49 protein-coding genes (1 of these 49 running past the window's edge) are annotated in these 57,671 nt (G+C 68.2%); 33 read left to right on the forward strand and 16 right to left on the reverse strand.

The annotated features are described in order from the left end of the window. Positions 1 to 139: 139 nt before the first annotated feature. The 27 genes from M2282_RS29195 (at position 140) to M2282_RS29325 (ending at position 35,858) form a co-directional block, all read left to right on the forward strand. Positions 140 to 2,056 carry a serine/threonine-protein kinase gene (locus tag M2282_RS29195; protein ID WP_280812270.1) on the forward strand — a complete coding sequence of 639 codons (1,917 nt, stop codon included), beginning with the start codon at positions 140 to 142 and terminating at the stop codon, positions 2,054 to 2,056. A 60-nt stretch (positions 2,057 to 2,116) separates the two neighbouring features. After that, positions 2,117 to 3,700: a murein transglycosylase A gene (gene mltA, locus M2282_RS29200; RefSeq protein ID WP_280812271.1), complete on the forward strand. Its 1,584-nt coding sequence runs from the start codon at positions 2,117 to 2,119 to the stop codon at positions 3,698 to 3,700. A 29-nt stretch (positions 3,701 to 3,729) separates the two neighbouring features. Continuing rightward, entirely contained in the window at positions 3,730 to 4,479 is a 750-nt protein-coding gene (locus M2282_RS29205; protein ID WP_280812272.1) for a hypothetical protein, read from the forward strand. Positions 4,480 to 4,507: 28 nt separating this feature from the next. Then, entirely contained in the window at positions 4,508 to 5,653 is a 1,146-nt protein-coding gene (locus M2282_RS29210) for a hypothetical protein (protein WP_280812273.1), read from the forward strand. 125 nt (positions 5,654 to 5,778) lie between these two features. Then, on the forward strand, positions 5,779 to 7,752 hold the full coding sequence (locus tag M2282_RS29215; protein ID WP_280812274.1) for a caspase family protein: 1,974 nt from the start codon (positions 5,779 to 5,781) through the stop codon (positions 7,750 to 7,752). A 47-nt stretch (positions 7,753 to 7,799) separates the two neighbouring features. Then, complete coding sequence (locus M2282_RS29220) at positions 7,800 to 8,357, forward strand: hypothetical protein (RefSeq protein WP_280812275.1); 558 nt, start codon at positions 7,800 to 7,802, stop codon at positions 8,355 to 8,357. Position 8,358: 1 nt separating this feature from the next. Continuing rightward, positions 8,359 to 9,204, forward strand: a complete 846-nt coding sequence (locus M2282_RS29225; protein ID WP_280812276.1) for a type VI secretion system accessory protein TagJ — start codon at positions 8,359 to 8,361, stop codon at positions 9,202 to 9,204. Position 9,205: 1 nt separating this feature from the next. Further along, complete coding sequence (gene tssE / locus M2282_RS29230) at positions 9,206 to 9,721, forward strand: type VI secretion system baseplate subunit TssE (protein ID WP_280812277.1); 516 nt, start codon at positions 9,206 to 9,208, stop codon at positions 9,719 to 9,721. Positions 9,722 to 9,729: 8 nt separating this feature from the next. Further along, on the forward strand, positions 9,730 to 11,622 hold the full coding sequence (gene tssF / locus M2282_RS29235) for a type VI secretion system baseplate subunit TssF (protein ID WP_280812278.1): 1,893 nt from the start codon (positions 9,730 to 9,732) through the stop codon (positions 11,620 to 11,622). 8 nt (positions 11,623 to 11,630) lie between these two features. Then, positions 11,631 to 12,677, forward strand: a complete 1,047-nt coding sequence (gene tssG / locus M2282_RS29240; protein WP_280812279.1) for a type VI secretion system baseplate subunit TssG — start codon at positions 11,631 to 11,633, stop codon at positions 12,675 to 12,677. Beyond that, the gene (locus M2282_RS29245) at positions 12,674 to 14,005 is read left to right on the forward strand and encodes a methyltransferase domain-containing protein (protein ID WP_280812280.1); all 1,332 of its coding nucleotides are present in this window, start codon (positions 12,674 to 12,676) and stop codon (positions 14,003 to 14,005) included. The genes tssG and M2282_RS29245 overlap by 4 nt, the downstream gene beginning before the upstream one ends. 69 nt (positions 14,006 to 14,074) lie before the next feature. After that, positions 14,075 to 16,804 (forward strand): type VI secretion system ATPase TssH, encoded by a 2,730-nt coding sequence (tssH, locus tag M2282_RS29250; RefSeq protein ID WP_280812281.1) that lies wholly within the window; start codon positions 14,075 to 14,077, stop codon positions 16,802 to 16,804. A gap of 24 nt (positions 16,805 to 16,828) precedes the next feature. After that, positions 16,829 to 19,717, forward strand: a complete 2,889-nt coding sequence (locus M2282_RS29255; protein WP_280812282.1) for a type VI secretion system Vgr family protein — start codon at positions 16,829 to 16,831, stop codon at positions 19,715 to 19,717. Positions 19,718 to 19,735: 18 nt separating this feature from the next. Beyond that, on the forward strand, positions 19,736 to 22,330 hold the full coding sequence (locus M2282_RS29260; protein ID WP_280812283.1) for a DUF2169 family type VI secretion system accessory protein: 2,595 nt from the start codon (positions 19,736 to 19,738) through the stop codon (positions 22,328 to 22,330). Between the two features lie 29 nt (positions 22,331 to 22,359). Beyond that, a complete protein-coding gene (locus M2282_RS29265) occupies positions 22,360 to 23,379 on the forward strand; it encodes a pentapeptide repeat-containing protein (protein ID WP_280812284.1) in 1,020 nt (339 codons plus the stop codon). A 53-nt stretch (positions 23,380 to 23,432) separates the two neighbouring features. Then, positions 23,433 to 24,095: a DUF3540 domain-containing protein gene (locus M2282_RS29270; protein WP_280812285.1), complete on the forward strand. Its 663-nt coding sequence runs from the start codon at positions 23,433 to 23,435 to the stop codon at positions 24,093 to 24,095. A 13-nt stretch (positions 24,096 to 24,108) separates the two neighbouring features. Then, entirely contained in the window at positions 24,109 to 24,504 is a 396-nt protein-coding gene (locus M2282_RS29275; RefSeq protein WP_280812286.1) for a DUF4150 domain-containing protein, read from the forward strand. Positions 24,505 to 24,560: 56 nt separating this feature from the next. Then, positions 24,561 to 26,939, forward strand: a complete 2,379-nt coding sequence (locus M2282_RS29280) for a type VI secretion system Vgr family protein (RefSeq protein WP_280812287.1) — start codon at positions 24,561 to 24,563, stop codon at positions 26,937 to 26,939. A gap of 24 nt (positions 26,940 to 26,963) precedes the next feature. After that, the gene (locus tag M2282_RS29285; protein ID WP_280812288.1) at positions 26,964 to 27,446 is read left to right on the forward strand and encodes a DUF6484 domain-containing protein; all 483 of its coding nucleotides are present in this window, start codon (positions 26,964 to 26,966) and stop codon (positions 27,444 to 27,446) included. Positions 27,447 to 27,471: 25 nt separating this feature from the next. Then, positions 27,472 to 28,584 (forward strand): DUF2169 family type VI secretion system accessory protein, encoded by a 1,113-nt coding sequence (locus M2282_RS29290; protein ID WP_280812289.1) that lies wholly within the window; start codon positions 27,472 to 27,474, stop codon positions 28,582 to 28,584. Then, positions 28,581 to 29,618: a hypothetical protein gene (locus tag M2282_RS29295; RefSeq protein WP_280812290.1), complete on the forward strand. Its 1,038-nt coding sequence runs from the start codon at positions 28,581 to 28,583 to the stop codon at positions 29,616 to 29,618. Before M2282_RS29290 ends, M2282_RS29295 begins: the two co-directional genes overlap by 4 nt. Positions 29,619 to 29,620: 2 nt before the next feature. Then, positions 29,621 to 30,754 (forward strand): PAAR-like domain-containing protein, encoded by a 1,134-nt coding sequence (locus M2282_RS29300; RefSeq protein ID WP_280812291.1) that lies wholly within the window; start codon positions 29,621 to 29,623, stop codon positions 30,752 to 30,754. 15 nt (positions 30,755 to 30,769) lie between these two features. Continuing rightward, complete coding sequence (locus tag M2282_RS29305; protein WP_280812292.1) at positions 30,770 to 31,654, forward strand: hypothetical protein; 885 nt, start codon at positions 30,770 to 30,772, stop codon at positions 31,652 to 31,654. Between the two features lie 13 nt (positions 31,655 to 31,667). After that, positions 31,668 to 32,957 (forward strand): TIGR02270 family protein, encoded by a 1,290-nt coding sequence (locus tag M2282_RS29310; protein ID WP_280812293.1) that lies wholly within the window; start codon positions 31,668 to 31,670, stop codon positions 32,955 to 32,957. A 9-nt stretch (positions 32,958 to 32,966) separates the two neighbouring features. Further along, positions 32,967 to 33,134 carry a hypothetical protein gene (locus M2282_RS29315; protein WP_280812294.1) on the forward strand — a complete coding sequence of 56 codons (168 nt, stop codon included), beginning with the start codon at positions 32,967 to 32,969 and terminating at the stop codon, positions 33,132 to 33,134. A gap of 122 nt (positions 33,135 to 33,256) precedes the next feature. Then, positions 33,257 to 34,972: a type VI secretion system-associated FHA domain protein TagH gene (gene tagH / locus M2282_RS29320; RefSeq protein ID WP_280812295.1), complete on the forward strand. Its 1,716-nt coding sequence runs from the start codon at positions 33,257 to 33,259 to the stop codon at positions 34,970 to 34,972. 49 nt (positions 34,973 to 35,021) lie between these two features. Further along, the gene (locus tag M2282_RS29325; RefSeq protein WP_280812296.1) at positions 35,022 to 35,858 is read left to right on the forward strand and encodes a PP2C family protein-serine/threonine phosphatase; all 837 of its coding nucleotides are present in this window, start codon (positions 35,022 to 35,024) and stop codon (positions 35,856 to 35,858) included. Between the two features lie 55 nt (positions 35,859 to 35,913). Here the strand turns inward: M2282_RS29325 and M2282_RS29330 are convergent, their stop codons facing one another. From M2282_RS29330 to tssA, 5 genes are all read right to left on the reverse strand, one after another. After that, positions 35,914 to 36,474, reverse strand: a complete 561-nt coding sequence (locus tag M2282_RS29330) for a hypothetical protein (RefSeq protein WP_280812297.1) — start codon at positions 36,472 to 36,474, stop codon at positions 35,914 to 35,916. A 65-nt stretch (positions 36,475 to 36,539) separates the two neighbouring features. Next, complete coding sequence (locus M2282_RS29335) at positions 36,540 to 37,022, reverse strand: Hcp family type VI secretion system effector (protein WP_280812298.1); 483 nt, start codon at positions 37,020 to 37,022, stop codon at positions 36,540 to 36,542. Between the two features lie 137 nt (positions 37,023 to 37,159). Continuing rightward, positions 37,160 to 38,653 (reverse strand): type VI secretion system contractile sheath large subunit, encoded by a 1,494-nt coding sequence (gene tssC / locus M2282_RS29340; RefSeq protein WP_280812299.1) that lies wholly within the window; start codon positions 38,651 to 38,653, stop codon positions 37,160 to 37,162. 53 nt (positions 38,654 to 38,706) lie between these two features. Continuing rightward, positions 38,707 to 39,222, reverse strand: a complete 516-nt coding sequence (gene tssB / locus M2282_RS29345) for a type VI secretion system contractile sheath small subunit (RefSeq protein WP_280812300.1) — start codon at positions 39,220 to 39,222, stop codon at positions 38,707 to 38,709. Between the two features lie 65 nt (positions 39,223 to 39,287). Beyond that, positions 39,288 to 40,319 carry a type VI secretion system protein TssA gene (gene tssA, locus M2282_RS29350; RefSeq protein WP_280812301.1) on the reverse strand — a complete coding sequence of 344 codons (1,032 nt, stop codon included), beginning with the start codon at positions 40,317 to 40,319 and terminating at the stop codon, positions 39,288 to 39,290. Between the two features lie 71 nt (positions 40,320 to 40,390). Here tssA and tssJ point away from each other — a divergent pair, with 71 nt between their 5' ends. Further along, positions 40,391 to 40,903 carry a type VI secretion system lipoprotein TssJ gene (tssJ, locus tag M2282_RS29355; RefSeq protein ID WP_280812302.1) on the forward strand — a complete coding sequence of 171 codons (513 nt, stop codon included), beginning with the start codon at positions 40,391 to 40,393 and terminating at the stop codon, positions 40,901 to 40,903. 20 nt (positions 40,904 to 40,923) lie between these two features. Here tssJ and M2282_RS29360 read toward each other — a convergent pair whose 3' ends face one another. Both M2282_RS29360 and M2282_RS29365 read right to left on the reverse strand, forming a co-directional pair. After that, the gene (locus M2282_RS29360) at positions 40,924 to 42,057 is read right to left on the reverse strand and encodes a type VI secretion system protein (RefSeq protein ID WP_280812303.1); all 1,134 of its coding nucleotides are present in this window, start codon (positions 42,055 to 42,057) and stop codon (positions 40,924 to 40,926) included. Beyond that, positions 42,054 to 43,379, reverse strand: coding sequence for a DotU family type IV/VI secretion system protein (locus M2282_RS29365; protein WP_280812304.1), 1,326 nt, complete (start codon positions 43,377 to 43,379; stop codon positions 42,054 to 42,056). Before M2282_RS29365 ends, M2282_RS29360 begins: the two co-directional genes overlap by 4 nt. A 243-nt stretch (positions 43,380 to 43,622) precedes the next feature. On the opposite strand from M2282_RS29365, the gene M2282_RS29370 reads away from it, so the two are divergent. After that, a complete protein-coding gene (locus tag M2282_RS29370) occupies positions 43,623 to 44,312 on the forward strand; it encodes a response regulator transcription factor (RefSeq protein WP_280812305.1) in 690 nt (229 codons plus the stop codon). Positions 44,313 to 44,480: 168 nt separating this feature from the next. On the opposite strand, the gene M2282_RS29375 is transcribed toward M2282_RS29370, so the two are convergent. Genes M2282_RS29375 through M2282_RS29405 form a run of 7 tightly spaced genes read right to left on the reverse strand, consistent with a single transcriptional unit; the run spans position 44,481 to position 50,260 of the window. Further along, the gene (locus tag M2282_RS29375) at positions 44,481 to 45,803 is read right to left on the reverse strand and encodes an MSMEG_0569 family flavin-dependent oxidoreductase (protein ID WP_280812306.1); all 1,323 of its coding nucleotides are present in this window, start codon (positions 45,801 to 45,803) and stop codon (positions 44,481 to 44,483) included. A gap of 16 nt (positions 45,804 to 45,819) precedes the next feature. After that, positions 45,820 to 46,104, reverse strand: coding sequence for an MSMEG_0570 family nitrogen starvation response protein (locus M2282_RS29380; protein WP_280812307.1), 285 nt, complete (start codon positions 46,102 to 46,104; stop codon positions 45,820 to 45,822). Further along, complete coding sequence (locus M2282_RS29385) at positions 46,095 to 47,105, reverse strand: sll0787 family AIR synthase-like protein (RefSeq protein WP_280812308.1); 1,011 nt, start codon at positions 47,103 to 47,105, stop codon at positions 46,095 to 46,097. The genes M2282_RS29380 and M2282_RS29385 overlap by 10 nt, the downstream gene beginning before the upstream one ends. After that, entirely contained in the window at positions 47,102 to 47,662 is a 561-nt protein-coding gene (locus M2282_RS29390) for an MSMEG_0567/Sll0786 family nitrogen starvation N-acetyltransferase (protein ID WP_280812309.1), read from the reverse strand. The genes M2282_RS29385 and M2282_RS29390 overlap by 4 nt, the downstream gene beginning before the upstream one ends. A gap of 2 nt (positions 47,663 to 47,664) precedes the next feature. Then, positions 47,665 to 48,747 carry an MSMEG_0568 family radical SAM protein gene (locus M2282_RS29395; RefSeq protein WP_280812328.1) on the reverse strand — a complete coding sequence of 361 codons (1,083 nt, stop codon included), beginning with the start codon at positions 48,745 to 48,747 and terminating at the stop codon, positions 47,665 to 47,667. Next, on the reverse strand, positions 48,710 to 49,762 hold the full coding sequence (locus tag M2282_RS29400; RefSeq protein WP_280812310.1) for a Nit6803 family nitrilase: 1,053 nt from the start codon (positions 49,760 to 49,762) through the stop codon (positions 48,710 to 48,712). Before M2282_RS29400 ends, M2282_RS29395 begins: the two co-directional genes overlap by 38 nt. Positions 49,763 to 49,777: 15 nt before the next feature. Beyond that, entirely contained in the window at positions 49,778 to 50,260 is a 483-nt protein-coding gene (locus tag M2282_RS29405) for an MSMEG_0572/Sll0783 family nitrogen starvation response protein (protein WP_280812311.1), read from the reverse strand. Between the two features lie 345 nt (positions 50,261 to 50,605). On the opposite strand from M2282_RS29405, the gene M2282_RS29410 reads away from it, so the two are divergent. Further along, the gene (locus M2282_RS29410; RefSeq protein WP_280812312.1) at positions 50,606 to 52,009 is read left to right on the forward strand and encodes a PLP-dependent aminotransferase family protein; all 1,404 of its coding nucleotides are present in this window, start codon (positions 50,606 to 50,608) and stop codon (positions 52,007 to 52,009) included. Here M2282_RS29410 and M2282_RS29415 read toward each other — a convergent pair. Both M2282_RS29415 and M2282_RS29420 read right to left on the reverse strand, forming a co-directional pair. Next, entirely contained in the window at positions 51,945 to 53,219 is a 1,275-nt protein-coding gene (locus tag M2282_RS29415; protein ID WP_280812313.1) for an NUDIX hydrolase, read from the reverse strand. The genes M2282_RS29410 and M2282_RS29415 overlap by 65 nt on opposite strands. 51 nt (positions 53,220 to 53,270) lie before the next feature. Beyond that, a complete protein-coding gene (locus M2282_RS29420) occupies positions 53,271 to 54,248 on the reverse strand; it encodes a Bug family tripartite tricarboxylate transporter substrate binding protein (RefSeq protein WP_280812314.1) in 978 nt (325 codons plus the stop codon). Between M2282_RS29420 and M2282_RS29425 the strand changes: the two genes are divergently transcribed. The 3 genes from M2282_RS29425 to M2282_RS29435 form a co-directional block, all read left to right on the forward strand. Further along, positions 54,247 to 55,461 (forward strand): AraC family transcriptional regulator, encoded by a 1,215-nt coding sequence (locus M2282_RS29425; protein WP_280812315.1) that lies wholly within the window; start codon positions 54,247 to 54,249, stop codon positions 55,459 to 55,461. The genes M2282_RS29420 and M2282_RS29425 overlap by 2 nt on opposite strands. 139 nt (positions 55,462 to 55,600) lie before the next feature. Beyond that, on the forward strand, positions 55,601 to 56,341 hold the full coding sequence (locus M2282_RS29430) for a nitroreductase (protein WP_280812316.1): 741 nt from the start codon (positions 55,601 to 55,603) through the stop codon (positions 56,339 to 56,341). Beyond that, on the forward strand, positions 56,338 to 57,671 hold the 5' portion of the coding sequence (locus M2282_RS29435; protein WP_280812317.1) for an AMP-binding protein. Its footprint extends 319 nt past the window's final position; the window shows 1,334 of its 1,653 coding nt (coding positions 1-1,334); it begins with the start codon at positions 56,338 to 56,340; its stop codon lies off the right edge, out of view. Before M2282_RS29430 ends, M2282_RS29435 begins: the two co-directional genes overlap by 4 nt.

Consider the following 57,671-nt stretch of genomic DNA (forward strand, 5'->3'; position numbering starts at 1 on the left):
TAGGGACGCAGACAGCAGGGTCGCCTTTTCTTTGCTTACGTTCTTTTGGCGAAGCAAAAGAAAGTAAGTCGCCCGCCGGGGCGAGACCCGGCCTCGGAAAGCAAACTCAAAAAGCCGCCCGCCCCGCAGGAGCAGGTCGATGACCGACAACGCCCCCCCACCGGAAGACGACCGCACCCGCGTCGTTTCCAGGCCCGCACCGCAGCCGACAACAAGCACCGGCGACACAGCCGCAACCGTCATCACCGCCGGCACTACAAGCCTGTCCAACGTCCCGGTCACAAGCCCGGCAGCAGGCACGCACGACGCCGGCCTCCTCCCCGTAGGCAGCCGCCTCGCGGAATTCGAGATCACCAGAGTCATCGGCCAGGGCGGCTTCGGCGTCGTCTACGAAGCCTGGGACCACGACCTCGAACGCGTGGTCGCCGTCAAGGAGTACCTGCCGACATCCCTGTCGACAAGGCAGCAGGACGGCACCGTCGTCCCCCTCTCGGAAAGACACCGCGAAACCTTCGACCTCGGCATGCGCAGCTTCATCAACGAAGCCCGCCTCCTCGCCCAGTTCGACCACCCCTCGCTCCTGAAGGTCTACAGGTTCTGGCAAGAGCGCGGCACCACCTACATGGTGATGCCCTTCTACCGCGGCGACACGCTCCGGGAAGCCTTGGTCGCGATTCCAGCAGGCGTCGACGAGGCCTGGCTCATCCGCATCATGGACGGCGTGACCCAGGCGCTCGGCGTGATGCACAACGCCAATTGCTACCACCGCGACATCGCGCCCGACAACATCATCCTGCTCGAAGGCTCAGGCCGCCCGGTGGTGCTCGACTTCGGCGCCGCGCGCCGCGTGATCACCGACAAGACGCAGGCGATCACCGTCATCCTCAAGCCCGGCTACGCGCCCATCGAGCAGTACGCCGAGATGCCCGACATGTCCCAAGGCGCGTGGACCGACGTCTATGCGCTCGCGGCCGTGATGCACGTGGCCGTGTGCGGCCGCGCACCGCCGCCGTCGGTCGCGCGGCTCCTGTCCGACAGCTACGTGCCGCTCGCGGGCAACGACATCCTGCGCCAGCGCTACAGCCTGCGCCTGCTGCAGGCCATCGATGCGGGCCTGGGCGTGCGGCCCGAGCAGCGGCCGCAGTCGATGGCCGAACTGCGCGCGGCGCTCGACCTGGAAGTCGGCCACAGCATCGCGCCGACGCCGCGCACGCAGCCGCCTTCGGGCGCGCGCACGGGCGGGAACAACACGGGCTCCAACGCGAATGCCGCCACGGTGATCGCCGGCAAGAAGGCGCCACCCCCCGCGCCCGCACCCGGCAGCGGCAACAGCAGCGGCGCGGGCAAGGGCAAGGCCGTTGCCGCCATCGCCTCGATCGCCGTCGTTGCCGCCGTCGCAGGCGGCGGCTGGTGGTGGTACCAGGGCCGCGCGGCCGGCGCCGACAAGCAGGACGTCGCCTCCACGCCGCCACCGCCGCTGGAGAACGTCACGAAGGTGGACCCTCCGCCACCGCCTCCGCCACCACCGCCCCCTCCGGCGGCGCCGCGCACGCCGCTCGAATCGCTGCAGTCGCTCACGGCCGGCGCCGCGCCGGGCTTCGAAGTCACGGCCACCGCGAAGAAGCCCGAGGTCAACATCGGCAAGGACAAGCTCGCCTTCGAGATCCGCAGCAAGCGCGACGGCTTCGTCTACGTGTTCCTGCTGTCCAGCGGCGGCGAGATGTTCCTGCTGTTCCCGAACCTGCTGGACAAGTACAACAAGATCAGCGCCAACAGCGCGTTGTCGCTGCCGCGCGCCTCATGGCCGATGGACGCGGGCGGACCCGCCGGCACCAACCAGTTCGCCGTGCTCGTCAGCGAACACGAGCGCGACTTCAGTGCTTCCGGCGTGCAGAACGACGGCGTGTTTCCGCAGTTCCCGCTGCCGGTGCTCTCGGCGCTCGAAGCCACGCGCGGCACCGGCCCGTCTCCGCTGCTGGGCAAGCCGACCTGCGCGCCCGGCGCACCGTGCAACGACGTCTATGGCGTCGCGAATTTCAAAATCGTCGAGAAGTAATCGTCTGTAGACGTTGGCCCATCGGCTCGATGGCCGCTTTTTCCGGACAAGGAGACTTTCATGCATACCTCACAGTCGCCACGCTTCACCACCACGCTGCTTCGCTGGGCCGCCTTCGCGGCCGTCGCGTCGCTGGCAGGCTGCGTCAACCCGCCGCCGGCCGCGACCGCCGACACGACGTCCGCCACCGACACGGCATCGACCGCCGGCTCGCGCCCGGCCTCCACCGGCGCGAGCGTGGCGGGCCAGGCGCGCACCTTCTCGACCCAGCTGGCCACCTACACCGCGGTGAGCTTCGATGCGATGCCGGGCTGGTCGCGCGACGATTTCTCCGAGACCTGGCCCGCGTTCCTGGGCAGCTGCAAGGTGCTCACCGGCCGCGGCGCCGAGTGGAAGGAGGTCTGCGACCGCGCGGCCAAGGTCGATGGCAAGAATCGCAACGGCATCCGCAGCTTCTTCGAGAGCGAGTTCTCGGCCTACCAGATCCGCGACGACGACCGCAAGCCCGACGGCGTGGTCACCGGCTACTTCGAGCCCGAGATCGCGGGCAGCCGCACCTACGGAGCGCCCTTCATCTACCCCGTGTACGGCCAGCCGGAAGACATGCTGTTCGCCGATGCGCGCAAGCTCCCGGCCGGCAGCGGCACGGTGGCCGCGAAGGTCGAAGGCCGCAACGTGGTGGTGCAGACGGGCCTGAGCACCCGCGACATGGGCGCCCCCGGCCTCTATGCGCTCGACCTCTCGGCCATCACCCGCGACACGCTGGACCGCAAGGTGCGCATGCGCATCGAGGGCAAGCAGCTGCTGCCGTACTACACCCGCGAAGAGATCGAGACCAAGGGCGCGCCCAACGCCAAGGTGCTGGCCTTCGTGAGCAGCGCCACCGCGCTCTACGAAATGCAGATCCAGGGCTCGGGCCGCATCAAGCTGGCCAATGGCGACACCATTCGCGTGGCCTATGCAGAGCAGAACGGCCAGCCTTTCCGTCCCACCATTGCGCAGGCCGCCAACGGCAAGCCGCGCAGCGCGGTGAAGGTGCGCGGCTCGTCCATCGAACTGCAACTCGATGACGGCGACGACGACGATGTCGGCAGCGTCGACAGCAGCGTCATCCGCACCCGCGGCTTCACGCTCGCACGGCCCACCGCCAGCGGCGCGGTCGTGGTGCCGGGGCGCCGCACCGCCGGCGAGGTGACGGGGTCGGGCATCAAGGACCCGAGCTACGTGTTCTTCAAGGAAGCGACCTCGCCCGTGGGCGGGCCGGTGGGCGCCTTCGGGGTGCCGCTGTCGGCGGGGCGCTCGATCGCGGTCGATCCGCGCAGCACGCCGCTGGGCTACCCGGTCTTCGTCTCGACCCGCACGCCCGGCAGCGGCGCACCGATGCAGCGCCTGACCATCGCGCAGGACACCGGCGGCGCGATCCGCGGCGCGGTGCGGGCCGACTATTTCTTCGGCAACGGCCAGGCGGCCGCGACCAACGCGCGCCGCATGAAGGAGCGCGGCCAGCTGTGGATTCTTCTGCCGCGCGGCCTGGCCGTGGCGCAGGCGGCGGTGTCGTCGGCGATCCGCACGCGCGGTGGCCCGGTGGGCGCCGGCTTGCCGCAGTGCCTGGTGCCAACCGAAGGTGTCTGTGTGGATGACTGATCCGGTCTCGGCCTAACGCTTGTCCCTTCATGCAGGAAACGCTGTCGTCCGCGGAAAGCACCGAACTCGTCCGCCTCTGGCGGCGGCGGCAGACGCTGTCCTCGAACGACATGGGTGCGATGTACCGCATCGTTGGCGATGCGCTCGTGGCCTGCAATCCGCCCGAACTCCAGGTGCTGGGCGAAGGACGGCAGGAACTGGTGGCGCAGTTCATCTACGTGAAGGTGCTGCGGCTCGATGCCGATCCGGACGAGGCCGACGAGCGCGCGAGCCACAGCGCGCCTTCGACCGCCTTCGCGCTGTGCGCGTACTTCCGGCGCTACCTGATCGACTGCACCCGCGCGAGCTCGTTCCGCCGCAAGATTTCCATCGGCGACCAGATCACCGAGGCGCAGCTCGAGGACGAGATCGGCGCCGGCGAAGACCTCGACGGCTGCCTCGCCGAACACGGCCTGAGCGCACAGGCGGTGCAGCTCGCGGCGCGTGCCTTCATCGCCGAACTGCCCGAGCCCGAACGCATCCTCCTGTGCGAGGGCTTCGGCAAGGAAGCCGAGGGCGGGCTCTCGGGCATCGCCTCGCGCCACGCCATCGCCTCGTACCACTACCGCGCGGGGCGGCTGGGCCTGGTGCACAAGCGCGAGGGCCTGACCGCCGACTACGCCAAGACCCGGCTGGGCGGCTGGATCCAGCAGACCCTGGGCATCGCCATCGAGGCGGAAAACATGGCGGCGATCCTGCAGGTTTTCAAAATCCTCGGTGCTGAAGCGTCTTATGCCTGAAGACATAGCCATTCAGGAACAGACCGCCATGAACACCGAACTCTGGCCCCCGCTCAGCGTGATCCGCAATGCGTTCGAAAACGGCCCCGCCGCCGTGCCGGACGCGGGCCCCGCCGTGGCCACGGTGGCCATGCCGGGTGCCGTGCCGGGCGCTGCTGCTGCGGCGGCCGCAACGCCCGCACTGCAGGATCTCCTGCTCCCCCTCACCGAATTGGCCCGGCGCCGCGAGGCTGTCGCCCAGCGCGCCTTTCCCGCACGCTGGGCGCCGGGCCGCCTCATCAGCGTGGTGCACGAGGGGCGACTGCTCGGCGTGCTGCTGGACCGCTGCATCCACGGCGATCTCTGGCAGGGCTGGATGGCCGCGGGCGAGGCCGACTGGGCCGGCGCCTTCGACGTGCTGCTCGAGCCCGACGACGAACCCTTCGAGCCGGCGTTCGGGCTCATCCAGGCGTGGAACGTATTGACGCTCGAACCCAGCCCGCAGCTGTGCGCGCGTGTGCTCGGCGAGGTTTCGGCCACGCGGCTCGCCGCGATCCGCGCGGTGCACGACGAGTGGGCCGCGCAGAAGGTGCTTCCCATCGCGCCGGAACCGGGCCGCGTAGCGCTGCGCACCGTGGGTGGCGTGTTCTCGGTGCTCTCCGGCACACCGCTCGGTGCGCAGGACCCGCGCGCCGACTACCAGGCGCTGTATCGCACCGTCGGCATGCAGCTGGGTGCAGCGCCGGTGCCGTCGTCCGCCGCATCGCCGGCCGACCCCGCGCCGCCGCGCGCCCGGCCGCAGGAGCGGCCCGAGGGCGGCTGGTGGGGCAGCATCCGGCGCTGGTTCGGTGCCGATGGATGGATGCGGCCCGCGTTCGCGGTGCTCGCGCTGTGCGTGGTGGTGCAGAACGTCGGACTGCTCGGCGGGCGTGCATCGGAAGAGGACGAGGTGCGCTTTCGCAACGTGCCGACCGCACCGGCTACAGCATCGGCCAACCTGGTCGTGCGGTGGAAAGACGGTGTGCGCGTGGACGAGGCCGACCGGCTGCTGCGCACGATCTCGGCCGAAGTGGTCGGCGGGCCGGGCACGAACGGCGTCTGGCGCTTGCGCGTGAACGATCCGGTCGGCGGACTGTCGTTGCTCGCGGCCTCGCCGCTGGTCGAATCGGCCGGGCCGGCTTCGGAGCGGCCATGACGTCGGCCGTGTCCCTGTCTTTCTCCCTCCCCTTCCGGGGGAGGGCAGGGGTGGGGGCAAGCGGCGTATCCATCGGGCGCTCTGCCTGGCCCCATCCCAGCCTTCCCCCGGGAGGGGAAGGAGCCATGCGGGCTCGGTGTTTGCGGGTGCTGCTGTCGTTGGTGTTTCTGCTGTTCGGCCACACCGCCTTCGCCACCCAGCGCGCCCTGCTCGTCGGCGTCTCCGAACTCGTCAACCAGCCGCAGGCCCTCTGGCTGCAGGCGCCGCGCAACGACGTGATGCTCATGCGCGACGCGCTGCAGAAGCAAGGCTTCGCGCCCGCCGACATCACCGTGCTCGCCGACGGCGTGAGCGGCTCCGTGCTGCCCGAATCGCAGGCCATCCACGAAGCGCTCGGCCGCCTGCTCGCGCAGTCGAAGAGCGGCGACTTCGTGCTGCTGTATTTCTCCGGCCACGGCACCCGCCTGCGCGACAGCAACAAGCGCTACCAGGAGCCCGACGGCCTCTCCGAGAACTTTCTCGCACGCGATGTGCGCGGCACGCTCGGCGCAGACAACGCATTGACTGGCGACCTGCGCGATGCCGACTTCGACGCCTGGATACAGGCCTTCCTCGCGCGCAACGTGTTCGTCGCCTCGGTCTTCGACACCTGCTCGGCGAACTCGATGACCCGCAGCACGACCGACGCACCGGCCACTGCCGAAGGCCCGCCCGACGACCCGGTGCGCTGGCGTGGCCTGCGCACCGCGCAACTGATCGGCGCGCCCGGCCCCGCGGCGCGTGTCGCCATGGCGCGCCCCACCGTTACCGACCCCGTGCCGCGCGCCCGCTACGTCGCGCTCTTCGCATCGGAAAGCCACCAGATCACCCCCGAACTGCGCCTGCCGCGCAAGAACCGCAACGCGCGTCCACAGGGCCTTTTGACCTGGGCCGTGGTGGAGGCGCTTTCGCGCAAGCCCGCCACCTGGCGCGACCTGTTCGATGGCGTGCTGGCCGTCTATCCGCCGGTGATCGACGAACTCGCACAGCGCTTTCCCACGCGCGAACTGCCCTCGCCGGTGGCCGAGGGCAACCTTGATGCACCGATCTTTGCCAACCGCGCGCAGGCCGCGTCCACGCGCCCGGTCTGGCGCGCGCAACGCTCCGGCGACACGCTCACGCTGCAGGCCGGCCAACTCGACGGCCTGGTGGCGCAGCAGCCGCTGCGCGTGCTGGCCACGATGGACGACGGCACGGTGCGCAGCGCCGAAGGCACGCTGGCGCAGGCCTTCACCGACAAGGCGCGCATGGCGGTGCCGACCGCGTTGCGCGAACTCTCCGGTGCCGCGCTCTGGAACATCACGCCGCTCGGCGAGCCGCCCTCTGTCGCACTGCGCGTGCGCGCAGAGGCCGGCCTTCCGCCCGGGCTGAGCCTCGAATACCCCGCCTCCGTGATCGCCGTGAACGAAGCCGACAGCGCCGACGTGCGCTGGACCGGTGGCCGGCTCGAAGTGCTCTCGCCCTTGCTCGGCGCAGGCGCGAAACCAGTGCCGGCCGACGGGGCAACGGCGCGCCGACGCCTGGAGATGCTGGCCCGCCTCAAGTGGCTCAACCAGCTCTACACCATTGCCAAGGATGCGCAGTTCGACGGCTTCGACGCGGTGTTCGAGGTGTGGAACGGCGACCGCCTGGTGCGCAGCGGCTCCGCACAGCAGGTCGACGCGAAGCTCCTGCCGCTGCGCAGCGGCGAGCGCGCCGTGCTCAACGTGCGCAACACCAGCGCGCGCTCGGTGGACCTGGTCATCGTCGGCATCGATCCGCAGGGCGGCGCGCGCCAGGTCTACCCCGAGGACCCGGGCGAGACCAACCGCTTCAAGCGCGGCACGCGCGAGGCCCCGGCCATCAAGCGCTTCGAGCTGCCGTGGTTCAACGCGGAAGGCGGCCGGCTGCTCGTGCTGGCCACGCCCGCGGCCCCCTATAGCGCGCCGCGCCTTTTCGGCACGGGCGCGGGCGATGCCGTGGCCGAAGTACGGGTGCGCGGCGCGCTGCAACCCGAGAGCGAGCGGCAGACCTTCGCCGCGATGGTTCATTGGGCGGGCGAAGTCCCGGCCGCCAAGTAACGACGACACACCACCACCCGTCACCGAATTTTTCTCAGGAGATCGACATGAGCTGGACCTACGATGGAAAACTGGACCCCGACGAGGCCCTGCGCCTGCTCGACTACCTGTCGGGCGAGTCGGGCAACGACTTCTCGATGATGATCGAGAGCAAGGGCACGCCGATCGAGGGCGAGTCGGTGCGCACCTACGAAGACGGCAAGCAGCGCATGGACATCGGCGGCTACTCGTACAAGTCCGACGTGGTCATTCCGCCCGGCTCCAGCAAGGGCAAGCTGCGCAACTACTCCTTCATCGTGATCCGCGACTGCGATGCGGCCACGGCCTCCATCGCGAGCCTGCTGAAAAGCCAGGACGCAGACCTCAAGGTGACGGTGTCGGTCTTCAAGGCCGGCGGCGACAGTTCGAAAGACCTGCAGTCGCACCTGGAGTTCGTGCTCGAGGGCGCGCGCGTGAACTGCCACGCCATCGTGACCGGCGGCACGCCCAAGCGGCCCTGCGACATCATCTTCTTCGACTACACGAAGCTGGAGATCCGCTCGGCGCCGCAGCAGAAGACCGGCGCGCGCGGGGCCGTGCGCACCTGCACCTTCACGGGCAACTGACATGACCACCTCCGCCGAACTCCTGAAGTCCGCCGACCCGGTGGCCGCGCTCAAGGCACTGAGCGACGAGGTGCGCGCCAAGCCTTCCGACAGCAAGCACCGCGTGTTCATGGCGCAGTTGCTCTGCGTGCTGGGCCAGTGGGAGCGCGCGCTCAACCAGCTCACCGTCGCGGCCGAGCTCGATGCGCTCGCCGTTCCGATGAAGCAGGTCTACGGCGAGGCCGTGCGCTGCGAGGGCCTGCGCGCCGAGGTGTTCGCCGGCACGCGCACGCCCATGATCTTCGGCCAGCCCGACGAATGGCTGGCGCTGCTCATCGAGTCGCTGCTGCGGCAGGGGCGCGGCGAGTCCGAGCTGGCCGAGGACCTTCGCCAACGCGCGTTCGATGGCGCACCCGCCATCGCCGGCACCATCGACGGCACGCCCTTCGAATGGCTCGCCGATGCCGACATGCGACTGGGCCCCGTGCTCGAAGCCTTTGTCAACGGCAAGTACTACTGGATTCCCTACGCCCGGCTCGCGCACATCAAGATCGAGCCGCCCGAGGACCTGCGCGACTGCGTCTGGATGCCCGCGCACCTGCAGTTCGAGAACGGCGGCGAAACCCTCGCGCTCATTCCCACGCGCTACGAAGGCACCGAGAAGAGCGAAGACGGCGAACTGCGGCTCGCGCGCAAGACCGAGTGGCGCGAGCTGCGACCCGAAGTCTGGGCGGGCTATGGCCAGCGCGTGCTCGGCAGCGATGCCGGTGAGTACGCATTGATGGACGTGCGCGAGATTCTCTTCAACCCGGTGGCCTCCGCCGAAGAAGCAACGCCAGAGGAAGGCACCGAGAGCGGAGGCGGCTGAGGTGGCCGAGCTCACCGCCCAGGAGCGCCTGCAGCCCTCGCTGCTCGACCGCCTGGTCGACAACGCGCCCACCGAAAAACGCGAGAGCGACGAGAAGCGCACGCTCACCAAGCAGGCGCTGCGCGCGGCCGTGCTGCGTGACCTGAGCTGGCTCTTCAACGCCACCGGCTTCGGGCTTGCGATGGACGACAAGCAGTACCCCAATGCAGCGCGCTCGGTCATCAACTACGGATTGCCTATGCTGTCTGGCCAGTTCACCTCGTCGGTGCAGCGTGTCAGCATGGAACAGGCTTTGAAGAACGCAATCCTGCAGTTCGAGCCGCGCATTTTGTCCCGCACCCTCGAAGTGGAACTCGTCATGGAAGGCTCGTCACTGGACTCGCACAACAGCATCGGGCTGCAGATCCGCGGCATGCTGTGGGCGCAACCCGTGCCGCTGGAGTTCCTGATGCGAAGCCGAGTTGATTTGGAAGAAGGCCGCATAGAGATCGTGGACATGGCGCAAAACCCAAGGTAAGTCCTGACATGGACCCTCGGCTGCTGAACCTGTATGAACAGGAACTGCGCTATTTCCGCGAGAGCTCTTCGGAGTTCGCGCGCGCCTTTCCGAAGATCGCGCACCGGCTGGGCATCGAGGGCCAGGAGGTCGCCGATCCTTATGTGGAGCGGCTGATCGAGGCCACGGCCTTTCTGTCGGCACGCGTCAACCTCAAGCTGGATGCCGAGTACCCGCGCTTCACGGGGCACCTGCTGGACATCGTCTATCCGAATTTCCTGGCACCCACGCCTGCGATGGCGGTCGTTTCGTTTGCGCCGGATCTTGACGATGCGAACCTGGCCACCGGCCCGAAGCTGCCGCGCGGCGCCGGGTTGCGCGCACGCCAGGCCGTGGGGCAGAACACGCACTGCGAGTTCCGCACATCGAGCGCACTGCGCATCTGGCCGATGGAGGTGCAGCGCGCGCAGTACTTCACCTACGCGCCCGACCTGCCGCTGACCACGCATCCGCAATCGCGCGCCATCCGCGGCGGCCTGCGCATCGCGCTGCGCGCAACAGCGGGGCTCAAGTTCAACCAGATCGCGCTCGACGACCTGGTGCTGCACCTGGGCGGCGCCGAAGACGTCGCTTGGCAGCTGCAGGAATGCGCATTGGGCCAGCCCATCGGCGTGATGGTGCGGCCGCTGTCGCCCACCGGCGCATTGCAGGGAGTGGCGCAAAGCCTGCCGCCCAGCGCGATCCAACCTGTCGGTTTTGAAGACGACGAGGCACTGCTGCCGGTCACGGCCACGGGCTTCTCGGGCTTTCGCCTGCTGCAGGAGTACTTCGCGTTTCCGCAGCGCTTCCAGTTCCTGCGCATCGCCGGGCTGCAGGCGCTGCTCGCGACGATGCCGGTCGCCGACATCGAGCTGGTGCTGCTGTTCTCCCGCGGCGATGCGGCGCTCGAAAAACTGGTGAGCGCCGAGAACGTGCAGTTGCACTGCGTGCCGGTGATCAATCTCTTCAACAAGCGGCTGGACCGCGTGCCGCTGAGCGAAGGCGTGAGCCAGTTCCACCTGGTGCCCGACCGCACGCGGCCGCAGGACTTCGAGGTGCACACCGTCACCGAGGTCGTCGGCCACGGCGCGCCCGGCGCCGATGCGTCGGCGGCGGAGCAGCCGTTCCGGCCTTTCTATTCCGCCTTCCACGGCACGCGGCACAGCCACCCCGCCTACTTCACGACCACGCGCGAGCCGCGCATGCTGTCGGTGAGGCAGCGCACCGAGGGGCATCGCAGCAGCCACATCGGCTCCGAGGTCTACATGCAGATCGTCGATCCGCAGCAGGCGCCGTATGCGGCCACGCTGCGGCAGCTGGCGGTGAGCGCGCTGTGCACGAACCGCGACCTGCCGCTCCTGATGCCGCTGGGCCGCGACAACGACTTCGATTGCGTCGACTCCTTCCCCGTGCAGCGCGTGCGCATGGTGCGCGGGCCGTCGCGGCCGGTGTCGCCGGTGGTGAGCCAGGGGCTGGGCTGGCGGGTGGTCGATCACCTCGCGCTCAACTACCTCTCGATTTCCGACAGCACGCCGGAGCAGGGCGCCGCTGCATTGCGCGAGACGCTGATGCTCTATGCCACGCATGCCGACGAGATGCGCCAGGGCCAGGTGCGCGGGCTCCTGTCGGTCAAGAGCAAGCCGGTGGCGCGCCGCCTGCCGCTCAAGGGGCCTATCGCCTTCGGGCGTGGGCTCGAGGTGACGCTGGAGGTCGACAAGGATGCGTTCCACGGCCACAGCGTGTTCCTGTTCGGCGCAGTGATGTCGCGCTTTCTCGCGCGCCATGTGGAGGTCAACCACTTCGTCGAGACCGTGCTGCGCGTGGCAGGCAAGGGCGAGACCATGCGATGGAGGCCGCTGTGCGGGACCCGGCAGATTCTGTAGCCACACGTGTGGACACGGCGCTGCGCGGGTGGTCGGCGCAGCCGTGGTCGTTCGATTACTTCGCGGTGATGCGCAGGCTGGAGTCCGTCGCCGCGACCACGCCGCGCTGGGGCCGCGCGCTGCTGCCGAGCGCCGAGCCGGTGCGCGTGGGACAGGAACCCTCGCTTTCGTTCGCACCTGCCAGCTTCAGCCGCTTCGAGCCCGCGACCGCGTACTCGCCGCCGCGCCTGCGCCAACATTTCTTCAGCTACGTCGGACCCAACGGCCCGCTGCCGGTTCACCTGAGCGACTTCATCCGCGAGCGCAGCCTGAATCACGGCGACCCGACCTGGCTGGCGTTTCTCGACAGCTTTCTCCATCGCTTCTCGCTGCACTTCTACCGCGCGTGGGCGCAGGCACGGCCCGCGGTGGCGCTCGACCGTCCGGGCGAAGACCGCTTCAGGCTGCAGATCGGCGCGCTCATCGGCACCGGCACGCCGGGCCGGATCGGGCGCGACGAGGTGCACGACGATGCGCGCCTTCATTTCTCGGGCTGGCTTGCGCGCCGCGTGCACAACGCCGAGAGCGTGGAGTCGGTGCTGTGCAGCTACTTCGGCGTGCCGGTGACGCTGGAGCGCTGGGTCGGCCACTGGATGCGCGTGCCCGCGGACGAGGTCACGCGCCTCGGGCGTGGCGAGAGCTCGCGCTCGATGGGCATGGGCGCGATGCTCGGCACCCGCGCGTGGGACCGGCAGCACCGCGTGCGCCTGCACATGGGGCCGCTCACGCTGGACCAGTACCGCATGTTCCTGCCCATCGGCACCGCGCGGCCGGTGCTGCAGCGCTGGATGCAGCAGCTGCTCGGCGACGAACTCGAATGGGATGCCGAGCTGGTGCTCGAGAAAACCGAGGTGCCCGTCACGCGGCTCGGGCAGAAGGCCGGCAATGCGCCGCGCCTGGGCTGGGCCTCGTGGCTTGGTCAAGACAAGCGTTCGAAAGACGCGGCGGACGTGCGCATCGGCAACAGCTCGATGACCGTCCGGACCGCCCAGACTGCTGTGGGAGCCGCCGCATGACGACGGCATCCGCCCGCGAAGACACGCTCGCGCTCGACGAGGCGCTGGCGCAAGCGGCGACCCTGATGAAGGCGAAGCAGCTGGATGCGGCCGACGAGTTGCTCGCCCGCATCCTGGGGGCCGCGCCCGCCGACCCCGACGCCTTGCACTACATGGGCTTGCTGCGCCATGCGCAGGGCCGTGCCGATGAAAGCATCGCGCTGATCGGGCGGTCGCTCACGTTGCAACCCGCACAGAGCGGCGCCTGGAACAACCTGGGCAACCTGCTGGTCGAGGCCGGGCGCGTCGACGATGCGATGCGTGCCTATGAAAACAGCGTCTCCTTCGCCAAGGGCGACGAAGGCGCCGACGCGCTGAGCAATATCGCCACGCTCGAACGCGGCAAAGGCCACTGGCAGGCCGCCGAGCGCGTCAGCCGCCGCGCGATCGAACTGCGGCCGGCGTTCAGCGAGGCCTGGTACAACCTGTCGATCGCGCTGATGGAGCAGGGGCGCATCCACGAGAGCGTCATCGCCAACAGCCGGGCGGTGGTGCTGCAGCCGCGCAACATGAGCGCGCGCTCGCGGGTGATTCGCGCGCTGGAGCTGCTCGGCGAGCGCGAGCAGGCCATCGGCATGTACCGCGAGTGGCTGGTCGAAGCGCCCGGCAACCCGGTGGTCTCGCATCTTCTTGCCGCCTGCGAGGGACATACGCCGGCACGCGCGAGCGACGGCTACGTCGAGACCGTGTTCGACAGCTACGCCGGAAGCTTCGATGCCAGCCTGGAGAAGCTTCACTACCGCGCCCCCGAACTGGTGGCGCGCGCGGTGCAGGACATGTTCGGCCCGCCCGCCGCGAATCTGGCCGTGGTCGATGCCGGCTGCGGCACCGGGCTCTGCGCTCCGCTGCTGCGGCCCTGGGCTTCGCACCTGGCCGGCTGTGACCTGTCGGTCGGCATGCTGCAGCGCGCGGAGCAACGCGGCGGCTACGACGTGCTGCACAAGGCCGAGCTCACCCACTACCTGCACACCCAGCCCGCCCGGTTCGACCTGGTGGCTTCGGCCGACACGCTGTGCTACTTCGGCGACCTGCACGAAGTGCTGGCGGCCGCCGCGCGCGCGCTGCGGCCCGAAGGCGGCGTGGCGTTCACGGTCGAGGCCATGGCCGGCGGCCGGGATGACTTCAGGCTCGAAGGCAACGGCCGCTACTGCCATGCGGCAGCGCATGTCGAGGCCTGTCTGGCGAGCGCCGGTTTCGGTGCCGTTCGCATCGAGCCGATCGTTCCTCGCCGCGAGGCGGGGCAGGACGTGCAGGGTTGGCTGGCCAGCGCAAGGCTTTCTGCGCAATGACACCGGGCATGGATCGCCGAACTTCAAATTGCCCGGGATGAATCGTCTTCAACAGATACGGAGTCTTCCATGAGTGAAATCAGTCGCACCGCCCTCTTCGGCAAGCTCAACTCGCTGGCCTACAAGGCCATCGAAGGCGCCACGGTGTTCTGCAAGATGCGGGGCAACCCCTATGTGGAGCTGGAGCACTGGTTCGCCCAGCTGCTGCAGGCGCAGGACTCCGACCTGCACCGCGTGATCCAGCACTACGGCCTCGATGTGTCGGTGATTGCCAAGGACATGACCGCGGCGCTCGACCGCCTGCCGCGCGGCGCCACCGCGATCAGCGATTTTTCTCCGCACATCGAGAACGCCATCGAACGCGCCTGGACCTACGCCACGCTGCAGTTCGGCGAGGCGCAGGTGCGCACGGGCTACATCCTGGTGGGCATGCTGAAGACGCAGAGCCTGCGCAATCCGCTCTTCAACCTCTCCAAGCAGTTCGAGAAGATCAAGGTCGAGGACCTGGCCGACAACTTCCCGAAGGTGTGCGACGCCTCGCCCGAATCTCAGATGCGCGCGCAGGACGGCACCGGCATGGGCAGCGGCGCCCCGGGCGAAGACTCGGGCGCGATGGCGCCCGCGGCCATGGGCAAGGGCGATGCGCTGAAGAAGTTTGCGGTCGACCTCACCGAGAAGGCCAAGAAGGGCGAGATGGACCCGGTGACCGGGCGCGACGAAGAGATCCGCCAGATCGTCGACATCCTCATGCGCCGCCGCCAGAACAATCCGCTCTTGACCGGCGAGGCCGGCGTCGGCAAGACCGCGGTGGTCGAAGGTTTCGCACAGCGCCTCGCGCGCGGTGACGTGCCGCCGCAACTCAAGGACGTGAAGCTGCTCACGCTGGACATCGGTTTGCTTCAGGCCGGTGCGAGCATGAAGGGCGAGTTCGAGCAGCGCCTGCGCCAGGTGATCGACGAGGTGCAGAGCTCGCCGACGCCGATCATTCTTTTCATCGACGAGATCCACACGCTCGTGGGCGCGGGCGGCGCGGCCGGCACCGGCGATGCGGCCAACCTGCTCAAGCCCGCGCTCGCGCGCGGCAACCTGCGCACCATCGGTGCCACCACCTGGGCCGAGTACAAGAAGTACATCGAGAAAGATCCGGCCCTCACACGCCGCTTCCAGGTCGTGCAGGTGCCCGAGCCCGACGAGGTGAAGGCGATATTGATGCTGCGCGGCGTGGCCAGCGTGCTGGAGAAGCACCACCGAGTTCAGCTGCTGGACGAGGCCATCGAGGCCGCGGTCAAGCTCTCGCACCGCTACATTCCCGCGCGCCAGTTGCCAGACAAGGCCGTGAGCCTGCTCGATACCGCATGCGCCCGCGTGGCCGTGTCGCAGCATGCGACACCACCCGAGGTTGAAGACTGCATGCGCCGCATCGAAGGGCTCACGGTCGAGCAGGAGATCATCGGCCGCGAGGCCACCATCGGCATCGACGTGACCAAGCGTTCGACGCAGGTCGAGGCGCTGCTGGTCGAATCGAAGCTGCAGCTCGAAGCGCTGAATGCGCGCTGGCAGGAAGAGAAGGGGCTGGTCGATCGGTTGCTGGAGTTGCGCAGCAAATTGCGTGCGGGCAATAAGCCGGTGGATGCAGCGCCTGCCGGCGGCGATGCGAACGCCGTCGTGCCCCCACCCCAACCCTCCCCCAGCGGGGGAGGGAGTGAAGACCGTGCGACGCTGTTGGCAGAACTGCACGAGCTGCAAGCCAAGATCCACGCGGTGCAGGGCGAATCGCCGCTCATCCTGCCTTCGGTCGACGAGCAGGCCGTGGCCTCCGTCGTCGCGGACTGGACCGGCATTCCCGTCGGCCGCATGGTCAAGAACGAAGTGGAGGCGGTGCTCAAGCTCGCCGACACGCTCAACCAGCGCGTCATTGGCCAGAAGCATGGACTGGAGATGATCGCGCGCCGCATCCAGACTTCGCGCGCACGTTTGGACAACCCGCAGAAGCCCATCGGCGTGTTCATGCTCTGCGGCACCTCGGGCGTCGGCAAGACCGAGACCGCGCTCGCACTTGCAGAAGCTTTGTATGGCGGCGAGCAGAACATCATCACCATCAACATGAGCGAATTCCAGGAGGCGCACACCGTCTCCACGCTCAAGGGCGCTCCGCCCGGCTACGTGGGCTACGGGGAGGGCGGCATCCTGACCGAAGCGGTGCGCCGCCGTCCGTACAGCGTGGTGCTGCTCGACGAAGTGGAAAAGGCCCACCCCGACGTGCACGAGATCTTCTTCCAGGTCTTCGACAAGGGCTGGATGGAAGACGGCGAGGGCCGCATGATTGATTTCAAGAACACGATCATCCTGCTGACCACCAACGCCGGCAGCGAGCTCGTGATGAGCATGTGCCGCGACCCCGAGCTGCTGCCCGATTCGAACGCGCTGGCCGATGCGCTGAAGGCACCGCTCATGAAGGTGTTCCCGCCCGCGCTGCTGGGCCGAATCGTCACGATTCCTTATTACCCGCTGTCGCCGGACATGATGAAGAAGATCGTGCGGCTGCAACTGGGCCGCATCAAGAAGCGCGTGGAGACCAACCACGGCGTGCCTTTCGAATACACCGAGGCGGTGATCGAGCAGGTGGTCGCGCGCTGCCAGGACCCGGAGTCGGGCGGCCGCGTGATCGACGCGATCCTGACCAACACGGTGCTGCCCACGATTTCCGTCGAGTACCTGCAACGCCTGGCTTCGGGTGGCGAGATCCGCCGCGTCGCGCTGGACGTGAAGGACGCCGACTTCACCTACGCCTTCGACTAAGAGTCCATCTTTCAAGAGCAAAAAATGGCCGACCACGAGTTCCGCATCGAGACCGATTCACCCGCCAAGGACGACCTGATGTTCTGGCGCATCGTGGGTCATGAGGCCCTTGCGCGCCCGTCGGCCTACGAGCTCACGGTGCTTTCGAAGAACAAGGCGCTCGATGCCAAGGACATCCTGGGCCGTGCCTTCGACGTGGTCATCGAGTTCCAGGACAAGGACGGCGGCAAGCACGAGCGGCACTGCCAGGGCCATGCGGTGCGCTTCGTGCGCGCGGGGCATGTGGGCCGGCATTTCGAATACCGCATCACGCTGCGCTCGTGGTTCTGGCTGCTCACCAAGCGCACCAACTCGCGCATCCTGCAGGACAAGAAGATCCTGGAGGTGCTCGACGCGGTGTTCGAGGACAGCCCGATCAAGCGCTTCAAGAAGACCAAGGCCGGCAACGTCATCGGCACCCACACGCCCCGGCGCTACTGCGTGCAGCACCAGGAGAACGACTACCAGTTCCTCTCGCGCCTGCTGGAGGACGAGGGCATCTACTACTGGTTCGATGCGCACGACGCGCCCGGCACCATGCACCTGTCGGACGCGAGCGATCTCGCGCACGAGAAGCTGCCGGTCGAAAGCACGCTGCGCTACATGCCCAGCGATGCGAGCGAGGCGCGGCACAACGAGATCTCGCGCTGGATCAGCTCGCGCCAGTTCGACACCGGCAAGCAGGCCTCGCGCGACAGCGACTTCAAGGCGATCAAGAAGAAGCTGGGCGCCACCATCGACGTGAAGGACGACCACGAGCTGGCCGACTTCGAGGAGTTCGAATTCCCGGGCGGCTATTTCACAAGCGACGACGGCGAGAACCGCACCAAGCTGCGCGGCGACGAGCTCAACGCGCGCCGCGACCGCCACTGGGCGCTGACCACCTGGCCCGACGTGACTGCCGGCCGCAGCTTCAAGTTCGAGGGCGATCCCGACGGCACGCGCAACGGCGAGTACGTGATCGCGGCCTGCACCTTCATGGCGAGCCATCCGGGTTATGAAAGCGTCGGCGCCGGCATGGCCGTGACACAGGACGTGCGCACCGCGCTGGCCGATGTGCTGCGCGACGATGCGGTGAACGCCGACACGCTGCAGGTGCTGGACGACCTGATCGCCAGCACGCCGATGCTCAACACCTCGCAGCCGGGCACCAGTGCATTTTTGATCACCGCAATTCCGCTGGAGCGCGCCTACCGCCCGCCGCGCCTCACACCGCGCGTGACCATGCCCGGCCCGCAGACCGCCATCGTGGTCGGCCCCGCCGGCGACGAACTGCACGTGGACGACCACGGCCGCGTGAAGGTGCACTTCCACTGGGACCGCTACGACGAGAGCAACGAGAAATCGACCTGCTGGGTGCGCGTATCGCAGCCCTGGGGCGGCAAGGGCTGGGGCGGGTACTTCATTCCGCGCATCGGGCAGGAGGTAATCGTCGATTTCCTCAACGGCGACCCGGACCGTCCGGTGATCGTCGGCCGCGTCTACAACGACGACCAGCCCATTCCGTACAAGTCGCCCACGCAGAGCGGCTTCAAGACCCGCTCCACGCCCGGCGGCGGTCCCGCGAACTACAACGAGATCATGTTCGAGGACAAGAAGGGCGAGGAGAACATCAACATCCACGCCGAGCTGGACATGAGCCGCAGCGTGGAGCGAGACGACTCGACGACGGTGGACCGCGACCAGTCGGTGACCGTCAAGCGCGACCAGACCCAGCACGTGGACCGCGACCGCAAGAGCACCGTGACGCGCAACGAGACCACCATGGTGGTGGTCGACCAGAAGAACACGGTGAAGGGCAACCAGAACAACCAGGTGGTGGGCAACCGCGACACCTTCATCGACAGCAACGACATGCTGAAGGTGACCGGAACCGGCACCCATGAGGTGGTCGGCGCACGCAGCGACATCTCGCGCGCCGGCGAGACCCGAACCGTGACCGGCAACCAGACCATCAACGTGAGCGGCAACCTGACCTACAAGGCCGCGAAGATGAGCTTCGAGGCCGGACACATCGACTGGATGGTTACCGGCTCCAGCTCCAAGTACATCACCGTGCCTACCGGTCCGCTGGCCCTGATGGCCAACAAGATCAAGCTGATGAGCAACACCGGCATCGAGTTGATGGCAGTGGGAAGCATCGACCAGACCTCGGTGGGTTCCAACACCACCGTTCTCGGGCCCAATACCAGCGGCTACATCGGCAACAACTCCGAGGCGAACCTGGGCATCACCAGCTCCACTTTCATGGGGCTGAGCATCGAGAACGCGGTGTCGCTGGCGATGAGCAACTTCATCGGCGTGTCGATCGAGAATGCGCTGGCCATCAAGCTCATCAACTGCGCGGCACCGGAGATCAAGGCCATCTCCACCGCCGACGTGAACCTGACGCCGCTGAAGGTCATCAGCCCGGGCGGCGCGGGCGGGCCCGCCTATGCCGCCGCTGTGGCCGGCGTCATTGGGCTGGTTGCCGGCGTGGGCACCGGGATCAAGGGCATCGGCGACACGCTGAAGCAGTACGACGAGGCGGCCGGCAAGCTGAAGGACGCTGCAAAAGAGGCGGAGGACGCAGGGCTGCCGGGGCTGGCGGGCCGGCTGTCCAAGCTGGCGCAGATCACGCGCGACCGGAGCTCGCAAGGCGCTGCGTCGGCGTACACCGGCGCGTTCGGGGTGTTCATGCCGATCACCTTGCCGTTGACGCTGGCCATGGGCGCGCTGGGGGCGGCCGCCACCGCCACCGACGACAAGGGTGCCGAAGCGCTGGGCGACGACAAGTCCACAAATGCCGACGGAACGAGCGCCAGCAGCTACCGCGAGAGGGGAACGTCCTGGACGCCACCCTCCGGTTCGGGCTCGGGCGGCAGTGGCTCGTAGGCAAGGCAGCACGCAGTCATGCACATCCTCAAACCCCAGGCGCTCGGCCTGTCGACGCGCCCCATCGAATTCCGCAAGCGCTTCGGCCTGAGCATCAGTGCCTGCCTGCACCTGCCGTTCGCACAGGCAGAGCGCGGAACGCTCTGGGCCGAGCAGTCGATGTGGTCCTTCCTCGCCAAGGAAATGGCCCAGCCGCTGATCGACGAAGGCGTGGCCAAGCTCACGCCGGAGTTCCTGGTGCACGGCAAAGCGTTTCCGCCCCCGGGCCAATCCACCGGCTGTGCCGTGCGGGCACGCTTCGGCACGCGGGAGAAAACACTCCTGGTGCTGGGAGACCGCTACTGGGATGGCGGCAATCCGAGCGAGGCCCGGCCTTTCGAGGAAATGCCAATCGACTGGTCCAGGGCCTATGGCGGACCGGATTTCCCCCTCAACCCCGGCGGACGTGGCCGGGCAAGGGTCGAAGGCGCGGCATGGCTGCCCAACATCGAACTGCCGAACGACCGCCTGCTGCGCCCCGACCAGGCCATCACGCCGGCCGGCATGGGCGCGCTGGACCTGATGCATCCGCAACGCGTGCAGTACCGCGGCACCTACGATGCCGACTACTTGAAGCAGCACGCGCCGGGGTTCGCGCCGGACGCCGACTGGCGCTACTTCAACCTCGCGCCGCCCGACCAGTGGATGGATGCGCCGCTTGCTGGTGACGAGCCGTTCTCGTTCGAGAACATGCACCCGCAGAAGCGGTCGATCGAGGGCCGCCTGCCGGGGCTGAAGGCGCGGGTCTTCGTCGGCTACGCGATGGCCGCCGGCGAGCCCAAGGTGCGCGAAGTGCCGCTGCGGCTGACGACGGTGTGGTTTTTCCCGCATGCGGAGCGCTGCGTCGCGATCTTCCAGGGCCTGGCAGAGGTCGGCACCGACGACGGCTCCGATGTAGTCAGCCTTCTGGGTGCGGTCGAGCGCGTGGGTGAGCCGCGATCCGACGCGCACTACCTGGAGGCCAAGGCCAAGCGCGCGGACCCGGAGATGGGCGCCATCTACTCGATCATCGACAGCGATCTGCTGCCCGAGGGCATCGACACTGCCGATCCCGACGTGGAGGCCGCGAAGGAGCCTTTCGCCATCGCTGGCCTGCAGGCCGAGACGCAGCGGTACCGGGCCGAGCTCGATGTGGAGATCGCGCGCGAGAAGGTCATTGCCATGGGCCAGGACCCCGACGCGCTGGGCATCCGCATGCCGCCGCGCGAAGCCGTGCCGACCGGCGATGCATTGCCGGCCTACCTGGCCAAACAGATGAAGGAAGCCAAGGCGCAGCAGTGGGCGGCGGTCGAGGTAGCGGTCACTGCGATCGAGAAGGCCCTGGTCATGGCCGACGAGAAGAAGGTGGACGTGGCCGCACTGCAGCACCGCGGGCCGCCCCTGTACAACGCCAAGCGCCAACTGGCCGAGATGCAGGCGCAGGCCAACGCAACGAGCAAGCCGATCGACCTCGGTGCCTTCTATCCAAAGCTGTGCCGCATCGAGGAGGCGCAACGCGTGGGCTATCTGCAGTCGGCGCACACGCAGCCGCCGGCCTTTGCGATGCCGCAGGAAGAGGCACTTCTCCTGCGCGCGGAGATCGGACGCGCGCGTTCTCTCGGCATCCTGTTCTTCGCGGAGATCGACCTCACGGGCGCCGATCTGTCGGGGCTCGATCTGCGCGACATGAATTTCGAAGGCGCATGGCTCGAGAGCGCGAACCTCGCGGGCTCCAATCTCTCGGGCGCCAACTTCTCGAGGGCGGTGCTGGCCCATGCCAATCTCGAGGGGGCGATTGCGATAGGCACGAAGTTCGTCAGGTCCAACCTGGGCAGAGCCCGGTTCGCAGGCGGCGTGTTCGATGAATCCGATTTTTCCGAGACGATGCTGATGCATTGCGCCTTCGCGGACACCCAGATGCGCCGGGCTAACTTCGCCAAGGCCAATCTGCTCGAGACGACCTGGGGAAACGCCGACTGGAGCGCGGCGAAGCTCCCGGGCCAGGTCTTCCACAAGCTCGATCTGAGCGGCATGCGCTGGCCGGATGCCGACCTGTCTGCATGCAGCTTCCTGGAGTCGGATCTCCCGGGCGTCGACATGCAGGGCGCGACGCTGGCGAGCGCGACCTTCGTGACCTGCAACCTGGAGGGCGCCAAGCTCATGGGCGCACACTGCGCCGGGGCTGTCGCCGTCAAGGGATCGAGCCTTGCGGCTGCCGACATGAGCCAGGCCGACCTGCGCAACTTCAATTTCGGGGGCGGCGACCTGCGCGGCGCAAGGATGGTGCGCGCGTTGCTGGATGGCGCCAATCTCTGCGAAGCCCGGCTCGACGAGGCCGATTTGCGGCTCGCGAGCGCGAAGGGCGCCCTGCTGCGCAAGGCCGTCTGCACCCGCGCCTTGCTGTCGGGCGTGAACTTCAGCGATGCCATCCTCCAGTCGGCCGACCTGCGCGGTGCCGATCTTCGCCGCAGCAATCTTTTCGGCGCCGATCTCAGCCGCGTGCGGCTGGACGGATCGACCAGCTTCGATGGCGCCCTGCTACAGCGTGCGCGCACCTGGCCGCGCCTGAGCCCCGAACAGCAGGCGGCCGCATGACGCCCCGACTGCTGGCATTGGCCGTGTGCATGGGCGAGGCGGTCGAAGGGCGCGATCTCGCCAAGGGCGGGTATGCCGGGCTCACGCTGGGCGGCGGCATCTTCTCGAACACGCGCCTGGCCGAAGCCGACCTTCGCGGTGCCGATCTGCGCGAGACCGTGTTCGAGCGGTGCGACCTGCGCGGTGCCATCGCTTCGGGTGCGAACCTGCGCAAGGCCGTCTTCAATCAGTGCCTGCTGGACCACGCGGACCTGCGCGGATGCAACCTGCATGGGGCGGTGTTCAGCGAATGCGACATGGCGCATGCCCAGCTCACCGATGCTTCGCTGTCGATGGCCACCGTGTCGCGCTGCAAGCTGGACCACGCGGGGCTGCGCGGGGCGCATCTCGGTTCTGCGGTGATCACCGGTTCGAGCCTGCTGGACGTGTGCGCGGACGACACCCACTGGCCCTACACCACCATGGAAGGCTGCGACCTGACGCACCTGACCTGGCATGGCGCCCGGATGCTGCGCAACGTGTTCTTCAAGACGTCGCTGAAGGGCAAGTCGTTCGCCGGGCTCGAACTGGAGGGCTGCCAGTTCACCGGCTCCGATCTTTCCGGGGCGGACTTCAGCGGCATCGTCTTGCGGCAGTGCAACTTTCAGGGCGGTAGCCTCGAGGGCGCAAAGTTCACCCAGGCGGTGGCACCGTCGACGATCTTCTGCGATGCCGTCGGAGGGGGCATCGACTTTTCCGGCGCACGTTTGCGGCAGGCGCTCTTTACCGGCGCCGCCTTGCCGGGCGCGCGTTTCGCCGACTGCGATCTGCATCAGACGCATTTCGCCGGCGCGAAGCTGCGTGGCGCCGACTTCACCGGCGCAGACCTGACCTATGCCGACTTCCGGCACGCCGACCTTGGCAACGCCGATCTGCGCCGCGCCCGGCTCATGCGCACTGTGCTGCACGGCGCCAATACCGAGAACGCGCAGATGACCGACCGCGCGAGTGCCATCGAGTCCGACCCGGAACTGGCCGCAGCCGAACGCTGGCAACCGGCGGTCGCCTAGCCGGCGCCTGGATAACTATCAGACACCAAAGGATTCCAGAGATGAACTCGACGATGCCTACCCCTCAGTCTTCGACCGCAACCGCGCCCGCCCGCTCGCGCAAGCGCCGTGCGGCCCAGCCCATCGGCGGCACCTGGTGCGTGGGCATCGTCGCCTTCGATGGCGAAGGCCGGCCGCAAGTGAACAGTGGCGACCAGCAACTGCGCGCCACGCGCGCGGCCAGCTGCCTGCTCGAGCCGGCCGCGGGCGACAGCGTCGCATGCCTGTGCATCGCGCCGGACGAGGTCTGGATCACTGCTGTGCTGCAGCGCGAGGAGGGCACGCCCAACGTGCTGCGCTGCCAAGACGGGCTGCGCATTGCCGTGGATGGCGGATCGCTCGAACTCGACGCGAAGCGCGTCGGTGTCAGCGCCGACGCGCTGGACGTGTTGACCCGCCAGGTCACCGTGTCCACCGAAACAGCGGAGGTCGTCGGCCGCGAGTTGAGCTTCATCGGCACCCGCATCCGGATCGTCGGCGCGATGCTGTCCTCGGTGATGGATCGGGTCCAGCACTTCAGCAAGAGCTACCTGCGCACCACCGAAGGCATCGACCGCGTATCGGCCACGCATGTCGAATGCGAGGCCGCACAGTTGATGCGCATCGAGGGCGAGCACACGCTGATCAACGGTCGCGAGCTGGTCAAGGCGCGGGGCGCGCAGATCCACTTCGGCTGAGGGAGCAACGGTCATGTTCGCCAACTGCCAGCTGATGGGCACCGACATGGGCTTCCCCGATGTCTGCGTCACGCCCGCCGCGCCGTCGCCGATTCCGGTGCCGTATCCGAACATCGCGATGGGACCGATGGCGATCCCGAACTGCCCCACGATCCTGATCATGGGCGGGCCGGCGCACAACCTGGGCACCACGATTCCCATGACCAACGGCGACAACGCAGGTGTGTTGCTGGGCGTGGCGTCGGGCACCGTCATGGGCCCGAGCCGCCATCTGACCGGCGCCTTCACCGTGCTGCTGATGGGCATGCCCGCCACGCGCCTGACCAGCGTCTCACTGCAGAACAGCACCAACTGCCCGGGCGTGCGAACGGTGCCGAGCCAGCCGCTCGTTCTGTTGCTGGCGCCATAGAGAAACATCGGTAAAGACCGGCGCTCCGGCGCCGCGGAAGGGGAGAAGGCCAACCCATGGCTGATCACGAATTCCGAATCGAAAGCGACTCGCCCGTCAACGGCGAGCTGATGTTCTGGCGCATCGTCGGCCACGAGGCGCTCGCGCGCGCGTCGACCTACGAGCTCACCGTGCTCTCGAAGAACCGCGCGCTCGACGCCAAGGACATCCTGGGCCGCGCGTTCGACGTGGTCATCGAATTCCAGGACAAGGACGGCGGCGTGCACGAGCGCCACTGCCAGGGGCACGCGGTGCGCCTGGAGCGCACCGGCCACGTGGGGCGCCACTTCGAATACCGCATCGGCCTGCGCTCGTGGTTCTGGCTGCTCACCAAACGTATCAACTCGCGCATCCTGCAGGACAAGAAGGTGCTCGACGTGCTCGACGCCGTGTTCGAGGACAGCCCCATCAAGCGCTTCAAGAAGACCAAGACCAGCAACGTCATCGGCACGCACAACCCGCGCCGCTACTGCGTGCAGCACCAGGAAAGCGACTACCAATTTCTATCGCGGCTTTTGGAAGACGAAGGTATCTATTACTGGTTCGACGCGCACGATGCGCCCGGCACCATGCACCTGTCGGACGCGAGCGACATGGCGCATGACAAGTTGCCGGTCGAGGGCACCCTGCGCCATGTGGCGACCGACACCACCGAGGCGCGCCACAACGAGATCTCGCGCTGGGTGAGCGCGCGGCAGTTCGACACCGGCACCTACGCATCGCAGGACAGCAACTTCAAGTCGATCAAGAAGAAGCTCGAAGCCGCGGGCGGTGCCCCCGACAAGCACGAGCTGGCCGAGTTCGAAGCCTTTGAATTCGCCGGCGGCTATTTCTCGGGCGGCGACGCGGACGACAAGGGCAAGCTGCGCGGCGAAGAGATCGTCGCGCGCCGCCAGCGCCATTGGGCGCTCACCACCTGGCCCGATGTGACGGCCGGGCGCAGCTTCACCTTCGAGGGCGACCCCGACGGCGTGCGCGATGGCGACTACATCATCGCGGCCTGCACCTTCGCGGCCAGCCATCCGGGCTACGAGAGCATTCCCCACAGCGCGCCGCGCATGCCCATCGAAGGGGCGCTGCGCGAAGCGCTCGCCGACGATGCGGTGAACGCCGAGGCGCGGCCCGCGCTCGAAGCGCTGATCGCCAGCGTGCCCGCACTGCGCACCGACCCGCAGGGCACAAGCGCCTTTCTGATCACCGCGCTGCCGGTCGACGTGCCGTTCCGCCCGCCGCGGCTCACGCCCCGCGTGGTGATGCCTGGCCCGCAGTCGGCCATCGTGGTGGGGCCGGCGGGCGAGGAGATCCATGCCGACGACTTCGGTCGCGTGAAGGTGCACTTTCACTGGGACCGCTACGACAAGAGCGACGAGAAGTCCACCTGCTGGGTGCGCGTGTCGCAGCCGTGGGCGGGCAAGGGCTGGGGCGGGTACTTCATTCCGCGCATCGGGCAGGAGGTGATCGTCGACTTTTTGAACGGCGACCCCGACCGGCCGATCATCGTGGGCCGCGTCTACAACGACGACCAGCCGATCCCGTTCGGCTCGCACACGCAGAGCGGCTTTCGCACGCGCTCCACGCCCAAGGGCAGTGCCTCGAACTGCAACGAGTTCCGCTTCGAGGACAAGAAGGGCGCCGAGCAGGTGTACCTGCACGCCGAGAAGAACCAGGACATCGAGGTCGAGAACGACGAGACCCATTGGGTCGGCCACGACCGCACCAAGACCATCGACCACGACGAGACCACGCACGTCAAGCACGACCGCACCGAGACGGTGGACAACAACGAGACGATCACCGTGCACGGCCAGCGCACCGAGACGGTGGACAAGAACGAGACCATCACGGTCCACATGAACCGCACGGAAACGGTGGACCTGAACGAGACCATCTCCATCGGGCAGAACCGCTCGATCACGGTGGGCGCGAGCGAGACAGCGACGGTGGCGCTGCAGCGCACGCACACGGTGGGGATCAACGAGACCATCACGGTGGGCGCGGCGCAGGAGATCACGGTGGGCGCGATGCAGGCGGTGACGGTGGGGGCGAGCCAGACGATCAACGTGGGCGCGAACCAATCGAGCAGCATCGGCGCGAACCGCTCGGTGGACGTGGGCGCGGACCTCACGACGACCGTGGGCAAGAACGAATCGCGCACCGTGGGCCAGGGGCGCACCACCAGCGTGGGAAAGGACGACTCGGTCACCGTCGGCAAGAACCTCGTCATCAGCGCGGGCGACTCGATCTCCATCACCACCGGCAGCGCCAGCATCACGATGAAGAAGGACGGGACCATCGTCATCAAGGGCAAGGACATCACGATCGACGCCTCGGGAAAGATCAATGCGAAGGCGAGCAGCGACATCGTGATGAAGGGTTCGAAGATCCTGCAGAACTGAACACCATCGACGGAGCACCACACCATGAGCGGCAGAGACCTGATCGAGAGCGGAATGCAGCAAGCCCTGGCCCCCTCGCCATGCGGCGGCGTGGTGACCGGCGAGCTGGTCGCCATCGCCGACGAGGGGCGCACGCCGCTCGTGATGTTTCCGGGCCAGCCGGGCACCGCGGCCGTGCGCGCGCGCAGCGTGGCCGACCTGCACGGCGCGCACATCGGCGCGGCGGTGGTGCTGATGTTCGAGGAGGCCGATGCGGCGCGCCCGATCGTGATGGGCGTGATTCGCGGGAGCGAGGGCTGGCCGCTCGCGGAGCAGCCGGCGCAGGTGGAGGTCGACGCCGACGGCGCGCGCATGGTCGTGAGCGCGCGCGAGCAGATGGTGCTGCGCTGCGGCAAGGCCAGCATCACGCTCACCCGCGCGGGCAAGGTGCTGATCCAGGGCAGCTACGTGCTCTCCCGGTCCACGGGCGTGAACCGGGTCAAGGGCGGTGCGGTGCAGATCAACTGAACGACCGAACGGACGGAGACCCGACATGGAAATCGTGAACGCCACCGGCATGACCGTCGGCTACACCATGGGCGTGGAACCCTCGGGACGCGAGCTGCTGGTGGTGGTGGTGAAGGGCACGTTCGCGATTCCCGCGGACGGCGGAACGGCGGAGCTTCTCGCGGCGCAGCGCCCATTGATCACGGCCGACACCTTCACCGGCGCGCCGGGGTATTCGGCGCCCGCGGAAGAGGTGGACTTCGCACCGCGCAAGCTGCGCTGCGACGTGCTGGTGTCGGGCAGCGCGCACGCGCCGCACGGCGAGCCCGCGCAGCGCGTGGCGGTGGGCGTGCGGCTCGGGCACTGGAAGAAGGTGTTCTCGGTCGTCGGCGACCGGCACTGGGAGGCGGGGCTCTCGGGTTGCCGGGCCTCGCTGCCGCTGCCCTTCGTCACGAGGGCCATCACCTACGACGTGGCGTTCGGCGGCGTGGACGAGCGCCACGAAGACCCGTCCCGGCACGCCGCCTACATGGCCAACCCGGTGGGGCGCGGCTGGCACCGCAACCTGCAGGCGCGCTTCGTGGACGGCGCGCCCTTGCCGAACACCGAGGCGCTCGATCACCCTGTCGACGCGCCCGACGGCGTCTTCGCGCCGATGGCGCTCGGGCCCCTCGGCAGGGGCTGGTCGGGCCGGCTGCCCCATGCGGGCACCTACGACCAGGACTGGATCGACAACACCTTCCCGTTCCTGCCGGCGGACTTTCGAGACGACTACTACCAGGCGGCGCCCGCCGACCAGCAGATCGCCCATCCTCTCGGCGGCGAGGAGATGGCGCTGGCCAACCTGACACCCGAGGGGCACACGCGCTTCCACCTGCCGTCGCGCGAGGTGCCCGTTACCTTCTTCCATCGCAAGGGCGGGCACGAGGAAACGCGCGCGGTGCTCGACACGATCGCCATTCATGCGGACCGGGGGTTTATGACGCTGGCGTGGCGCAGCACGGTGCCGCTGCGAAAGAACATGTTCGAGATCTCCAGCATCCTGGCGGGCACGAAGTCGCGCGGCTGGTGGCGCGCCCGCGCGCTCGGCAAGACCTACCACCCCTCGCTGGGCGAGCTGGTGCGCGGCCGGCGCGAAGCGCCGCAGGAGGCGGCATGAGCGCGACCCCTCTCGTCGTCAGCCGCACCGGCCTGGTGACAGGCGTCGGGCTCGACGCGGCGGCGAGCTGCGCGGCGATCCGCGGCGCGATCGACAACTTCCAGCAGACCGCGTTCAGGGACCGCAACGGCGAGTGGATCATGGGCTGCGAGGTCGCGCTACAGGCGCCGTGGCGCGGCGAAAAAAAGCTGCTGGCGATGGCCGCTCGCGCGATCGGCGAGTGCCTGGAAGGCTTCGACCGGGCCGCCTGCGAGGCGACGCCGCTGCTTCTTTGCCTGGCCGAAGCCGACCGGCCGGGCCGCGTCGTGCGCAGCGACGCGCAGTTCCTGCAAGCCTTGCAGCACGAGATGGGCTTCGACTTTCATCAGCAGTCCTCGGTCATCGCGCAGGGCCATGTCTCGGCCGCGGTGGCGCTGTACCGCGCGCGCGAGCTTCTGGATGCTTCGGTCGCCTCGCAGGTCCTGGTGGCGGCCAGCGACAGCCTGCTCGACGGCGCGGTACTTGCCGACTGCGAGGCGCGCGACCGGCTGCTGACGAGCGCGAATTCCGACGGCTTCATTCCCGGCGAAGGCGCGGCCGCGCTGCTCGTGGAGCCGCTGCGCGCGCAGCCGTGGGGGCAACTGGTGTGCCGCGGCATCGGCTTCGCGGTCGAGAAGGCCCACATCGATTCAGAGGAGCCGCTGCGCGCCGACGGACTCACTTCGGCCATCAAGCAGTCGCTGCGGGAGGCGGGCTGCGGCGAGAGCATCCTGGACTTCAAGATCATCGATGCCTCGGGGGGGCAGTACGTGTTCAAGGAGGCCACACTGGCGTTCGGGCGCATCGACCGCACCAAGCGCACCGAGTTCGACGTGTGGCATCCGGCCGACTGCATCGGCGAAGTGGGCGCGCCCGTGGGGCTCGCGATGATCGCCGTGCTCAAGGCAGCCTGCGAGAAGGCCTATGCGCGCGGCGACAACGTGCTGCTGCACATGGGCAACGACGACGGCAAGCGCGCCTCGATGGTCTTCTCCTGGCATTTCACGGGAGGGTGAGCATGGCCAACCAGGTCTTCGCGAACGGGCGGGAGGTGGCATGCAAGGCCGGCGCGGGCAAGACCATCTGCGCCACGCCCGACGTGTGCATGACGCCGCCGGAGAACCCCGCGACGCCGCCGGGCGTGCCCGTGCCCTACCCGAACACCGGGCTCGCGTCGGACACCACCGACGGCAGCCGCAGCGTGCAGATCTCGGGCCAGGAAATCATGTTGAAGAACAAGTCGTACTTCAAGACCTCGTCGGGCGACGAGGCGGGCAGCGCGGCCAAGAAGGGCGTGGTCTCCAGCAAAAACAAGGGCAAGGTGTATTTCATCGACTGGTCGATGGACGTGAAGTTCGAGGGCGAGAACGCGGTGCGCCACCTGGACAAGACCACAAACAACCACGGCAGCCCGACGGCCAACGAATCCATCCCCTGGCCGTTCGTCGATTCGATGGCCGACGGCGACATCGACAAGACCGCGTGCGACGGCGACAAGGCACGCGAGGAGCGCGCCTGCGCCGAGTACAAGCCGGCCAAGAAGAACGGCAAGGATGTCTGCGCCGAGACCGGCCTGGCCGGCGATTTCGCGTCCATCAAGGCAGACCTGCCGGGTGCCGCGAAGCGCGCGAGCGAGAACGAGTGCGCCGCCGCGCGCCGCTGCCGCCTCGTGCCTTACCAGGCCTCGCCCAAGGCGGAGGACGGCATCAAGGGCTGCTGCCCCGCGCAGACCGGCGACCACATCGTGCCGAAGAGTTCGTTCTTCAAGGACAGCTATGGCGGCAAGCCCATGACGGGCTGGAAGAAATACCGCATGGAGGATGCGCCGTGCATGTGCACCGAAGGCGGCAGCTGCTCCGGAACGCACGGCCTGCGGCACACGCACCACAAGACCACATCGGACGTGGCGCACGGCACGCACCGGTCCTTCGACAAGGAAGTGACGCACTGCGCCGCGGGCGCGAAGGCCGTGGCCCCGCACTGCGACCAGAAATGCATCGAGGCCCAGTTGAAGGAAGGGCACAAGGGGCTGGGCGATGCGAGCAAGGACGTGAAGCATTCATCGACCGGCAAGACGGACATCGAACACTATTCGTCGCTGCAGGACACCATCAACAAGACGGCCGGCTCGCTGGGCGCGCCGCTGCCGTGAACACAAGGAGCCGCCATGGCCGAGAAGGTATCGATCCAGCGTGAGTTCGTGCGGGGCGCGGCGCGCCTGGCGGACCTGGTGTACGTCATCAGCCAGATGAAGACGCTGCTGGAACAGGACATCGCCCACGTGAGCCTGGTGGGGCTCTACAAGGGCAACTGGGGCGACGCCTTCAACACCACCTGGAACGCGACCGCGGTCGCCGTGGCGAAGCTGCCGTCGCAGAAGCTGGTGCTCATCGGCGAGGACGGCGACGTCGCCACCTACGTGGGCGGGCGGCGCGAGGACGAGACGATCGCGCCGCAGCCCGTGATGATCCGCAACGCGCGCGAGATCGGCGGCCACGTGCATGCGTGCGGCAGCAAGCGACAGGTCTTCAAGCGCACCGGCGATCGGCAGTGGATCGACATGAGCGCGCCGCGCGCCGCGCAGACCGAGGTGTTCGGCTTCGAGGCGATCGACGGCTATGCGGACAACGAGATCTACGCGGTCGGCTGGGCCGGCGAGATTTGGCGCCACGACGGCGCGGCATGGACGCAGTGCGGCAGCCCCACCAACGTCATCCTCACGGCCGTCTGCTGCGCGGGCAACGGCCTCGTGTATGCCGCGGGACAGGGCGGCGTGCTCGTGAGCGGACGCGGCGATGCATGGACGCCCGTGGATTGGGAAGACGAAGTCACGGCCGACCTGTGGGACCTGTGCTGGTTCCAGGACAGGCTGCACGTGGCGACCATGTCGGGTCTCTACACGCTGGATGCGAACCGCCTCGTGCCGGTGGACTACGGCGCGATGGGGCCGGTCACCGGCTACAGCCTCAGCACGGCGCAGGGCGTGCTCTGGTCGGTCGGGAAAGCCGACGTGGCGTCGTTCGACGGCACGGCGTGGCGCAGGTACGACTGAGCGGGCGCTCCGCATGACCGCCGCCACCATCGCACGCAGCGCGGCCGCGCCGGTGGCGCTCGTCGTGCAGCGCCACGCGGAAGAAGCCGCGCTGCTGTGCAATCAGCGCTTCTTCCTGGCCGCTTCCGGGCACACGAAGCTGCATCACCTGCGGCGCCTGGACGACAGGTTGGCCGCGCACCTGGATGGCCTCGCGGTGGCGCGCGATGCGGGCAGCAGGGCCTGCGACGAGGCGCTCGCGCGCGCCGGGCGCGGCGAGGTGTTCGCGGCCATCGTGCTGGCACTGGAGAACCACGACCTGCCGCGGCTCGATCGCCTGCTGGCCGTCGCCGAGCTGCTGCCCGAAGTGCGCGACGCGGTCGCACTGGCCGGCGGCTGGGCGTCGGGCGAGTCGCTGCGCGGCATCGCGAAGGACATGCTCGATGCGCCCCACGCGTTTCGCCGCGCAGTCGCCATCGCCGCCTGCGACTTCCACATGGTCGACCCCGGCGAGGCGCTGAATGCCGCCGTTGCCGATGCCGGCGTGGTGCTGCGCGCACAGGCGCTGCGCGCCGCGGGCGAATGCGGCAGGCGCGATCTCGCGGCCGCATGCCTGGGCGCGCTGGAAGACGAAGATGCCGGCTGCCGTTTCTGGGCCGCGCGCTCGGCCGTGCTGCTCGGCGAGCGCCACAAGCCGATCCATGCGCTGCACGACGCGACGCTGCTGCCCGGCACGCCGCACGGCCGCCTCGCGCTGTCGCTGCTGTTCAAGCTCGCGACGCCGGCACAGGCCGCGCCGTTGCTGGCGGAGATGCTCGACAAGCCCGCCCACGTGCGCGACGCCGTGCGCAGCGCGGGCACGGTGGGCGACACGCGGCTGGTGCCCTGGCTCATCACGCAGATGGAAGACCCGGCACTCTCGCGCCTTGCGGGCGAAGCGTTCAGTACCGTCACCGGCCTGGACCTGGCCTGGCTCGACCTGGAGCGCAAGCCGCCCGAGGGCATCGAGTCCGACCCCGGCGATGCGCCGGAAGACGAGGACGTCGCCATGAACGAGGACGACGGACTGCCCTGGCCCGACCCCGCGCGGATCGGCGCCTGGTGGGCCGCCCACGGGCACGGCTTTGCGCCGGGCGAGCGCTACTTCATGGGCGCGGTGCCGTCGTGGGCGCATTGCGTGGGCGTGCTCAGGCACGGCTGCCAGCGCCAGCGCATGGCGGCCGCGGAATACCTCTGCCTGCTGCGCCCCGGCAGCAAGCTCTTTCCGACGGGCGCGCCGGCCTGGCGCCAGCAGCGCTGGCTCGCGCAATGGCCGGACGAATGAACACCACGGATGGCCGCGAAATACATCCTCGCCGCACTGGCCGCCGCCTTCCTGCTCGCGGCGGGGCTGCGCTGCGCGAGAGGCGGCTCGGTGCGCGATGCCGCCGTGCGCACCTGGCTCCTCATCGCCTTCATCTTCATCGCCGTCGCCGCCTGGCTGCAATGGCATACCTCTTAAGGCGAGATTGCCAACGTGCCCCACGGAATGAATACTCCTTCTGAGTTTTTTCGCCCATGTACGCCCGTGCGTGATGGGCGCTGTTCGGGCATAGAAGGGCCTAGAGCCTCGGGGGCCGTTTCATGATCCATATCGCTGTCATCACCCGGCAAGGCGCTCCGGCGGGGCAGCCCATCGCGGCCGATTTCGGGCCCAACGGGGGCACCATCGGCCGGGCCGACACCAACACGCTGGTGCTCGACGATCCCGACCGCACCGTCTCGCGCGTGCATGCGCAGGTGCTGTGCCGCGACGGGCAATATTTCGTCATCGACCGCGGCAGCAATCCGATGCAGTGCAACGGCGTGTCGCTGGGTTCGGGCAAGGAAGCGGCGCTCACCGATGGCGCGCGGCTGGTGGTCGGCAGCTTCGAGCTCAGCGTGCGCATGACGGCCGCGGCGGCGCCGCCGTCGCTGGCGATTCCCAACACCATCATGTCGGCGCCGGCCGCCGCGCCGACAGGGGGCACGGGTGACGATCCGTTTGCGGATCTGCTCGCGGGGCTCGGCTCGCCGCCGGCAGCCGCGCCGGCTTCGCCCGGTGCGGCCAGGACGCCCGCGCCGGCCATCTCCGACTCGCTGCTCTTTCCCGACCCGATGGAAACGGGCTCGCGCAACGCACAGGCCGCGCAGGTCGATCCTTTCGCCAACCTGCTCGGGCCCACGCCGGGTTCCGCGCCGGCCGCGGGCATCGGTGCGCTCGACGATTTCTCCGACCTGGGCGCGCCGCCCGCGCACGGCAAGGCGGCCGGCATCGACGAGCTCTTCAGTGGCATGAACAGTGGCGGCGGCATCGGCGGCGATCCGCTTGCGCTGTCGCCGCTGGCCGATCCGCTGCTGCAGCCGAACACGGCGTCCTCGGCCGATCCGCTCGCCGCATTGCAGAGCGCCGCGCCCGCCACGCCGATGCCGCGCTCCGATCACCTGCCGATCGACCAGTTCGGCTTCACGCCCCCGAATGCGGTGACGCCACCGCCGCCACCACCGCCGCCTCCACCACCACCCGCGCCCCGGCCGGTGTCCGCGGCACCCGCGGAGGCGCTGCCGCAGTTCGACGACATCACAGGCCAGCCCATACGCATCAGCGGCCCCGACGTCGGCATCCGGCCGCTGGAGCCACTGCCTCCCCTGCCGCCGCCTCCTGCTGCTCAACGCGCCCATGTGCCGGTTGCAGCGGCCGCGCCCCGCGCCGAGCGCACGGCTTCCGACGACGAGTTGCTCGCCGCCTTCCTGCGCGGCATCGCCAGCACGCACCAGCCGCCCGAGATGCTCACGCCCGGCCTCATGGAGCGCATCGGCTCGATGCTGCGCAGCGCCACCGAGGGCACGCTGCAGCTGCTGCTCACGCGCCAGGAGTTCAAGCGCGAGGTGCGTGCCGAGGTCACGATGATCGCGGCGCAGGCCAACAACCCGCTGAAGTTCTCGCCCACGGTGGAGGTGGCGCTCGCGCACCTGCTGGGGCCGGGCGTGCGCGGTTTCATGCCGCCGGAGGCCGCAATGCGCGATGCCTTCAACGACCTGCGCGCCCACCAGTTCGGCGTGATGGTGGGCATGCGCGCGGCGCTGGCGCATGTCATCACGCGCTTCGAACCCGCGGAGCTCGAGAAGAAGATCAGCGCCAAGTCGGCGCTCGATGCGCTCTTCAGCGCCAACCGCAAGGCCAAGCTCTGGGACCAGTTCGTGGCGCTCTACGGCGGCATCGCGAGCGAGGCGGAAGACGATTTCCACAACCTCTTCGGAAAGGCATTTCTCGAAGCCTACGAAGAGCAGATGGCGCGCCTGAAGTCCGACGGGCAGTGAGCCCGGCCGCGGCAACCACAACAACACCAGCAATCGCGAGGCACCCCGCTTGGAAATCGAAATCGTCACCTTGTCCCGACAGGGCGGCCGCAGCTACAACGAGGACGTCCATGGCCACTGGCATGACGAGCGCTACGTCGCCTGCCTGGTGGCCGATGGCGCGGGCGGCCATGGCGGCGGCGACGTGGCCGCGGCCACGGCGCGCAGCAGCATGCTGGGCGGCTTCTCGACGGCACCGGGGCTGGACGAATTCACGCTGCGCACGCTGGTCGAGCAGGCCAACCGCGACGTGGTGGCGCGCCAGGCCGAGGGCGGCAAGCTCGCGGGCATGCGCTCCACGGTGGTCTTCGCGGCCATCGACCTGGAGAGCCAGGCGCTCGCCTGGGTGCACAGCGGCGACAGCCGCGCCTATCTCTTTCGCGGCGGCGCCATCGTGGCGCGCACCACCGACCACAGCCTGGTGCAGCAGATGGTCGCGGGAGGCATGCTCGACGAGGAGGGCGCACGCCTGCATCCGCAGCGCAACATGCTGCTGTCGGCACTCGGCTCGATCGAGGAGGCGCCCGACATCGCGGTGTCCGACCGCATGCGCCTCGTGGCGGGCGACGTGCTGCTGCTGTGCAGCGACGGCGTGTGGGAGCCGCTGGGCGACGAGTGCCTGGTCGACACGCTGCACGCCGCGCGCACGCCCAGCCAGTGGACCGAGCTGCTGGACACGCAGATCAAGGCGCACGCCAAGCCGGGCCACGACAACTACACGGCGCTCACGCTGTGGGTGATGCCCGACGAGAACGACGACGATGCGACGCGGCTGATGCCGGCGGTGGAAGAAGTGACGATGCCGGCGCCGATCGACGAGCCTGCGGCGGCGCCCGACAAGCCCTGAGAACGAACGGCGGCTCGCAGGCCGCCCGCCTGGGCCGGCCCGCGGCGTCGCGATGTCAGGGTTTTTTCGGCCGGTAGGCCTTGAGCGTGCCCGTCACCGTCACGTCCACCGTCACGACCACGAGGGCCGATTCCATCTTGCCGTTGTCCTGCCGCTTCATCGACTTGCGGGTGGTGGTCGAGGTCGAGCTGTCCTTCCAGCGGATCGTGCTGGAGCGCACCGCTTCCTTGTTGCCCTTGTAGTTCTGCTCCAGCACCGTGATGACGCCGGTGCCCGGGTTCTTGGAAAGGACGGAGGTGTGGTGCGGGTGGCCGACCGTCACGGAGGGATCGTCGATCCAGCCCGAGTCGTCGGCGAAGGTGACGTCGGTCGTGGTGGTCGTCGTCATCTCGTAGTCGCGGTACTGGAGGATGTCGCCGGGCAGCGCATCCTTGAGTGCGACTTCGTCGCCCCAGATGTAGTCGTCGTCGTCACCCATCGGACCGAAGTCCGACGAGGTGCCGGCGCCGGCCTGGAGCAGGGCCTTGTTGGCCAGGTCCCAGCATTCGCGTGCGCCGACGTGCTTGCCGGCCTGGGCGCTGGCCCATTGGACGACCTTGGGATTGAGTGTTGCCATCGCGTGTCTCCGGCTGAAGAGGGGTGAAGCGGCCTCCGGCCGCTGTCGGCAGCCGGAGAAGCGCGTCAGACCTTCTTGTTGGCCGCGATGTCCCAGCCGGTTTCCTTGGTGCCGTCGCCGGAACCGTCGGCCTTCTGGGGCGTGTACTCGTACTTGAACTTCGAGAAGTTCAGCGTGATGTTCTCGGTCAGGCGGTCTTCGCCGCCGCTGCCGCCGGTGTGGATGCTGCTCACCAGGATGTCTTCCATCGTGAGCTTGATGTACTCGAGCGGCGTGGCGCCGGCCTTGCGGACCACCAGCGTGCCCTTCTTGATGTGCTGGCCGTTGCAGCAGTCGAGCAACAGCAGGTGCGAGGCGGAGTCGACGTACTTGGTGACCGAGATGTCCTGCACGCTTACCTTGCCGGCGCCCGAGCCACCGCCGACGTGGCCGGTGCCGGACTGGCTGGCGCCCCAGCTCCAGGCGAGGATGTCGATTTCCTTCTTGTGCCCGTCGTCCTTGGATTCGCCGTCGACGCCCTCGAGCTTCAAAAACATGTCTGCAGCCATGATGCTTACCTTTCAGTTGTGTGTGAGTCAGAGAAAAAGGGCTTCCGTGCGGTGCCTAAGCGTTGGTGCCCGGGAGCTATCAGGAGAACGAGCAAGGGCCTGTGTTTTCAAAGGCCCACCGAAGGCATATGCCTTCGTTACTTCCCACCCTTGGCCGAGGGCAGCTTGGACACCAGCCGCAGCGACACCGTGAGGCCTTCGAGCTGGTAGTGCGGGCGCAGGAAGAACTTGGAGGTGTAGTAGCCGGGGTTGCCCTCGACCTCTTCCACCACCACCTCGGCCGCGGCCAGGGGCTTGCGCGCCTTGGTCTCTTCCGACGAGTTGACGGGATCGCCGTCCACGTAGTTCATGATCCATTTGTTGAGCCAGCGCTGCATGTCGTCGCGCTCCTTGAAGCTGCCGACCTTGTCGCGCACGATGCACTTGAGGTAGTGCGCGAAGCGGTTGCAGGCAAAGAGGTAGGGCAGGCGTGCCGCCAGGTTGGCATTGGCCGTCGCGTCCGGGTCGTCGTACTCGGCGGGCTTGTGCAGCGACTGCGCGCCGATGAAGGCCGCGAAGTCGGAGTTCTTGCGGTGGATCAGCGAGAGCAGGCCGGCCTTGGAGAGCTCGGCTTCGCGCCGGTCGCTGATGGCGATTTCGGTCGGGCACTTCTGGTCCACGCCGCCGTCGTCGCTCGGGAAGGTGTGCAGCGGCAGGTTCTCCACCGCGCCGCCCGACTCGATGCCGCGAATGCGCGAACCCCAGCCGTAGAGCTTGTACGAGCGGTTGATGTTGGTTGCCATCGCATACGCGGCATTGGCCCAGGCGTACTTGGTGTGGTCGGCGCCGGCGGTGTCTTCCTCGAAGTCGAACTCTTCCACCGGGTTGGTGTTGGCGCCGTAAGGCGTGCGCGCCAGGAAGCGCGGCATGCACAGGCCCAGGTACTTGGCGTCGTCCGAATCGCGCAGAGACCGCCAGCCGGCGTACTCGGGCGTGAGGAAGATCTTGGTCAGGTCGCGCGGATTGGCGAGTTCCTGCCACGATTCCATCTGCATCAGGTTGGGGCTCGCGCCGGTGATGAAGGGCGCATGTGCCGAGGCTGCGATCTTGGACATTTCGCCGAGCAGCTCGATGTCGGGCGGGCTCTGGTCGAAGTGGTAGTCGCCCACCAGCGCGCCGAAGGGCTCGCCGCCGAACTGGCCGTATTCCTGTTCGTAGATCTTCTTGAACATCGGGCTCTGGTCCCAGGCCGCGCCCTTGAACTTCTTCAGGCTCTTGGCCAGGTCCACCTTGGAGATGTCCATCACCCGGATCTTCAGGTGCTCGTCGGTCTCGGTGTTGTTCACCATGTAGTGCAGGCCGCGCCACGCACTCTCGAGCTTCTGGTAGTCGGGGTGGTGGATGATCTTGTTGACCTGGTCGGTCAGCTTGGCGTCGATCGCGGCAATGATGGCCTGGATCGACTTGGTCACGTCCTTGCCGATGACGGTGCTGTTGGTCAGCGCCTGCTGCGCCAACGTGAGCACCGCGGCTTCGACGGCGCTCTTGGCTTCGTCGCTGCGCGGCTTGAATTCTTTCTGAAGGAGCGACGAAAAGTCGCTGCCCGCATAGGCAACGTCCTTGAGTGCGCTCTGCTCGAGTGCTTCGGCCATGGTGGTTTCTCCTCGTGTACCGGTGTGTCAGGCGTTGGTGCGTCTTGGGGGATTCAGGCGGCCGGCTTGCTGCCGTCCTCCGGCTTGGCGGTGGCGGCGAGCGACTGCAGCAGGGCCGGGTCTTCCAGCACCTTGGCCAGCAGTTCCTCGGCGCCGTTCTTGCCGTCCATGTAGGTCACCAGGTTGGACAGCTGCGTGCGTGCTTCCAGCAGCTTGTTGAGCGCGCCGACCTTCCTGGCCACGGCGGCGGGCGAGAAGTCTTCCATGTTCTCGAAGGTGAGTTCCACCTTGAGCTCGCCCTCGCCGGTGAGCGAGTTCTCCACCGCGAACGCGGCGCGCGGCTTCATGGCCTTCATGCGCGAGTCGAAGTTGTCGACGTCGATCTCCAGGAACTTGCGGTCGGCCACGGGCGCGAGCGGATCGGTGGGCTTGCCCGACAGATCGGCCAGCACGCCCATCACGAAGGGCAGCTGGATCTTCTTCTCGGCGCCGTAGAGTTCGACGTCGTATTCGATCTGCACGCGTGGCGCCCGGTTGCGGGCGATGAATTTCTGACTGCTCTTGGCCATGGCGATGCTCCTTGCGGGGGTAAATGGGGCGGTTCGATCAACAGGAAAAAATGGAGGTAGGGGCGCTATTCGGACGAGCGCTTGCCGGTCACGGTCTCGATCGTGTCCAGCGCGCCGGGCGCGAGGTTGGCCATGATTTCGAGAAAGCTCACGCCGATGAGCTTCTTGGCGCGGTCGATCAGGAGCGGCGCGGGGTTGCCGGGCTCGGTCTGTTCGAGGAATCGGATCACGCGGTCGAGCGTCTGCAATGCGTCCTGCCGGTTCAGGATCTCGCCGCGCGCGGCGGCGGGTCGCGGCGCGCCACCGGCTTGCACGGCATCGCCCTCTGCGCCTTCGGCGGCATCGGCTTCTTCGGGCGCACCGATGGCGGCGCTGCAGGCCTTCTGCAGCATGCGGCCGATGGTGCGCAGCGGCGCCAGGTCGATAACGTCGGCGCGGCCGGTGCGCTCGACCAGCAAGGCTTGCAGCTTCTCGACCAGGCCGGGCACGCCGATGGCGGCCTGGATCAGCTCGGGCCGCTCGGCATGCAGCGCCTCAAGGCCACCCTGGATCTGTGCCGGCGAATAGACGGCTTCGCCGCCCACCGCATTGAGGGCGTTGTTGGCGACCGCGATGTCGCGCACACGGATCGCGCCCACGCCGGGCGCGACGCCCACCTGGGCGTCATAGAGGTCGCGCAGCACCATGGCCTCGTCGCCCAGCGGTGCGAGCGCGTTCAGCCGCATGGTCGGATCGTTGTCGTCGTCGGCATCGAGCTTTGGATGTATGCCGTCCCAGAACCTGTCGAGCAGGCCGGTGAGCAACTGGAGCCCGGCGACGAAGCCGGTGAGGCCCTGCAGGCGCGTCGAGGCGCGCAGCAGCAGCACCGCGGGACGCACGTCCTTGCTGCGGCGCAGGAGCGCATCGGACTGCTCGGCCACCTGGCGCCACTCCGGCTCCACCGCCGGGATGACGGTGTCGCCGAACTGTTGTTCGGGTTTGCCCTGTGCGGACGTGGTGAGCGCGGTGAAGTCCGCGTCGTACTCCAGATCGTCCCCGCATGGCGATGCCTCGCCAATGGGCGTGAGCAGTGCTTCTACAAGTTCGTGAGTCAGCATGTTGCCTGTTCGAGTTCGCTGGTGATAATCAAAGATGCGTCAGGACCGGTCAATGCAACGAAGGGAATAGCATGCGCACGCTGGGTACACACCATTCGTCCTATGAAGGCTTCAACGCTGCGGTAACGCGGCGCCGCGTGGCGGCCCTCGGGCTCGCTGTTGCAGGGCTTACCCTCGCAGGCTGCGCGAGCAAACCGGTGGTCACGCCGGTGAGCATCACGCTCGTGGCCGGCGCCGATGCCAACCCCGACGCGCGCGGCCGCGCATCGCCGCTCACGGTGCGCGTGTATGCGCTCAAGTCGCCCGGGCCCTTCGAGGGCGCCGACTTCTTCTCGCTGTTCGAGAAAGACCAGGCCACGCTCGGCGCCGAACTCGTGCAGCGCGAAGAAATGCTGCTGCGCCCCGGCGAAACAAAGAAGCTCGACCTCACGCTGCCCGCCGATGCCAAGTCCATCGCCGTGATGGCGGCGTTCCGCGATCTCGACCGCGCGCGCTGGCGCGAGGTGGTGCCGGTGACCACGGGCAAGCCGCAGGCGCTCACGGTCAACTTCGGCGCGCGCCAGATCCGCGTGGAAGCCAGGTAGGGACGAGGCCTCGTCGTTCTTCATGGCGCACCTGCCGCCGTGTGGGACGACGGGCGTCCGGGCCGGACCAGCGGCTGGTCGGCCGGCAGGAAGCGCTCGAACAGATCGGTCACGAAGGCCCCGCCGCTTGCATCCGACGCAGCGGCCGTGAAATAAAGGCCGCGCCAGCGCGGCGCCCGCCCGCCCCGGCCGTGGGCCTCGAACAAGACCTCCGCCACCTCGCGCAATGCGGGCTGCAGCCCCTGCACCGCTTCCACGAACCCATGGATCGAAAGCCGGGCCGCGGCTCCGTGCTGCTCGCGAAGCAGAGCCATGCGCAGGGCATGCAGTTGCGCCGCGATGGGATCGAACAGGGCATCGAGCCGATCGCCTGCCGATGCGTTGGACGCGGCGAAAGGGTCCGGCAGGCGATGGCCCAGCGCCTGCGCCAGCACCTCGGGCGGCAGCGCACCGCGCAGCGTGGCGTAACCCGTCAGGTGCTCCAGGCCGGTGACGACGAGGTAGGTGGGCAGTTGCAGGCGCAGCGTGTCGCCCGCCTCGTCGAGCAGTCGGCGCATGCGCGCGGCAAGAGGCCGCAGGTCCTCGGCATCCGCCTGCAGCAGCTCGCTTGCGGAGAAACACACGACCACGCCATTGAGCGGCAGCCGGTCGCGCCGCTCGGCCAGCGCCAGGAGCGCCTGCAGCCACAGGCCGCGCGTGCGGGGCGCGGCGGCGGTCTCGCCGACCGCGGCGGGCTGCACCTCGATGGCCGCCAGCGCACCGGTCAGCCACCAGCGCCAGCAGTTTGGGTCGTCGGCCTGGCTGTCGGGCAGCGCGAGGCGCTCGCCCTGTGCGGTGGCGAGCAGTCCCGGCAGGTCGGCGGCCGCATCGCCGAGGAACAGGAACCACGGTGCCGGGGCCACCGGTCCGTGCGACGCCCGTGCGGGCCGCGGCGCCTGCCGCAACGCCTGGCGCGCCAGCGCCATCGATTCGCGCAGCGCATCGACGGCCGCGTTGTCCACCGGCGCATCGAGCGTTTCGATGCGCCGCAGCAATGCGCGCCGCCGCGCGCCGCGGCCCGCGTCGTGCACCATGGCGTAGAGCATTCCGAAGCCCAGCAGGCACAACGCCAGCAGTGCCCAGAACAGGTGGACGGGCGATATCAGCGCAGTCATCGCGCGACCGTTTCGAGGAACACGAAGTCGGCGATCAGCCGCTCGCCGTTCTTGCTGGCCGCGAGCGCTTCGCGCAGCCGCAGCAGGTAGGCCGAGGCCAATTCGAACGGCGGGCGGTCCGAGGCTTCGGTGAACGGCATCGGCGATGAAAGCACCGTGATCAGCACGCTGCCGAAAGGCGGGCTCACCAGCCAGCTCGACGGGATGTCGCGGCCCAGCTCGAGCGTTGCGCCGGCATGCAGTTGCGTGGGCGCCTGCCCGGCATTGAGGTGCATGACCGAGCCGTCGACGGTGTAGTAGTCGACCCAGATGTAGCTGTCGTGCCGCGGCGCCACCACCTGCACGCGCACGTTGTCGCCTTCGCGCAGCTGGCGGTCGCGAGCCGTGGGGGCGTCCACGTCCAGCCCGTAGTTCTTCTCCTGGTTGCGTATCTGGTAGGGCTTGAGGATGGCGAACACCTCGCAGTGCGGCCACACGCGCAGGCCGACGTCGAAGCGCGGCGAGGTCACGCCCGGCATGGCGCTCACTTCGCGCGCCACGCGCGGCTGGTCCTCGGGCAGCGAGACGAAGCCGGTCACCTGCGTGTGGCCGTCCTTGCCCACCGACGTCGACAGATCGGCACAGGCGTAGCCCTGCAGGTGCTCGTCGATGCGCTGCGTCAACGCGGTCCGTGTCGTCGCCGGCCCCGAGGCCATGAGCCACAGCAGGTAGAGCAGGGGCAGCAGCAAGGCCAGCGCCGCGCTCGCGCGCAGCAGTGCCCGGTCGCGCCGACGGGTGTCGGTGGGGCCGCGCGGATCGGGCACGGCGTAGGGCTGGGGCGTGATGTGGTCCTGCACCAGGCTTCCGAGCGGCAGCGGCCGCAGGCGCAGCTGGCGGCCGTGCAGGTCCTTGAGCTTGCCGAGTTCGCCGCGGTCGCCGTCCTCGAAGTAGTACTGGCCCTTGAAGCCGTGCGCGAGCGCATGCCAGTAGACCTCGCGCACCTCGTCGTCCTGCGCGGTCAGCGCCGAGAGGTGATGGAAGAACTCGCTGTGCGCGTTGTTGGAGTTGAAGAGCTGCACCTGCAGCGGCGCGGCGCCGGCGTCCGCGCCGGGGTGGCGCGCGAGGATCTCGTCGATCCACGCCACCATCGCGAAGACGGCCGATTCGACCTGCGGCCCGGGGGTGCCCGATGCTTCGGCCCGGGCGCGCGCCGCGTCGAGCAGCCGGCGGGCCTGCTGCTGTGCGGCGTCATGCGAAAGGGCCGGGCGTGCGGCCGCGATGGAGGCGTCCAGCGCGAGGCCGAACGAGATGAAGGTCGAGAAGCAGTCGAGCAGCCGGGCCATGGACGTGCCCGCTCAAGCGTGCATTGCGAAGGATGCGCTGCACCGGCGTCTGCATCGATGGCACATGCCCATGTCCCCGGTTCCTTCGAGTGGAAGTTCATTCTTCCAAAGGGGTCGGGGGGCAGCCATACCGCTTGGGGTCTATGCCGTTGGTGGGGCCGGGCGGCCTTGCTGTGCGGGGCAATCGCCGTTATCTTCGACAATCGCTGACTTCCACGCAGCTGGAACAACGGAACCCAAGCCATGAAAATCCTGATCGCCGACGACCACCGGCTCGTCATCGAGGCGGTCAAGGCCAAGTTGTCGGAGCTTGAGCCCGGCATCGAATTCGTGCTGGCGATGAGCGTCGACGAGTTGCTTGCAGGCGCGAACGACGACCTCGACCTGGCCCTGATCGATCTCAACATGCCCGGCGCCGATGGCCAGGCGCACATCGACGAAATCCGGCGCCGGCATCCGGCCGTTCCGGTGATCGTGCTGTCGGGCTACGAAGACCCGGCCATCATGCGCAGCGCCCTGGAGCGCGGCGTTCTGGGATTCATTCCAAAAGCTTACTCACCGGAAGTCATGATCTCGGCCGTGCGGCTGGTGCTGGCGGGCGGCGTGTACGTGCCGCCGATGATGCTCACGGCATTGCCGCCGGGCATCGTGGCCGGTGTGGCTCCGCAGGGCGGCGGCGAAGCGCTGACGCGGGGCGGCGGTGGCGCCGGCCAGACGCTGGAGCACCTGCGCAGCGTGCTGACCGAGCGGCAGGTCGAGGTGCTGCAGCTGCTCTCGCAAGGCAAGCCCAACAAGCTGATCGGGCGCAGCCTGGGCATCAGCGAAGGGACGGTGAAGATCCATCTGGCCGCGATCTTCAGGGCGCTGAATGTGCGCAACCGGACCGAGGCCGTGGTGGCTGCGCAGGCTTTGACTGAGGCGCAGCAGGCCTGAACCCGCGGCCTTCGGGGCGGGTGCGCAGGACACCGGGTACTCCCCTCCGCGAATGTCCCCCGGCCTGCGGCCTCCTCCTTGATTTCGCTGCGGGGAGCACCCGATGCCCTGCGCACTGGGGCACGCTGCGGGTGTATCGCCGATCAACAACTGCTCTGAGCAATGCGTCTAGGCTGCCCGCAGTGCGGGTGCCGGTGACTCTTCCACGGCTCCGCCGCGCAGCCCCGTCTTTCTCTTTTCGATCGCTTCGGCAAGGAACTCCGCGTCGCGCGCCACGCCTGAGAAGCGCCCCGATCCCCAGGTGTGCAGCCACGGCAGGCCGAGGAAATACAGGCCCGGCTCGTTCGTCACGCCGCGCTGATGCACCGGCGCGCCGCGGCCGTTGAAGACGGGCGCATCGACCCAGGCGAAGTCGGGCGAGAAGCCGATGCACCAGATCACGCTGGTGATGCCCGCAGCCGCGAGGTCGAGGCGGGTGCGTTCTTCTGTCGGCTCCCACACGGGGCTGTAGACCGAGGGTGGCGGCGCCTCGATGCCCTGCGCGGCGATGAACTTGTCGATCGATGCGTTGATGCGGTTGTAGGTGTCGTCGGCGCTGTCCAGGTGCTCGCGCAGGTTGGGCTGCAGTTCGAAGCTGCCGCCGTCGAAGCCGCTCAAGAGGCCATAGAGCTCCATGCCTTCGTTGGCGAAGCGGCGCAGGTCGATGTCGCGCCCGCCGTCGCGGCCGGTCACGTAGTGGTTGGTGTTGTCGCGCACGCCTTCGCGCAGCGGGTGCTCGGTGACGGGCATGTCGTAGTACTTCATGTCGGCCAGCCAGTCCACCACTTCGCGGCCGCGGTAGAAGCGCGCGCAGCGCGGCGCGTTGCCGGTGGCCAGGTGGACCTTGCGGCCGGCCAGGTGCAGGTCTTCGGCGATCTGCGCGCCCGACTGGCCGCAGCCCACGACCAGCACCGCGCCCTCGGGCAGCTGCGCAGGGTTGCGGTACTGCGCGGAGTGGTACTGCGCGACGGTGGCCGGCAGCTTCTCGGCCAGGCGCGGCACGACGGGGCGGTGATAACCGCCGGAGGCGACCACCACCTGGTCGGCGGTGTAGAGGCCGGTGTCGGTCTGCACCATGAAGCGGTCGCGCTCGCCCCCACCAAGCACGCCGGGCACGCGCGACACCCGCTCGACGGTGACGCCTTCGATGGCCGGCGCCTTCACATGCGCGACGAAGCCGGCCAGCCAGTCGTTGATCTGGTCCTTGACCATGAACCCGTGCGGATCGCTGCCGATGTAGCTCCAGCCCGGCAGTTGGCACTGCCAGTTGGGCGTGACCAGGCAGAACGAATCCCAGCGCTGCGTGCGCCAGGTGTGCACGAGGCTGCGCTTCTCGATCACGAGGTGGTCGATGCCGCGCTGTTGCAGGCAGTGGCTCAGCGAGAGGCCGGCCTGGCCGCCGCCGACGATGACGACGCTGTAGTGGCTGCGTCCGCCGTAGGGATAGGACATGGGTTCTTTCTTTATTTCAGTCGAAGGCGACGACGGTGACTTGGGCATCCGCAGTGCCGGCGAAGCGGGTGGCGATGTGCTCGATCTCGTCGAGTTGGTCCCTCGCTTGCGAACACGCGAAGCCGTACCTGGCGCGCACGCGCTCGGAGGCGGCGCCCAATGCGTCGCGGGTGCGTTGCAGGAAGTCTTCGAGCGCATAGCGTTCTCCGGGCGCGAAGAAGTCCTGCACCACGGACGAGGGCGAATAGCAGCGCGTTTCGCTGGCATCGGGCCAGCGCACGTGGAAGTGCATCACGGGCATGCGAGCGCCTCCTGCGCGTTCGTCGGCGGTTGGATGAACGCGTCGCTGCCGAAGTCCCACAGCAGGGTCTCCTCGCCGCCCGCTTGCAAGCGCACCTGCCGCGTCGCATCGACCTCGCCGACGACCGCACAGGCGATGTCGCGCGCGGCGAAGCGGCCCAGAACCGGCGCGACCTGCGAAGGCGGAACGCTCAGCACGAAACCGTAGCTCGGAAAGGACGAGAGCCAGCGCAGCAGCGGCACACCCTCGGGCCTGGGCAGTGCGTCCAGGTCGATGCGTGCGCCCACGCCCGAGCACTCCAGCAGCATCATGGCCGTGCCCACCGCGCCGGCCATGCTGATGTCCTTGGCCGCGCAGCACAGGCCGTCTTCGGCCAGCGCGGGCAGCACTTCGAGGTCGGCGCGCAGCCGCGCGGCCGGTGCGGTGGTCGATGCGTTCCAGTACGGAAAGGGCTCCTCGTAGGCGCCGCGCAGGTCGGCCGCCATCAGCAGCAGGTCGCCGGGCTTGGCATCGAAACTGGTGAGCAGCTTGCGTGCATGGCCGAGGATCGCGACCGCGAGCTGCGGCCGCTCGCTGCGGTTGTTGCTGTGCCCGCCGACGATGGGCACGCCATAGCGCACGGCCGCTTCCGCGAGCCCGCGCAGCACGTCGTCCGCCGGGTTCATGCCGGTGCTCCAGAGCGCATCGACCACGGCCGTCGGCCGCCCGCCCATGGCGTAGATGTCGCTCACGTTGACCATCACGCCGCAGTAGCCTGCAAACCAGGGCATGCGCACGATGAAGTCTTCGACCAGACCCTCGATGGCGAACAGCAGGTAGCCGCCGTGGCCGTCGGGAATGGCGGCGCAGTCGTCGCCGATGGGCACGGCCTGCGCGAGCGCGGCATGGCCGCCGGGCAGCGACCTTCCGAGGGCGGAGACCACATCGCTGATGTCGCGCTTGTGGGCGAAGCCGCGCGTGGCGCGCAGGGCTTCGGCGATCTCGTGCACGCTGTTCGTCATGCGATCACCTTGGCGCGTGTGACGAAGCCGCTCACCGGATCGTGACAAGGCGGATACCAACCGAGGTCGGCCTGCATGCGCGCATGCGGCCGGCCATGCACGGCGGTTTCTTCGAGCAGCTGCCAGCCCAGCTTGCGGAACAGCGGCACGTTCTGCATCTGCACCTGTGCGAAGAAGGCCGCACAGCCCAGCGCATTGGCGCGCGAGACGGCCAGCCGGATCAGCGTCACGCCAAGATGCCCCTGGCTGCGAAAGGCCGGGTGCACGGCGAGGCGCGAGCCCCACCATTCGCGCTCTGCTTCACCGCGATGGATGCGCACTGTGCCGACGACTTGTTCGGGCATGCCGCCGTTGCACGACATCGCGACCAGCAACTGCGACCGGTCGTCCGTCGCATCGCGGTCGTCGCGCGCGAAGATGCCCTGCTCGATGCAGAACACCGCGCGGCGCAGCGCCATCGCCTCGTCGCGCTCCCACTGCTGCGCGGCCTCGCGCACCAGGTATTCGACGGGTGCGTAGTGCGGGTCGAGTTCGCTCAGGTCGTCGATGCACAGCATGGTCAGCTTTCGCTTTCTTTTTCGTAGATGGAGAGCGACGAGCACGCGCCGCACTTGCCGCAGCCGGCCTTGATGTCGGCCGAGCGCAGGCCCGCTGCCACCACGCGTTCGGCGAGCGGCGCGAGCAGCGACTTCATGAACTCGGGCGAGGGCGCGGGATGGTCTTCGAGCGGCGTGCCGCTGATCGGCACGAAGGGCACGACGAAGGGGTATACGCCGCGCGCGAGCAACTGGTCGCAGATGTCGAGGATCGCTTCGCGTGTGTCGCCCAGCCCGGCCAGGATGTAGGTACTGACCTGCCCGCGCCCGAACACGCCCACCGCCGCTTCGAAGGCGCTCATGTAGCGCGAGACCGGCACGCTGGCCTTGCCCGGCATGAGGCGTTCGCGCACCTCGGGCGTCACCACCTCGAGGTGCATGCCCAGCGTGTCGATGCCGGCGGCCTTCATGCGGTGGAACCACTGGTCGTCGTCGGGCGGCTCGCACTGGCCCTGGATCGGGATGTCGACCGCGGCCTTGATCGCGAAGGCGCTCTCGCAGAGGATGGCCGCGCCCCGGTCGGTGGTATTCGGCGTGCCGGTGGTCATCACCATGTGCTTCACGCCGTCGAGCAGCACGGCCGCGCGCGCGACTTCGGCCAACTGCTCGGGCGTCTTGCGCGCGATGGTGCGGCCGGCCGCGAGCGACTGGCCGATCGCGCAGAACTTGCAGCTCTTCCTGCGGCTCTCGTAGCGGATGCAGGTCTGCAGCACCGTGGTGGCGAGCACGTCGCTGCCGTGCAGCGTGGCGATGTGCGAGTAGGGCACGCCGTCGAAGGTCTGCATCGCGTAGAAGCGCGGCTGCTTCGGAAAGCTGATGCTCGCGATGGGAATGCTGCCGCGCATCACGCGGCTCATGCCATGCGCATCGGGTGCTTCTGCGGTGAATGGCGAATGCCACGCGGTGGAGGTGTGGACCGGCACCATGATCGTGTGGCCGTCCACCGTCACCGCCTTGTGGTCCGAGGGGCCCGCGCCGCCGCGGCGGCTGGCCACGCCGGCCGAAGGATCAACCAGCCGCAACCCGAAGGACTGGAGCTCGGTCATCAGTTGCCGGCTGTCTTGCTGCGTCGTCGTGGTGGTCATGTTCGGGGCTCCGTGGGTCGATGGAATGGGGTTGCGTGAGGTGCATCGGCACGGTCGTCTGCGCCGGCCGGTCGTTGATGGCGAGCGACAGCAGCTCGGGCCGCGCGTAGTGGCCGACCGAATCCATCATTCGCTTGCGCTTGGCGATCAGCGCCATGTCCATGTCGGCGATCACCATGCCTTCGCCCTCGGTGAGCGGCGGCGCGAGGTGCTTGCCCTCGGGCGAGACGATGGCGGTGTGGCAGCCGCCGCGCAGCGCCTTCTGCAGGTTGGCGTCCGGCGTGACCGAACGGATCTGCTCGTCGGTGAGCCAGCCGGTGGCGTTGACCACGAAGCAGCCCGACTCCAGCGCGTGGTGGCGGATGGTCACTTCCATCTGCTCCGCGAAGATCGGGCCGACCAGCGAGCCGGGGAACTGCGCGCAGTGGATTTCTTCGTGCTGCGCCATCAGCGCGTAACGCGCGAGCGGGTTGTAGTGCTCCCAGCAGGCGAGGGCACCGACGCGGCCGACTGCCGTGTCGACCACCTTCAGGCCTGCGCCATCGCCCATGCCCCAGACCATGCGCTCGTGGTACGTGGGCGTGATCTTGCGGCGCTTGAGCGCGAGCGTGCCGTCGGCATCGAACACCAACTGCGTGTTGTAGAGGCTGCCGTGGTCGCGCTCGTTCACGCCGAGCACCACCACCATGTTGCGCGCGCGGGCCCGCTCGGCCACCGCCTGCGTGACCGGGCCGGGCACGACGACCGCGCGCTCCACCAGCTGCAGATGCGGCGCGCCTTGCAGCACCGGCGGCAGCACGAAGCTGAAGTACGGGTAGTAGGGCACGAAGGTCTCGGGGAATACCGCGATCTGCGCGCCTTTGGAAGCGGCCTCGTCGATGGCGCTGCACACCCGGTCGAGCGTGCCGTCGGGGCGCTCGAAGTCGGGCGCGATCTGGATCGCCGCGGCACGCACGATGCGGGGTGTGGAAGCCATCGCCGGTGTCCTGCCTTACAGCGTCCAGGTATCGAGGATCACCGCGCCGGCCTTCTTGTGCAGCAGCACGAGATCCAGCACGTCCAGCGGATTGATCGGCTTGATGCCCTCGATCAACGCGCCTTCGCCGTGGCCGTACAGCGCCTGCAGCGCGAAGCGGCAGGCGTAGGCCTTGCCGCCTTCTTCCATGAACTTGGTGATCTGCTTGTTGAAGTTCTGGTGGCCCGGAAAAGCTTCGTCGCCCAGCGTGGGAAAGCCGCGCTGCACGCCCAGCGTCACGCCGGGGCCATAGAGCAGCACCGAGGTCTCGTAGCCCTTGCGGCGCAGGCGCGTGGCCTGCAGCAGGTTCACGAAGCCGATGGAGCCTTCGAAGGCCACGGTGTGGAAGGTGACGAGCGCCTTCTCGCCGGGATCGGCCTTGACGTCTTCGAACACCTTCTCTTCGTAGTCGACGAGGAACTCGCCTTTCTCGTTGCGGGGGCGGGTGACTTTGGGCATGGGGGACTCCGGTTGGGTGGTTGGACACGCAGGTCTTGCGTGCCTTCTCCTTCGCAGGCGATGTGCCAGCGTTCGGCCGGGTGCGTGCGATCAACGCGCGATCAATGCGCAGCGATGCGGGCCGCGTGCGGGTAAAAATTTTTCCGAGGGCCGAAAAGCCGGGCGCGCGGGCGGTCCGGCGGTTGGTTTCTGCACCGCGACGACGCACGCGCCATGCGATCAATGCACCCGATCAAGGGGGTTGATCGCACCTGATCGAAGCATCAGACCCCTCTGGAGCGGGCGTGATTCATGCGTGTTGATCGGTGGCCCGATGCAATCAATGGATGCAATCAACTCCGCACGATGACCACCATCACCGCCCACTGGCGCAGGCAACTTCGAAACAGCGACCGGCCCGCCTACCTGCTGCTGGCCGAACTGATCGCCGACGACATCAAGACCGGCCGCCTGGGCGTGCGCGACCGGCTGCCCACGCTGCGCGAGCTCGCGGCCGACCTGGAACTCAACTACACGACGGTGGCGCGCGGCTATGCCGAGGCGCGCAAGCGCGGCCTGATCGACTCGCGCGCGGGCACCGGCACCTTCATCCGCTCCGGGAGCCCGAGCCTGCGGCTGCGCGGTGGCAGCGGCGCCGAGATGACGATGAACATGCCGCCCGAGCCCGACGACGCGCACCTGATGGCGCGGCTGCACGAGAGCGCCAGCCGCGCCTTCGCCGAGATCGATTTTCATGACCTGCTGCGCTATCAGGATTTCGGCGGCACCGCGCATGACCGCGAGGTGGCGATGCAGTGGCTGCGCCCCTTCGTGCCGCATGCCAGCGTGGACCGCATCCTCGTGTGCCCCGGCATTCACGGTGTGCTCACGGCGCTGTTCTCGCAGCTCGCGCGGCCGGGCGAATTGATCTGCGTGGAGTCGCTCACCTACCCGGGCGTCAAGGCCATCGCGGCGCAGCTGGGCGTGCAGCTGCACGCGCTGCAGCTCGACGACGACGGCCCCATCGCCGATGCTTTCGAGCACGCCTGCAAGACGCTCAAGCCCAAGGCGCTGTACTGCAACCCGACGCTGCTGAACCCGACCGCCGGCACCGTGTCGCGCGCACGGCGCGAGGCGCTCGCCGACGTGGCGCTGCGCTACGCCATTCCGATCATCGAGGACGATGCCTACGGCATGCTGCCGCGCCAGACGCCGGCCACCATCGCCACGCTGGCGCCCGCGCTCACCTACTACGTGAGCGGGTTCTCCAAATGCTTCGGCGCGGGGCTGCGCAGCGCCTACGTGTGCTCACCGACCGTGGTGCAGTCGCAGCGCCTCGCGGGCGCGATGCGCGCCACCACCGTCATGGCCTCGCCGATCACCAATGCGCTCACGACGCTGTGGGTGGAAGACGGCACCACCGAGGCGATGCTGCAGGCGGTGCGCGCCGAATCGGTGGCGCGGCAGCTGCTCGCGACGCGCCACCTGGGCGACAGCGGGTTGCAGGCGCATCCCGAGGGTTTCCATGCATGGTTGCCGCTCACGCCGGGGTGGAGCCCGGTGGAGTTCGCGTCGTACCTGCGCACGCAGAACGTGGGTGTGGTGGCGAGCGCGGCGTTCTCCACCGACGGCGATCCGCCGGATGCGGTGCGCATCTGCCTCGGCGGGCCGATGTCGCGGGAGCAGTGCGATCAGGCGCTGCGGCTCATCGCCGATACGCTGGCGCATCCGCTGCATCCACATGCGACCTTGCGCGCGGGCGGTGGATGAAGCCTTGTGAGGGGGCGATCCATTCGATGGCGTCGTTCGTGCCAGTCGCCGTTACGTTGGCACCCGTGAAAAGCATGCGCTCTTCGACCAGCAGGAAGCTTGGCGCGCCGTCACCGATCTTCAACATCTGAAGCGTGGCGCCGCCGAGGTCCAGCGTGCCGCCAGGCCAGTCGGGTTGGGCCGTGACGGTCCAGCGAACAGGGCCGGGCGCGATGGCGCGAAGGGCATCGTCCAGGGGCGCGGGGCCGATCGATGCCCAGCCTTCCGATCCGCCGACGAGGTAGCTGTTGTCGCCGGCGTTGTCCACCACGCGAATCACCCTGTCGGACAGCCGCGTGACGAGGCCCGCTTCGAGCGCATAGTGCGCATCGCCGCGTCCCTCCGGGTCGAGGCGGCCGATCTCGTCGTACGCGGGCTCCTCGATGTTCACCGCGCGCCGGCCCTCGGGGCCGTCCGCGAGCCTCGGCATGTTCAGCGGGATCTCGCGCAGCTGGCGCGCATGGGCGAGGAATTCGTCGGCACGCTGGAAAACGTCGAGCTGCTGCAGCACGCGCCGCGTCACGTTCATCAGCTTGAGCCCGCGCGCCGGGTCCAGCGCATCCGCCGGACGCAGCCACATGTGCTCGACGGTCTCGCGGCCGTCGGGGCGCACCTCTTGCCCGGCCGGCATCAGCGCGACGAAGAAGCGCGTGTCGAAGCGCCGCGGCATGCCGGGCGGCGTGAGCCAGTGGCCGAAGTAGACGACGCGGTCGCCGGCAAGGCGCCAATCGCGCCGTTCGCACATGGCGAGCAGCGCATCGGTGCCTTGCTCGGCCGCATCGCGCATGGCGGCGAGTTCGCCGGAGGGCAGGCCGAGCAGCTGCACCGGAAGGTCCTGTGCATCGTTCGCGAAGAGAAGGCCCGCCTCCTCGAAGCATTCGCGGATCGCGGCCGCGTAGAAGTCGAGCCCGCCTTCGGACACCGCGAGGCGCTCGCTCGCCGCGGCATCGTCCAGGCCCGTGCACAGCGGATGCAGGTGGCGGTCGTGGGCATCCACCACGCCGCCGGGGAAGACGCTCGCACCGCTGTTCTGGTCATTGGCCTTCTCGGCCCGGCGCAGCATCAGGGCTTCGAGGCCTTCGCTGCCGTCGCGCAGCACGACCAGCGTGGCGGCGGTGCGGATGGGGCGCGGAGCGGGAACGGGAGCAGGGGCGGATGTCGTGGCGGTCATGCGGCGCTATTGTGAATGTGCGGACGCCGCCGCGCGCGAGACCGCCGCGCTCTATTCCAGCGAGATGTTGTTGTCCTTGACCACCTTGGCCCAGCGCCTGGACTCGGCGTCGATGACTTGCGAGAAATCTGCCGGCGAGCCGCCCACCGGAACCAAGCCGAACTCGCCCAGATACTGCCTGTACTCGCCCGACTCCGCGATGCGGCGCGACACCGCGGCGAGCTGGTCGACGACGGATTGCGGCGTTCCCTTCAGCGCAAAGACGCCGTGCCATGAATCGCCTTCGAAGCCGGGAAAACTCTCCGCCACGGTAGGCACCTGCGCCAGCGAGTCGAGCCTGCGGGCACTGGAGACGGCCAGGGGCCGGACCTTGCCTGCCTTGATGTAGGGCAGCACGTCCGCGATGGGCGAGAACGCAACATCGACCCGGCCGCCGATCAGGTCGGTCAGGCCACCGTCGCGGTAGGGAATGTGGTTCAGCGTGAGCCCCGCGCTGTTGGCGAGATAGGCCATCGACATGTGCGGCACGGTGCCCATGCCGTAAGACGCATAGCTCACCTGGCCGGGCCTGGACTTGGCCGCCTTGATGAGGTCGGCCAGCGTCTTGTAGGGCGACTCTGTGGGGACCGAAACCACGAGCGGGATGGACAGCATCCGCGTGACTGGCACCAGGTCCTTGGGCTGGTAGGGCAGCTTCCTGTACGCGAAGGGATTGATCGTGACCGTGCCGCTGGCGGTGTAGAGCAACGTGTAGCCGTCCGCGGGCGAAGCGACGACCGCCTGCGTACCGACGATGGTGGACGCGCCGGCCCGGTTTTCCACGATCACCGGCTGCTGCAGCTGCTTGCTCACCCGGTCGCCCCAGTAGCGCGCCATCACATCGGGCGCGGTGCCGGCGGGGAACGGCACCACGAGCCGGATGGCCTTGGTGGGGTATCGGTCCTGCGCGTGCGCGGAAGCGATGGCGACCAGGCCGAGCAAGGCGGCCATCGTGGCTGATCGCAGGCGAGTGACAGGGGTGCGGTGCATGCTTGTCTCCGTTGTGAATCGACGCGATCGATTGCAGCGCCTATTCGACATGGCGCCAAGCTTCGACGCGGGAAACACTTTTCCAGTGCGTGGCGCGCGCATGAAAATCGGCCGGATGCGTACCATCGATCGAATCGGTCATCCATCGAACTCCAGACACAGCACCCGGGAGCAGCATCCAGTGGCAACGTCCACAAAACTTGCAGGCGTCAAAGGCACCGTTTCCATCGAATTGGTCCATGAGGCGCTGCATGCAGCATTGCTGAGGAACATGGACATCAGCCGCGTGCTCGAGACGGCGAACCTGGATTCCGGGCTGTTGCAGTCCGGCCGCGCAAGGATCCCGGCGGCGGCGTACTCGCGGATGTGGGTTGCTCTGGCCGACCTCATGGATGACGAATTCTTCGGCCTCGACCACCATGGGCTCAGGCGCGGCAGCTACGCGCTCATGACGCGCGCTGCCGTCAGCGCACACAACCTAGAGCACGCACTGCGCCGGATCCTGCGGTTCCTGCGAATCACGCTGGACGACTTTCGCGGCGAGCTGATACGCACGGACGGCGAAGCGCGCATCGTGTTGCACGACGGCGGTGTGATGCGTCGGCTGTTCGGCTACGGCACATGGTTCATCCTGGTCCACGGCCTGGCATGCTGGCTGGTTCACCGCCGGATTCCGCTGCGCGAGATGCAGTTCCGGTGTCCGGCGCCCGTCGACGACAGCCACTACCGCACGAGGTTCTGCCAGAACGTCGTCTTCGCGGGGGCATCGACGCACATCGCTTTCGACAGTGCGTTCCTGGATCTGGAGATCGTTGAAACCGCCGACACGGTCGATGGCTTCTTGCGCGAAGCGCCCGGCAATCTGCTGGTGCAGTACCGCAACGAATCGAGCACCCACGCCATCGTGCGCCGGCGGCTGCGCAATCAGTTGCCCGACCAGTGGCCCGATCTGCACCGGCTCGCGCAGGATCTGCACATGTCGGGCACCACGCTCCAGAGGCGGCTGCAGCAGGAGGGCCTGAACTATCAGCGGCTGAAGGACGACCTGCGTCGCGACATTGCCATCGACCTGCTCTCGACGGCGCCGATGACCGTGGCCGAGGTGGCTGCGCGCACCGGTTTCCAGGAAGCAAGCGCATTTCACCGCGCCTTCAAGAAATGGACGGGCGTGAGCCCCGGCGCTTACCGGATGGCGGGCCCGGCAAAGTCCTAGCTGTCGTTCTGGAAGTGGCACGGGGTGGCGGGTCACCCCACTCCATCTGGTGCCGTTGGGCATCGACGCGCAATTCCAGCGTCCCTAGAGTGGGCGTCTGGATTTGCAGCCGTTTCCCCTCACAGCAGGACCCCGAACGATGAACCGAATGACAGCGTCGCCGCTGGACCCGAAAACGCTGCGCGAGGCGGTGGACTGGGCCATCGTGACGCGGCGCAGCGTGCGCGCTTTCCTCCCGACGCCGGTGCCGACCCACGACATCGAATCGATTCTGGAAACCGCCAGCCACAGCGCTTCGGGCATGAACATGCAGCCCTGGCGTGTGCACGTCGTGACCGGCGCGGCGAAGGACCGGTTGAGCGCACGGCTTGCGGCAGTCGACGACGATCCCGGGCTCGCCGCGGAATTGACCGAGGCCTACGACTATTACCCGCGCAAGTGGGTCGCGCCCTACCTGGAGAGACGCCGCAAGGTGGGATGGGATCTTTACGGGCTCCTCGGGATTGCAAAGGGCGACAAGTCCCGCATGCACCTTCAGCATGGCCGCAACTATCGCTTCTTCGACGCGCCGGTCGGCTTGTTCTTCACCGTCGAGCGCCAGTTGGCGGAGGGAAGCCTTCTCGACTACGGGATGTTCCTGCAGAGCGTGATGGTGGCCGCACGCGCGCGCAACCTTCACACCTGCCCGCAAGCCGCGTTTCTCAAGTTTCATCGCGAGATTGCAAGCTGCTTGGGGATCCCCGACGGGCAGATGCTCGTGTGCGGGATGAGCCTTGGCCATGCCGACGAAACGGCCATCGAGAACACGCTGGTCACGCAGAGAGAACCGGTCTCTTCGTTCACCACTTTCCATCCGGATCCCAAGGAGACCATGGCATGAGCGCAGCATCCTATTCAGTTGGCCTGGAGCGTTGTGCGGCCAACCACGTTCCTCTCACGCCGTTGGGGTTCCTGGATCGGGCCGCCCTTGTGCATCCACGACGCATCGCAGTGGTCCACGGGGACCTGACCCGCACCTGGGCGCAGACGCGGGAGCGCTGCCATCGGCTGGCGTCTGCGCTGGTGGCCATGGGAATTGAGCACGGCGATACCGTGTCGGTGCTTGCGCCGAACACGCCGGCCATGCTGGAGGCGCACTTCGGCGTTCCTCTCGCCGGTGCAGTGCTCAACGCCATCAACCATCGGCTGGATGCCGAAGGCGTGGCATTCATCCTCCGGCACGGCGAGTGCAAGCTGTTGATGGTCGACCGGGAGTACGCCGGCGTTGCGGCGGCTGCGCTGGAATTGCTCGACCACCGTCCCATCGTCGTCGATATCAACGATCACCTGGCTCCGGCTGGCGCGTCCGTCGGCGTGGTGGACTATGAATCGCTTCTTGCCCGGGGCGATCCCGGATTTCCGGGCGTCTGGCCGAGCGACGAGTGGCAGCCCATTGCCCTGAACTACACATCCGGCACGACCGGGGATCCCAAGGGCGTCGTGGCGAGCCACCGGGGCACCTACCTGATGAGCCAGCTCCAGATCACCAACTGGTCGATGCCGCGCGCACCGCGCTACCTGTGGACGCTGCCGATGTTCCACGCCAATGGCTGGTGCTTCACATGGGCCATCACCGCGGCTGCGGGCACCCACGTCTGCCTGCGCAAGGTTTCCGCCGATGCAGTCATGGCGGCGATCGACGCGCATGGCATCGATCACCTGTGCGCTGCGCCGATCGTCATGGCGATGCTCGCGGACGCAGCCCGAGGCAGGACCTTGCCCCGGCCGGTGCGTGTGTTGACCGCCGGCTCGCCGCCGCCGCTGGCCGTTCTGGAAGCGGTCCGCTCGATGGGATTCGATGTGGATCACGTGTTCGGCATCACCGAGGTGTCCGGAACACCGGTGAGTTGCGAATGGCAGGACGGATGGGATGAGCTGCCGCCCGCCGAGCAGGGCAAGCTTCGGGTACGTCAGGGAGCCCGTGCGGCAATGTTCGAAGGGCTGATGGTGGGCGACGCCGACACGCTCGAGCCTGTTGCGTCGGACGGCCGAACGGCCGGCGAACTGATGCTGCGCGGCAATACCGTGATGATGGGCTACTTCAAGAACGAAGCTGCGACGCGCAGGGCACTGGCCGGCGGTTGGTTTCGCACCGGCGACGTGGCGGTTCTGCACGACAACGGCTATGTCCAGATCACCGACAGGTCCAAGGATGTGATCATCTCCGGCGG

Source organism: Variovorax boronicumulans, assembly GCF_029892485.1.
In the GTDB taxonomy this organism is placed as follows: Bacteria; Pseudomonadota; Gammaproteobacteria; order Burkholderiales; family Burkholderiaceae_C; genus Variovorax; species Variovorax boronicumulans_B.

Coding starts and splice junctions, on each gene's coding strand:
- M2282_RS29195 (WP_280812270.1), top strand. CDS start 140: ATGACCGACAACGCCCCCCCACCGGAAGACGACCGCACCCGCGTCGTT.
- mltA (WP_280812271.1), top strand. CDS start 2,117: ATGCATACCTCACAGTCGCCACGCTTCACCACCACGCTGCTTCGCTGG.
- M2282_RS29205 (WP_280812272.1), top strand. CDS start 3,730: ATGCAGGAAACGCTGTCGTCCGCGGAAAGCACCGAACTCGTCCGCCTC.
- M2282_RS29210 (WP_280812273.1), top strand. CDS start 4,508: ATGAACACCGAACTCTGGCCCCCGCTCAGCGTGATCCGCAATGCGTTC.
- M2282_RS29215 (WP_280812274.1), top strand. CDS start 5,779: ATGCGGGCTCGGTGTTTGCGGGTGCTGCTGTCGTTGGTGTTTCTGCTG.
- M2282_RS29220 (WP_280812275.1), top strand. CDS start 7,800: ATGAGCTGGACCTACGATGGAAAACTGGACCCCGACGAGGCCCTGCGC.
- M2282_RS29225 (WP_280812276.1), top strand. CDS start 8,359: ATGACCACCTCCGCCGAACTCCTGAAGTCCGCCGACCCGGTGGCCGCG.
- tssF (WP_280812278.1), top strand. CDS start 9,730: ATGGACCCTCGGCTGCTGAACCTGTATGAACAGGAACTGCGCTATTTC.
- M2282_RS29245 (WP_280812280.1), top strand. CDS start 12,674: ATGACGACGGCATCCGCCCGCGAAGACACGCTCGCGCTCGACGAGGCG.
- tssH (WP_280812281.1), top strand. CDS start 14,075: ATGAGTGAAATCAGTCGCACCGCCCTCTTCGGCAAGCTCAACTCGCTG.
- M2282_RS29255 (WP_280812282.1), top strand. CDS start 16,829: ATGGCCGACCACGAGTTCCGCATCGAGACCGATTCACCCGCCAAGGAC.
- M2282_RS29260 (WP_280812283.1), top strand. CDS start 19,736: ATGCACATCCTCAAACCCCAGGCGCTCGGCCTGTCGACGCGCCCCATC.
- M2282_RS29265 (WP_280812284.1), top strand. CDS start 22,360: ATGGGCGAGGCGGTCGAAGGGCGCGATCTCGCCAAGGGCGGGTATGCC.
- M2282_RS29270 (WP_280812285.1), top strand. CDS start 23,433: ATGCCTACCCCTCAGTCTTCGACCGCAACCGCGCCCGCCCGCTCGCGC.
- M2282_RS29275 (WP_280812286.1), top strand. CDS start 24,109: ATGTTCGCCAACTGCCAGCTGATGGGCACCGACATGGGCTTCCCCGAT.
- M2282_RS29280 (WP_280812287.1), top strand. CDS start 24,561: ATGGCTGATCACGAATTCCGAATCGAAAGCGACTCGCCCGTCAACGGC.
- M2282_RS29285 (WP_280812288.1), top strand. CDS start 26,964: ATGAGCGGCAGAGACCTGATCGAGAGCGGAATGCAGCAAGCCCTGGCC.
- M2282_RS29290 (WP_280812289.1), top strand. CDS start 27,472: ATGGAAATCGTGAACGCCACCGGCATGACCGTCGGCTACACCATGGGC.
- M2282_RS29295 (WP_280812290.1), top strand. CDS start 28,581: ATGAGCGCGACCCCTCTCGTCGTCAGCCGCACCGGCCTGGTGACAGGC.
- M2282_RS29300 (WP_280812291.1), top strand. CDS start 29,621: ATGGCCAACCAGGTCTTCGCGAACGGGCGGGAGGTGGCATGCAAGGCC.
- M2282_RS29305 (WP_280812292.1), top strand. CDS start 30,770: ATGGCCGAGAAGGTATCGATCCAGCGTGAGTTCGTGCGGGGCGCGGCG.
- M2282_RS29310 (WP_280812293.1), top strand. CDS start 31,668: ATGACCGCCGCCACCATCGCACGCAGCGCGGCCGCGCCGGTGGCGCTC.
- M2282_RS29315 (WP_280812294.1), top strand. CDS start 32,967: ATGGCCGCGAAATACATCCTCGCCGCACTGGCCGCCGCCTTCCTGCTC.
- tagH (WP_280812295.1), top strand. CDS start 33,257: ATGATCCATATCGCTGTCATCACCCGGCAAGGCGCTCCGGCGGGGCAG.
- M2282_RS29330 (WP_280812297.1), bottom strand. CDS start 36,474: ATGGCAACACTCAATCCCAAGGTCGTCCAATGGGCCAGCGCCCAGGCC.
- M2282_RS29335 (WP_280812298.1), bottom strand. CDS start 37,022: ATGGCTGCAGACATGTTTTTGAAGCTCGAGGGCGTCGACGGCGAATCC.
- tssC (WP_280812299.1), bottom strand. CDS start 38,653: ATGGCCGAAGCACTCGAGCAGAGCGCACTCAAGGACGTTGCCTATGCG.
- tssB (WP_280812300.1), bottom strand. CDS start 39,222: ATGGCCAAGAGCAGTCAGAAATTCATCGCCCGCAACCGGGCGCCACGC.
- tssA (WP_280812301.1), bottom strand. CDS start 40,319: ATGCTGACTCACGAACTTGTAGAAGCACTGCTCACGCCCATTGGCGAG.
- tssJ (WP_280812302.1), top strand. CDS start 40,391: ATGCGCACGCTGGGTACACACCATTCGTCCTATGAAGGCTTCAACGCT.
- M2282_RS29360 (WP_280812303.1), bottom strand. CDS start 42,057: ATGACTGCGCTGATATCGCCCGTCCACCTGTTCTGGGCACTGCTGGCG.
- M2282_RS29365 (WP_280812304.1), bottom strand. CDS start 43,379: ATGGCCCGGCTGCTCGACTGCTTCTCGACCTTCATCTCGTTCGGCCTC.
- M2282_RS29370 (WP_280812305.1), top strand. CDS start 43,623: ATGAAAATCCTGATCGCCGACGACCACCGGCTCGTCATCGAGGCGGTC.
- M2282_RS29375 (WP_280812306.1), bottom strand. CDS start 45,803: ATGTCCTATCCCTACGGCGGACGCAGCCACTACAGCGTCGTCATCGTC.
- M2282_RS29380 (WP_280812307.1), bottom strand. CDS start 46,104: ATGCCCGTGATGCACTTCCACGTGCGCTGGCCCGATGCCAGCGAAACG.
- M2282_RS29385 (WP_280812308.1), bottom strand. CDS start 47,105: ATGACGAACAGCGTGCACGAGATCGCCGAAGCCCTGCGCGCCACGCGC.
- M2282_RS29390 (WP_280812309.1), bottom strand. CDS start 47,662: ATGCTGTGCATCGACGACCTGAGCGAACTCGACCCGCACTACGCACCC.
- M2282_RS29395 (WP_280812328.1), bottom strand. CDS start 48,747: ATGACCGAGCTCCAGTCCTTCGGGTTGCGGCTGGTTGATCCTTCGGCC.
- M2282_RS29400 (WP_280812310.1), bottom strand. CDS start 49,762: ATGGCTTCCACACCCCGCATCGTGCGTGCCGCGGCGATCCAGATCGCG.
- M2282_RS29405 (WP_280812311.1), bottom strand. CDS start 50,260: ATGCCCAAAGTCACCCGCCCCCGCAACGAGAAAGGCGAGTTCCTCGTC.
- M2282_RS29410 (WP_280812312.1), top strand. CDS start 50,606: ATGACCACCATCACCGCCCACTGGCGCAGGCAACTTCGAAACAGCGAC.
- M2282_RS29415 (WP_280812313.1), bottom strand. CDS start 53,219: ATGACCGCCACGACATCCGCCCCTGCTCCCGTTCCCGCTCCGCGCCCC.
- M2282_RS29425 (WP_280812315.1), top strand. CDS start 54,247: ATGCTTGTCTCCGTTGTGAATCGACGCGATCGATTGCAGCGCCTATTC.
- M2282_RS29420 (WP_280812314.1), bottom strand. CDS start 54,248: ATGCACCGCACCCCTGTCACTCGCCTGCGATCAGCCACGATGGCCGCC.
- M2282_RS29430 (WP_280812316.1), top strand. CDS start 55,601: ATGAACCGAATGACAGCGTCGCCGCTGGACCCGAAAACGCTGCGCGAG.